35 protein-coding genes and 1 riboswitch (1 of these 36 only partly in view) are annotated in these 44,203 nt (G+C 62.4%); of the genes, 20 read left to right on the top strand and 15 right to left on the bottom strand.

From position 1 onward, the window contains the following. The 10 genes from GYH35_RS34710 to GYH35_RS29660 form a co-directional block, all read left to right on the top strand. A partial coding sequence (locus tag GYH35_RS34710) for a DEAD/DEAH box helicase (protein WP_202624842.1) occupies nucleotides 1–1,977 on the top strand: 1,977 nt, incomplete at its 5' end. Between the two features lie 251 nt (nucleotides 1,978–2,228). Continuing rightward, entirely contained in the window at nucleotides 2,229–3,470 is a 1,242-nt protein-coding gene (locus tag GYH35_RS29700; protein WP_202624840.1) for a Yip1 family protein, read from the top strand. Between the two features lie 40 nt (nucleotides 3,471–3,510). Beyond that, the gene (locus GYH35_RS29695) at nucleotides 3,511–4,503 is read left to right on the top strand and encodes an NAD(P)H-quinone oxidoreductase (protein ID WP_161830297.1); all 993 of its coding nucleotides are present in this window, start codon (nucleotides 3,511–3,513) and stop codon (nucleotides 4,501–4,503) included. A 517-nt stretch (nucleotides 4,504–5,020) separates the two neighbouring features. Beyond that, complete coding sequence (locus tag GYH35_RS29690; RefSeq protein ID WP_161816184.1) at nucleotides 5,021–5,746, top strand: GntR family transcriptional regulator; 726 nt, start codon at nucleotides 5,021–5,023, stop codon at nucleotides 5,744–5,746. Nucleotides 5,747–5,908: 162 nt separating this feature from the next. Next, nucleotides 5,909–6,514, top strand: a complete 606-nt coding sequence (locus GYH35_RS29685) for an RNA polymerase sigma factor (RefSeq protein ID WP_161816183.1) — start codon at nucleotides 5,909–5,911, stop codon at nucleotides 6,512–6,514. A 28-nt stretch (nucleotides 6,515–6,542) separates the two neighbouring features. Continuing rightward, entirely contained in the window at nucleotides 6,543–7,595 is a 1,053-nt protein-coding gene (locus GYH35_RS29680) for a FecR family protein (RefSeq protein WP_161830296.1), read from the top strand. A gap of 172 nt (nucleotides 7,596–7,767) precedes the next feature. Continuing rightward, nucleotides 7,768–8,793 (top strand): FecR family protein, encoded by a 1,026-nt coding sequence (locus tag GYH35_RS29675; RefSeq protein WP_161816180.1) that lies wholly within the window; start codon nucleotides 7,768–7,770, stop codon nucleotides 8,791–8,793. 181 nt (nucleotides 8,794–8,974) lie between these two features. Next, a complete protein-coding gene (locus GYH35_RS29670) occupies nucleotides 8,975–9,538 on the top strand; it encodes an RNA polymerase sigma factor (RefSeq protein ID WP_161830295.1) in 564 nt (187 codons plus the stop codon). Continuing rightward, a complete protein-coding gene (locus GYH35_RS29665) occupies nucleotides 9,535–10,779 on the top strand; it encodes a FecR family protein (RefSeq protein ID WP_161830294.1) in 1,245 nt (414 codons plus the stop codon). Before GYH35_RS29670 ends, GYH35_RS29665 begins: the two co-directional genes overlap by 4 nt. Before the next feature lie 161 nt (nucleotides 10,780–10,940). Continuing rightward, nucleotides 10,941–13,961 carry a TonB-dependent receptor gene (locus GYH35_RS29660; protein ID WP_161816177.1) on the top strand — a complete coding sequence of 1,007 codons (3,021 nt, stop codon included), beginning with the start codon at nucleotides 10,941–10,943 and terminating at the stop codon, nucleotides 13,959–13,961. A 3-nt stretch (nucleotides 13,962–13,964) separates the two neighbouring features. Here GYH35_RS29660 and GYH35_RS29655 read toward each other — a convergent pair whose 3' ends face one another. The 5 genes from GYH35_RS29655 to GYH35_RS29640 all read right to left on the bottom strand — a co-directional run bounded on the left by GYH35_RS29655 (nucleotide 13,965) and on the right by GYH35_RS29640 (nucleotide 19,476). Then, nucleotides 13,965–15,818, bottom strand: a complete 1,854-nt coding sequence (locus tag GYH35_RS29655; protein WP_161830293.1) for an asparagine synthase-related protein — start codon at nucleotides 15,816–15,818, stop codon at nucleotides 13,965–13,967. 21 nt (nucleotides 15,819–15,839) lie between these two features. Next, the gene (locus GYH35_RS29650) at nucleotides 15,840–16,577 is read right to left on the bottom strand and encodes a lasso peptide biosynthesis B2 protein (RefSeq protein WP_161830292.1); all 738 of its coding nucleotides are present in this window, start codon (nucleotides 16,575–16,577) and stop codon (nucleotides 15,840–15,842) included. Nucleotides 16,578–16,706: 129 nt separating this feature from the next. Then, nucleotides 16,707–16,838, bottom strand: a complete 132-nt coding sequence (locus GYH35_RS35205) for a hypothetical protein (protein ID WP_268894967.1) — start codon at nucleotides 16,836–16,838, stop codon at nucleotides 16,707–16,709. Between the two features lie 601 nt (nucleotides 16,839–17,439). Beyond that, on the bottom strand, nucleotides 17,440–18,447 hold the full coding sequence (locus GYH35_RS29645) for a transposase (protein ID WP_161816174.1): 1,008 nt from the start codon (nucleotides 18,445–18,447) through the stop codon (nucleotides 17,440–17,442). Between the two features lie 126 nt (nucleotides 18,448–18,573). Continuing rightward, the gene (locus GYH35_RS29640) at nucleotides 18,574–19,476 is read right to left on the bottom strand and encodes an NUDIX hydrolase (RefSeq protein ID WP_161816173.1); all 903 of its coding nucleotides are present in this window, start codon (nucleotides 19,474–19,476) and stop codon (nucleotides 18,574–18,576) included. 17 nt (nucleotides 19,477–19,493) lie between these two features. Here GYH35_RS29640 and GYH35_RS29635 point away from each other — a divergent pair, with 17 nt between their 5' ends. Further along, nucleotides 19,494–20,456 carry a VanZ family protein gene (locus GYH35_RS29635; RefSeq protein ID WP_161830291.1) on the top strand — a complete coding sequence of 321 codons (963 nt, stop codon included), beginning with the start codon at nucleotides 19,494–19,496 and terminating at the stop codon, nucleotides 20,454–20,456. 1 nt (nucleotide 20,457) lies between these two features. Here the strand turns inward: GYH35_RS29635 and GYH35_RS29630 are convergent, their stop codons facing one another. Continuing rightward, on the bottom strand, nucleotides 20,458–21,543 hold the full coding sequence (locus tag GYH35_RS29630) for a zinc-binding dehydrogenase (RefSeq protein ID WP_161816269.1): 1,086 nt from the start codon (nucleotides 21,541–21,543) through the stop codon (nucleotides 20,458–20,460). 222 nt (nucleotides 21,544–21,765) lie between these two features. Here GYH35_RS29630 and GYH35_RS29625 point away from each other — a divergent pair, with 222 nt between their 5' ends. Genes GYH35_RS29625 through bglX form a run of 3 tightly spaced genes read left to right on the top strand, consistent with a single transcriptional unit; the run spans nucleotide 21,766 to nucleotide 26,758 of the window. Beyond that, entirely contained in the window at nucleotides 21,766–22,227 is a 462-nt protein-coding gene (locus tag GYH35_RS29625) for a (2Fe-2S)-binding protein (protein WP_161816171.1), read from the top strand. Between the two features lie 10 nt (nucleotides 22,228–22,237). Then, a complete protein-coding gene (locus GYH35_RS29620) occupies nucleotides 22,238–24,421 on the top strand; it encodes a xanthine dehydrogenase family protein molybdopterin-binding subunit (RefSeq protein ID WP_161830290.1) in 2,184 nt (727 codons plus the stop codon). Between the two features lie 48 nt (nucleotides 24,422–24,469). Next, nucleotides 24,470–26,758 (top strand): beta-glucosidase BglX, encoded by a 2,289-nt coding sequence (bglX, locus tag GYH35_RS29615; RefSeq protein WP_161816169.1) that lies wholly within the window; start codon nucleotides 24,470–24,472, stop codon nucleotides 26,756–26,758. 6 nt (nucleotides 26,759–26,764) lie between these two features. On the opposite strand, the gene GYH35_RS29610 is transcribed toward bglX, so the two are convergent. After that, a complete protein-coding gene (locus GYH35_RS29610; RefSeq protein WP_161830289.1) occupies nucleotides 26,765–28,792 on the bottom strand; it encodes a peptidase associated/transthyretin-like domain-containing protein in 2,028 nt (675 codons plus the stop codon). Between the two features lie 219 nt (nucleotides 28,793–29,011). On the opposite strand from GYH35_RS29610, the gene GYH35_RS29605 reads away from it, so the two are divergent. After that, entirely contained in the window at nucleotides 29,012–29,587 is a 576-nt protein-coding gene (locus GYH35_RS29605) for a hypothetical protein (RefSeq protein ID WP_161816167.1), read from the top strand. On the opposite strand, the gene GYH35_RS29600 is transcribed toward GYH35_RS29605, so the two are convergent. Continuing rightward, nucleotides 29,571–32,090, bottom strand: coding sequence for a chemotaxis protein CheW (locus tag GYH35_RS29600; RefSeq protein ID WP_161830288.1), 2,520 nt, complete (start codon nucleotides 32,088–32,090; stop codon nucleotides 29,571–29,573). The two genes, GYH35_RS29605 and GYH35_RS29600, sit on opposite strands and share 17 nt — an antisense overlap. 117 nt (nucleotides 32,091–32,207) lie before the next feature. After that, nucleotides 32,208–32,906: a histidine phosphatase family protein gene (locus GYH35_RS29595; protein WP_161830287.1), complete on the bottom strand. Its 699-nt coding sequence runs from the start codon at nucleotides 32,904–32,906 to the stop codon at nucleotides 32,208–32,210. 74 nt (nucleotides 32,907–32,980) lie between these two features. Here GYH35_RS29595 and GYH35_RS29590 point away from each other — a divergent pair, with 74 nt between their 5' ends. After that, the gene (locus tag GYH35_RS29590) at nucleotides 32,981–33,301 is read left to right on the top strand and encodes a hypothetical protein (RefSeq protein ID WP_161816164.1); all 321 of its coding nucleotides are present in this window, start codon (nucleotides 32,981–32,983) and stop codon (nucleotides 33,299–33,301) included. An 11-nt stretch (nucleotides 33,302–33,312) separates the two neighbouring features. On the opposite strand, the gene GYH35_RS29585 is transcribed toward GYH35_RS29590, so the two are convergent. From GYH35_RS29585 to GYH35_RS29560, 6 genes are all read right to left on the bottom strand, one after another. Continuing rightward, nucleotides 33,313–33,525: a hypothetical protein gene (locus GYH35_RS29585; protein WP_161816163.1), complete on the bottom strand. Its 213-nt coding sequence runs from the start codon at nucleotides 33,523–33,525 to the stop codon at nucleotides 33,313–33,315. A 287-nt stretch (nucleotides 33,526–33,812) separates the two neighbouring features. After that, on the bottom strand, nucleotides 33,813–34,391 hold the full coding sequence (locus GYH35_RS29580) for a hypothetical protein (RefSeq protein WP_161816161.1): 579 nt from the start codon (nucleotides 34,389–34,391) through the stop codon (nucleotides 33,813–33,815). A gap of 34 nt (nucleotides 34,392–34,425) precedes the next feature. Further along, entirely contained in the window at nucleotides 34,426–34,797 is a 372-nt protein-coding gene (locus GYH35_RS29575) for a response regulator (RefSeq protein ID WP_161830286.1), read from the bottom strand. A 141-nt stretch (nucleotides 34,798–34,938) separates the two neighbouring features. Further along, on the bottom strand, nucleotides 34,939–35,706 hold the full coding sequence (locus GYH35_RS29570; protein WP_161830285.1) for an ABC transporter ATP-binding protein: 768 nt from the start codon (nucleotides 35,704–35,706) through the stop codon (nucleotides 34,939–34,941). Nucleotide 35,707: 1 nt separating this feature from the next. Then, on the bottom strand, nucleotides 35,708–36,520 hold the full coding sequence (locus tag GYH35_RS29565; RefSeq protein WP_161816159.1) for an ABC transporter permease: 813 nt from the start codon (nucleotides 36,518–36,520) through the stop codon (nucleotides 35,708–35,710). 85 nt (nucleotides 36,521–36,605) lie between these two features. After that, on the bottom strand, nucleotides 36,606–37,685 hold the full coding sequence (locus tag GYH35_RS29560) for a putative urea ABC transporter substrate-binding protein (protein WP_202624838.1): 1,080 nt from the start codon (nucleotides 37,683–37,685) through the stop codon (nucleotides 36,606–36,608). 94 nt (nucleotides 37,686–37,779) lie between these two features. After that, nucleotides 37,780–37,878: riboswitch (guanidine-I (ykkC/yxkD leader) on the bottom strand. A 238-nt stretch (nucleotides 37,879–38,116) separates the two neighbouring features. Between GYH35_RS29560 and GYH35_RS29555 the strand changes: the two genes are divergently transcribed. The 4 genes from GYH35_RS29555 to GYH35_RS29540 all read left to right on the top strand — a co-directional run. Beyond that, nucleotides 38,117–38,854 (top strand): urea amidolyase associated protein UAAP1, encoded by a 738-nt coding sequence (locus GYH35_RS29555; protein ID WP_235936879.1) that lies wholly within the window; start codon nucleotides 38,117–38,119, stop codon nucleotides 38,852–38,854. Beyond that, on the top strand, nucleotides 38,854–39,504 hold the full coding sequence (locus tag GYH35_RS29550) for an urea amidolyase associated protein UAAP2 (RefSeq protein WP_161830284.1): 651 nt from the start codon (nucleotides 38,854–38,856) through the stop codon (nucleotides 39,502–39,504). Before GYH35_RS29555 ends, GYH35_RS29550 begins: the two co-directional genes overlap by 1 nt. 114 nt (nucleotides 39,505–39,618) lie before the next feature. Next, on the top strand, nucleotides 39,619–43,161 hold the full coding sequence (gene uca, locus GYH35_RS29545) for an urea carboxylase (RefSeq protein ID WP_161830283.1): 3,543 nt from the start codon (nucleotides 39,619–39,621) through the stop codon (nucleotides 43,159–43,161). Nucleotides 43,162–43,361: 200 nt separating this feature from the next. Continuing rightward, nucleotides 43,362–44,203: the 5' portion of a hypothetical protein gene (locus tag GYH35_RS29540; RefSeq protein ID WP_161830282.1), read on the top strand. The gene runs 25 nt beyond the window's last position; only the first 842 of its 867 coding nucleotides appear in the window; it begins with the start codon at nucleotides 43,362–43,364; its stop codon lies off the right edge, out of view.

Here is a 44,203-nt window from a genome sequence, read left to right as displayed (position 1 = left end):
GCGGCCGCCATCAGCGACGAAAGCAAAGACATCGTGCTCCGCTACAACCGCGACGATTGTCTCTCGGCCCAAAGGCTGCAGGATTGGCTGGAGAAAATCAGAGGCGAGACGATCGTGAACGGCGCAGCGATTCCACGGCCGGCGGCAGGCAATCCGGAACCCCCGGCGGAGTTGGATGAGCGTCAGCGGCAAGTCGCCGCGCTGGTGGATCGTCTCATTGCCGATGTGCCGACGGATGCGAATGAGCGGACGGCCGAGCAGCAGGCGCGCTGGATCCTGGCGCATTCGCTCGATTGGCATCGACGAGAGCAGAAGTCATCGTGGTGGGAGTTCTTCCGCCTGGCCGAGCTGACGCCCGAGGATTTGCTCGACGAGCGTGCTGGCATCGCTGGGCTGGAATATCGCGGCAGCGTTGGTGGAACCGCGCGAGCGCCGATTCATCGATATCGCTTTCCTCCACAGGAGTTGGAGGTGAGCGAGGGCGACAGTCTGTTCCTGAGCGCTAAACAGAGATTGGGCGTGGTCGCCGCCATTTCGCTCGAAAGCGGCACCATCGACATCCGGAAGCGCGGTGACACCGCATCGCTTCATCCGCAAGCAGCATTCGCACATGACTCCGTGTCAGTAGAAGTCATGGCGGGCGCGTTGCTGCGTCTTGGGATTCATGTCGCTGATAACGGTATGGCTGGTGCGGGCGAGTATCAGGCGGCGCGAGATCTTCTGCTGAAAATCCCGCCGCGCTTGGATGACGAACCTCTGCAAAGGGGCGCTGAATCGGCGAGCGACGCCGCCGTTCGCGTCTCGACCAAGCTGGCAAGCGGAGTGCTGCCGATTCAAGGGCCGCCCGGTGCGGGCAAGACGTTCACCGCGGCGCAGATGATCTGCGCGCTGGTGAAGGCCGGCAAGAAAGTGGGCGTGACGGCGAACAGTCACAAAGTCATCCGCAATCTGCTCGACAAGGTGGTGGAGCAGGCCGACCGCGCAGGTCTTTCCGTGCAGTGTTTGCAGAAGGTTGCCGAGAAAACCGCCGATACGAGCGGTATTCGGTTCGAAACGGATAACGAGAAGGCGCTCGCGGCGGTCGGCACGTCATGTCAGGTGCTAGCTGGCACGGCGTGGCTGTGGTCGCGTCCGGATGCGTTCGAGATTGTCGATGCGCTGTTCGTGGACGAAGCCGCGCAAATGTCGCTGGCCAATGTCCTGGCCGTGTCGCAAGCCTGTCGAACCTTGGTGTTGCTCGGCGACCCGCAGCAGTTGGAACAACCGATTCAAGGCAGTCATCCGGAGGGCACCGACGTGTCGGCGCTGGAACACGTGCTCGACCGCGCGGCGACCATCGGCAAAGAACAAGGCTTGTTCCTGGAGCAGACCTGGCGTTTGCATCCCGACATTTGTTCGTTCACGTCGGAGCTTTTCTATGAGGGCCGGCTCGCTTGTCGGGTGGGCCTGGGGCATCAAGAAGTCATATCGCAGGGTCGCATTCGTGGCACGGGATTGCGATACCTGCCGGTGCTGCACGAAGGAAATCAGAACACCGCGCCGGAAGAGGCCGAAGCCATTCGACGCCTGGTCGAAGAAACATTGGCGTCGGGTGCGTCGTGGATCGATCGCGACGGCCGCTCTCATCCAGTCACTCTCGACGATATCCTGATCATTGCGCCGTACAACGCGCAGGTGATCGAGATTCAACGCCGGTTGCCGCAAGCCCGCGTTGGCACGGTCGATAAGTTTCAAGGGCAGGAGGCGGCGATTGTCATCTACTCGGTGACGACGTCATCGCACGCCGATGCGCCGCGAGGCATGGAGTTCCTGTACAGCTTGAATCGGCTCAACGTCGCGGTGTCGCGAGCCAAGTGTGTTTGCGTGCTGGCGGCGTCGCCAGCGATCTTCGAGCCGGCGTGCGATACGCCACGTCAAATGGAATTGGCGAACGCCTATTGTCGTTATCGGGAGCTGGCCACCGCCTTGCACGGTTAGACCTTAAGGTCAGTGCTGCCGCCGCGAGCCTTCTGGCATACATAGATCCGTGCGGTTGCAGTCTCGAAGCACATACAGTGCCTGCCGTCGAACTCGCTCGAGCACGGGTGAGAGTTGGGCGGCAATTGCTAATTTCTTAGACAAATTAGATACTTATTGGCACCGGCGGAGTCGCCGGGCGGGACCGCATCGCCTCCAGCGCCAACCTCTTACTACGAATCAGGAGAGTCCTTGTGGATCTCAATAAGTTAATGGCTCGCGCCAAAGCCATTCTGCTGTCCCCCAAAAGCGAGTGGCCGGTGATCGCCGGCGAGCCGACCACCGTCGCGGACCTGTACAAGGGCTACGCCATCTGGCTGGCCGCGATTCCAGCGATCTTCACGTTCCTCAAGATGAGCGTGATCGGCACCTCGGTCATGTTCGCCGGCACGATCCGCATCGGCATCGGCGCTGGCCTGAGCTCGATGGTGATGAGCTATGTGCTGGCGCTGGCGATGCTCTATGTGCTGGCGCTGATCGTCGATGCGCTCGCGCCGACTTTCGGCGGTCAGAAAAATAGCATCCAGGCATTCAAGGTGATCGTGTATGCGTACACCGCCAGCTGGATCGCGGGCATCGCGCAGATCCTTCCCACTTGGCTGGGCGTCCTGTTGATGATCGCCGGCGGCATCTACAGCATTTATTTGATGTATCTCGGCCTGCCGCAGACGATGAAGTGTCCGCCGGAGAAGGCGGCCGGATATACCGCTGTGATCGTCATCATCGCGATCGTCGTGGGCGCCGTCATCGGCGTGGTCGTCGGCAGCGTCGCGGGCGTCGGCAGCATGATGGCCGGCACGACCTACAACTCTTCGAGCGATGACGACGACGTTCAGTTCGATGAGGACAGCGCGCTCGGCAAGGCGCAGAAGTGGGCCGAGGAAATGGAAGCCGCCAACAAGAAGCTCGAAGACGCCCAGAAGTCGGGCGATCAAGGCGCGCAGGAAGAGGCGATGAAGGCCGTGTTCGGCGCCGCGCTCGGCGGCGGTCAGCAGGTAGAATCGCTCGCGCCGGACCGCTTGAAGTCCTTCGTTCCCGAGGAACTGGCGGGCCTGAATCGCTCGAGCCTGTCCGCCGAGCGCAATGGCGCGATGGGCCTGCAGGTCTCGACGGCGACGGCAACGTACTCCAACGATTCGGGCCGCGAGGTCCGGCTCGAGATCACCGATGCCGGCAGTGCCAAGGGCCTGCTGGGTCTGGCCAGCTGGGCCGGCGTGGAGGGCGAGCGGGAAGAAAATGGTCGCCGCGAGAAAACTTTTCGCGAGGACGATCGTTTGATGCATGAAGAGTGGGATAGCAATGCATCGCAGGGTCAGTACACCGTGGTCGTCGGCGATCGGTTCACCGTGAAGATCGAAGGCGCGGCAGACAGTGTGGCTGAGCTGCGTGAGGCGGCGGAGCAGTTGGATCTCGACGGCCTCGCCGATCTGCGGACCGAAGGCGTCAAGAACTGACGCACTCGAGAGAGTTGACGAACCGGGTTGAGGTGCAGATATGAAGATCGTCGATGTTCCACAACCCGGTGGTCCAGATGCACTCGTCGTCGCGCAGCGTCCCACGCCGACGCCGCAAGCGACCGAAGTGCTCATCAAGATCGCGGCGGCCGGCATCAATCGCGCGGACGTGCTTCAGCGCAAGGGCGGCTATCCGCCGCCGCCCGGTGCGCCGAGCTATCCGGGTTTGGAATGCGCCGGTGTCGTGTCAGCCGTGGGATCCGCAGTCCGGGATTTCAAAGTCGACGACAAGGTGTGCGCGTTGCTGCAAGGGGGCGGCTACGCCGAATACTGCGCAGTGGATGAAGCGCAAGTGCTACCGATTCCTGGCGCGCTCGGCATGGTCGAAGCGGCATCGCTGCCCGAAGCTTATTTCACCGTGTGGAGCAATGTGTTCGAGTTCGGCCGTCTGCAGCCCGGCGAGAGCTTGCTGGTGCATGGCGGCTCCAGTGGCATCGGCGTGTCCGCCATTCAGCTTGCAAAGGCGCTGGGGCACACCGTGTTCACGACGGCGGGCAGCGATGACAAATGTCGTTTCTGCGAGCAGCTCGGCGCCAAGCGCGCGATCAACTACAAAACGGAAGATTTCGTCGCTGTGATTGCCGAAGAAACCGGCAAGCGCGGCGTGAATGTGCTGCTCGACATGGTCGGCGGCAGTTACCTGTCAAAAAACATTGCTACGCTGGCCGTCGAGGGCAGGCTGGTGATCATCGCCACGCAAGGCGGCATCAAAGGCGAGGCCGACTTGCTGCGTGTTCTTCAGCGCAGGCTGGTGATCACCGGCTCGGCATTGCGTCCGCGGGATGTGACATTCAAGCGATTCATCAAGGCTCGCTTGCTGGAGACCGTCTGGCCGTTGCTCGCGCGTGGCGAGATCAAGCCCATCGTCGACCGCGTGTTCCCGCTGGAGCGTGCGAATGAGGCTCATGCGTATATGGAAAGTAGTGCGCATCGAGGGAAGATTGTGCTCGCGGTCGAGCCGGCCGCCGCCTGATTTCGCCGTTTCTTCGCACATCTCGAAAGTCGAATAAAAAAGTCGCTAAGACCGGCCATCTTTGAGAGTTCATCTCTAGGCACTTTCCGAATTTGCCGTTACTTCGCCGATGCATCACGGCGGGCTCTGGTAGCTTTTGCCGACCCTGTATCGCTGCGTATGGCTTGAGATGCCGCGCCGCACATTGCATCGGCGGCAACAGTGTTACCGGGAATATTACGGCGTCGATAGACGGGGCCGGCTCGCAAGCCGCCTGATCTAAAGGGATTTTTCGACGTCATCAGCGGGTAGTGGTTGAGGGATTCGGCCATGTATCGATTCGAACCAGTCGACTTGAGGCCTCGCGCCTGCTCTCGCGGCTCCACGGCGCCCGCCGAAGATTTCTCTCGCAAACGAATTCTGAAGGCGCATTACCAGAATCGCGCTGCCGGGGGGTAGGGGTGACGACAGAACATCAGGGTGGGACTTCGACGTCTCAAAAGGGCTTCATCTTCAGGTTAACTACGGAGGGCGCACCATGCTCTCGACGGATCCAAGCAAGCGAATCTTTGTGTTGAAACGCGACGAAAGCGGCAGCCGCAAGGCCAGCAGCGATCACGCCGTGGAAGGAATCTACGATCGCATCAAGTCGTTGCTGCTGGCGCATACACTCGCGCCAGGACAGTTGTTGCAGATCGGTACGCTCGCCGAAGAGCTCGGGGTGAGTACTACGCCAGTGCGGGAGGCGCTGACGAGGCTCGCCGCGGAACGATTGATCGTGTTCGCGCCGAAGCGGGGCTTCTTCGCCAAGACCGCATCGGAAGATGAATTGCGTGGGCTGTACACGCTGAATCAAACATTGCTCGACTCGGCGATTCGCGAGTGGAATTCAGCGGCGACGCTCGATGAGGACTCGAAGGTGACTTCGAAGATCTTCGCGTCGGCGCCGTTGTCGGACAAGCCCGATCAGTTGACGCGCACCGTCGACGATCTGTTCGTGCGCATCGCGACGCGCTCGGGCATCGGCGAGCTCGCGGATATCGTTCGTAACTTCAACGATCGGCTGCATCACGCACGCATGATCGAAGGCGAGATCATCGAAGATGCGCTCGATGAGCTGGCGCGGTTACGTCAACTGTACAGCGAGAACAACAAGGAACAATTGCAGCTGGCGCTGCAGACATATCACCAGAAGCGTCGCGAATTGGTGTCATCGATTTGCAAAGAGCTGCTGTTTCGGCCGTTTCTTGCCGAAAATAAATAATGCCATCGCGCCCTCCGGAGGCATTCTTAGCCTCCGGGGGCTAGCATGGTGCTCGTTCCCGGTCAGTACCTAATGACGGACGCCGCCGCGCGCAGGCACACTTGCATCAGCGGGTGAGATAATTGCAGCAGGCGGGTCGCTGCTGAGAAACAGGGAAATCTAGTGATCGACCGCCACAAGCACCTGGAGCGCCGCGAGTCGGGTCTCGCGCACGCGCCGCAGCCCGATGTCGCCGAGCAGGACGGCGCGACATCGATGGAAACTCGCAACGATCGTCTCGCGCTGTGGTTCGACCGCTGGCGCAAGCCCATCCGCAGCTGGTTTTCGAGTCGCGCGTCCGTGCCGCGCGCGGAAGTGGATGATCTTGCGCAGGAAGTGTTTCTGCGGCTGCTGCGTTATAGCGATGACGTCGCGGTCGAGAATCCACAAGGCTATTTGTTCAGGATCGCGGCGAACGTTGCTAACGAGTGGCGCGATCGATCGCGTGTGCGCCAGCCGCACGATCGGAGCTGGCTCGATGAGTTGCAGATCGATCCGGCCGATCAGCCGGACAACACCGCTTTTCAGAACCGCGTCAGCAAACACCTGCAGACCGCAGTCGATCGCTTGCCGAAGCGGCAGCGCGAAGTGCTGTTGCTGCATGTCAACGAGGGTCTGACATACAAAGAAATCGCCGATCGCTTGAATGTGACCTACCGGATCGTTCTACGGGATCTGACCCGCGCTTACGCCACGCTGCGCATGCAGTTGAAGGCTGAAGACCTCTAGGAAGAGCAGGCCATTGAGGGCAAGAGGGATGGAACAAGGCAGCGAAACCGAGATCGACGCGCTCCTGAGCGAGCAGGCGGCGGGTTGGTTCGTGCGTCTGGTGGCGAACGATCTGTCGCCGCGCGAGCGGCGCGAGTATCTGGCGTGGCTGAAGACGTCCGACCGTCATGTCGAAGCGTTGCTCGATATCTATCGCTATCACGGCTACGGGCGCAAAGCGAAGCTGCACATGCGCTCGGCGCCGGACACCGATCCGGAGAATGTGATTCCGTTCGGGCCGCGAGGTCTGACCGTCGTACATCAGCAAGCGCTGCGCATGAAGCGCCGGCGGGCGCGCCTGATGAAAGTTGCCGCGGTGGTTGCGGGCGTTGCGTTCACCGTCGTTGCTGGATGGACGCTGAAGGCCATGTATTTCGATACACGCATCGCCACCGGCCCAGGGCAATGGGATCGGGCGATGCTCAGCGATGGCAGCGTGTTGCGCATCGGGCCGAACACTCGATTGCGTTGGGCGTTCGACGACAGCCGGCGCATGATCGTGCTGAGCGAAGGCGAGGCGGTGTTCGAAGTCGCGAAGGATCCCAAGCGTCCGTTTATCGTGACGACGCAGATTGGCGACGTGCGCGCTGTCGGTACGGAGTTCGGTGTATCGCTGATGAATGCATCGACTGCCGTCGTGACTGTCGCTCACGGCAAAGTCGCAGTGAGCAAACACAACGACGCTCGCATCGTCACGATCGATCGCAGCGGCGATGTGGCGGAGTTGGTCGAAGATCAACAGATTGTTTTGTCGGACAGCGGCGTGCAGCCGGTCAAACAAGTCGATGCGTCGCGTGAGTTGCAGTGGGCGACGGGCTATTACGAATTCCGTGGCGAGACGGTGCGCGAAGCGATCGAGCAGTTCAATCGTCGCAATCGTTTGAAGGTGGTGATGTCCGATCCGGCGATCGGTGCGATTGCCATGCCGTTCACGACAGTAAAGCTCGACGATCCGGAAACATTCGTGCTGATGCTCGCGGCGCGTCCCGATGTGCAGGTCGCTTACGAAAACGCGAGCGTCATTCGACTACTACCCGAGTAATCGCCGGAGCGTGACAACGCTGCTTTGCAGCGGCGTTTTTTCCCGGGCATCGTCACAATCCCCAGGGATGGAGTGCTGCTTTCGCCCGGTCTTCTTTCAGGCGCGGGAGCAACCCAGTCCACGACGGAAGAATTGGCGTCGGTGAGCTGCTGAGGCAGCCAGCGGGGAACCCATGAATCCAACACCACAACAGGGCGCTGTGATCAAACAGGCCGTGGAATGGCATCAGCGGCTCAAGTTGGGCGAGCTGGACCGGGATTTACGGCGTGAGCTCCGCGTCTGGATGCAATCGCCGGAAAACGTCGAAGAGCTGGGACGCCTTTGTTTGATGGATGCGCTGCTGGAAGGCGCGCTCAAAAAGCCCGTGCGGCGCGATCTGCCGAAGAACGTGGTCGATTTCGATTCCTACGCGGACGTGGTACGCCCGCGCCCACGGCCGGTGCCACAACCCGCCGCCGCGCCGTCCCGCTTCAATTTCACGAAACTCGCCCTCGCGGCCAGTGTCATGCTCGCTGTGATCGCGACTTTGTGGGTGAGCATGAGCGGCGCCGACCGGGTCATCACGACGGCGTCGGGGAGCTGGGAAAAACAACTCTTGGAGGATGGCACCGTGGTTTATGCCGGGCCGCACACCAAGCTGCGTTTTCATTTCACGGATGAGATGCGCGGGGTCACGCTCGTGCACGGCCAGGCTTTGTTTGAAGTCGCCAGGCAGCCGGCCTGGCCATTCATGGTGTCCACGGATGTGGGCACGGTGCGCGCCGTCGGCACCGCGTTTGCAACCTCCGATCTGGGCGACACCGTGCTCGTCACTGTGGCCGAGGGCAAAGTTGCGGTCACCGCGACGGCGGTTCGCGAGGGGGTGCAGCCCATGGTGCACGCGATCGCGGATCAGCAAGTGGTGCTGTCGTCGACGGGAGTGAGCACCCCGGTATCGGTAGATGCCGAGAGGGAGCTGATGTGGCTCCGCAATTGGTACGAGTACGAAGGCGAGCGCATCGGCGACATCGTCGCGCAACTGAATCTGCTGAACGACGCGCAGGTGATCGTCGACGATCCCCAGGTGCTACGGCTGCAAGTGAAGTCGCTGAGCTTCAAGCCGAGTCAGCCGGAAGACTTCGTGAGCGAGATCAATCGCTGGTACGCAGGCTTCTCGGGGAAAGCCAGCACCCGCGCGCTGCGGCTGGAGCGGCAGTAGGCTCCATTCGACTTAATCTGGGAGGGATGAGGCGCCTCCGTCAGCCAGTCAAACAGGCGAGGGACAAAATTTCTCTCGCGGCCAGCTAGCCTCTGATTCAGTGATCGATCGGCACAAGCAGTCGGGTGACAAAGATCGTTGGAATTCGTCCAGGGAGGATGAACGGAGCGACCAGGACGGCTTGCGCCCTGAAGGAATGCATGGCGAAGCTCCGAACGCCGCGCCCCGTCCGCGCGAATACCGCGACGGCCGGCTGATCGAGTGGTTTGGCAAGTGGCGCAAGCCCATCCGCAGCTGGCTGCGGAATCGTGCCTCGGTGCCGCCGGGCGACATCGACGACCTGGCCCAGGAAGTGTTCCTGCGCCTGCTGCGCTATAGCGACGACGTCGCCGTCGACAACCCGCAGGGCTACCTGTTCCGGATCGCGGCCAATGTCGCCAACGAGTGGCGCGAGCGTTCCAGAGTCCGCAAGCCGCATGACGACAGCTGGCTCGAGGAACTGCAGATCGAGGCCGGCGAGGAGCCGGAGAACACCTTCGCCAGGACGCGGGCCAATGAATACGTGCAGGCCGCCGTCGACCGGCTGCCGCCACGGCAACGCGAGGTTTTGTTGTTACACGTGAACGAGGGCCTGACCTACAAGCAGATCGCTCAGCTGAGGGGGCTGACGTATCGGATCGTATTGCGCGATCTCACGCGCGCCTACAGCACGTTGCGCATGCAGTTGCGACTGGAGGATCTGTGACCAGTCCCCTCGGCGATGAGGATGAGGACATGCAAGGAAGCCTGAACGAGGTGGGCCAGGAGCGGGTCACCCGGATGTCCCTGAGCAGCGAAGCGGCCGAATGGTTCGTGCGCCTGCGCGACGATCGCATGGGGGTGCGCAATCGCGAGCGCAATGTGCGCTGGCTGAAGCAGTCCCCGGCCAACATCGCTGAATTGCTCCGCATCCAGCAGGTCTATCAGGTGCTGCGCGCCGCGAAGCTGCAAGGGCCCAGCGGGATGGCGCCGGGGGAAAGCTCCAACATCATCGACTTGGAGGAGCAGCGGCCGCGCGGCTGGTCCGAATCGAATCGGCTCGATTTGATGGATGTTTCTCCGATCCGGCGCCGACGCCGCTGGATCCGACCGTGGAAGCTTGCGGCTGCGGTGGCCGGTCTCGCCGTGTCGTTCTTGCTGGGCTTCATGGCGAAAGTCGCGTGGCTCGATCGAGCCATCGAAACCGAGTTGGGCGAGTGGCGCACGGAGTTGCTGACCGACGGTAGCAAACTTCGCGTGGGGCCCGATTCGCTGTTGCGAGTGTCGTTCGGCGACGATCACCGGACGATCCGCCTGGTCCGCGGCGAGGCGATGTTCGATGTCGCGCAGGATCGCTCGCGGCCCTTCTATGTGGAGTCGGAGATGGTGGGCGTGCTCGCGGTCGGCACGGAATTTCGTGTCTCGCGGCTCGGCGGAAAAGATGTCGTTGCGGTCACCGAAGGCACGGTCGCGCTCTATCGCGATGGTCGCCATGCCGTTCGTGGCGCTATGCCGGCCGCTCCCGCACAGATCGCCGAAACGACCGGCGGCGTCGCGCTGAGCGCGGGCGATCAAGTGTCGATCACGCGGTCCACGCGCTCCAAGCCCATCGCCAAGGAAAAGGTGAATGTGAATTACGAGCAGGCCTGGGCCGAAGGCTGGGTGGTGTACGAGGACAAGACGGTCGGCGAGGTGGCCAGCGACTTCAATCGTTTCAATCGGCTCAAGATCCAGGTCGCCGAGCCGTCGCTTGCGGCGCGACGCCTGACCTTTTTCCGGGGCAGCGCCACCGATCCTGAATCGTTCGTCGCCGCGCTCGCGACCAGTCCGGATATCGCCGTCGTGCGGGACGATCCCAATGTCCTGCGCATCGAGCTGCGTCGGCCGGATGCCGAAATTTCCAAGTCGGTCGAGATCGGCCAGCCGGCCGCCGATGTGCCACCGTCGGTGAATCCAAATCCGATCTGAACCGAGCGGTATCGGTTCGGCCATCCGCATAAAGATATATTTGCGATCCGGGTGCCGCCCTAAGTAACAAAGTCACAGCGCGTCGCAACGCGGTACGGTAGATTCGCAGTCATTCAGCGGCGGGGTCGGTCCCCGATGTCAAACGGATCTTGCTGGGGAAGATGGTCGCGAAACAGGTCATCGCCGGAGTCGTGGCGGCCGTTCTTTCCGGCTGTGTGTGGCCCGAGACGGCGCTCGCTCAACACGCCCGCGAACAGGCGCCTGCCGCACAGGAATACGCGCTCGATATTCCACGCCTGCCCATCATCGAGGCGTTGAAAGAATTCACCACACAAACCGGCCTGCTGATCAGCTTCTGGCCGGACGCGCAAACCGACCAGGCCCGGCTCGTAGGGCCGCTGCGGGGCAAGTTCACCGCGGAAATCGCGCTGACCCGATTGCTGGCGGAAAGCGGGCTGACCTATCGGCGAACCAACGAGCGCTCGCTCGTCGTCATGGCGCCGTCGCTGCTCGGCGCGCCTCGCAATGGCGTGAGCGGCTCCGATCAAGATCGAAGCCGGCTGGCTGAGGGGCAGCCTTATCTGCGCAAGCAGCAGCGACCGCCAGAGGAAAGTTTGACTGTGATCGGGCGCGCGGGCTCGAACGCGATCATCGGCAAGCCCGAGGTCGAGCGCGTCGACGAAGTGATCGTCATCGGCTCGCGCATCGATCGCAATGGCGAAGGGCCCGCGCCGGTGCAGGTGTTCACTCGCCGGATGATCGACGATCTGGGCGCGGCGTCGATTCCGGATGTTCTGCGCTATGTGCCGCAGCAGCCATTCACCCGCGCGCAGCACTACTACACCAACGGCGCCGAGTACTCGCAGATGCGTGGCGTCGGCGGCGACACCACACTGATCCTCATCAACGGTCGACGCGTCGTGCCCACCACGAACAGCCTGGCGCTCAATGCCTTCGATCTGAACAGCATTCCGCTCGCTGCCGTGGAGCGGATCGAAGTGCTGTCAGATTCCGCTTCGGCCATTTACGGCGCCGACGCGATGGGCGGTGTGATCAATCTGATGCTGAAGAAAGACATCCCACAGCCGGTCCTCGATGTTCAGTATGGCGGCGCCAATGGCGGCGCGGACTTGTTGCGTGCGTCGTTCAGCGCCGGCTACCGGACCGAGCGGCTGAGGTCCTCGGTGATCTTCGACTATTACCAACGCGATTTCCTGCTGGGCGCCGAACGCGAGCTATGGCGCAATCAGGACTACACGCGCTATGGCGGCCTGGACTTTCGATCTCCAGCGGGCGTCCCGGGCACAGTGAGCTCATTGGATGGCGACAACCTGCCAGGATTGTCGTCGTCCTTTGCGATGGTGCCGGTAGGCAGCAGCGGCATCGGCCTCACGCCGCAGGATTTTGTCGCGACCGCCGGCTTGCGCAATCGCACCGGCACGTTGAGCACACTCTCCATCGTTCCGAAAGCGGAGCGGCGGAGCGTGGCCGTGTTCGGTGAGTTCGATCTGGCGCAGGATCTGATGGCGTTCGCCGAAGTGCTCTACACCAACCGACGGGTGATCTCGCAGGAAGGCTTTTACCCAGTGCAGGGCGCGCTGGTGCCGGCGGACAATCCTTTCAATCCGTTCCAACAGCCGGTGCGGGTGGATTTCATTCTCGATGGCCTCGAGCCGGGGCGCTTCGAGCACGATATGGATTGGATACGGGGTGCGTTCGGGCTGCGAGGCGGGCTGAATTCCAGGTGGCAATGGGAGGTCGCGGCAATCGCCAGCACCGAAGCGGATGATGCTCTGAGTACTGTCGATCTCAGTGCCGCACGCCTCGACGCGGCGCTCGCGGAAAGAGATCCGGCACGTGCTTTGAATCCATTCGTCGATGGGCCCGCGGGCAGCGGTGAATTGCTGGCTTCGTTGATCGCTCCGGAGCGCAGCAGGCATGTGTCGCGTGGCCGACAGCTTTCGGCGTTCGTGCAAGGCGAGTTGTTCGAATTGCCGACGGGCGCTGTGCAAGCCGTGGTGGGCGGCGAATGGCGCGATGAAGAAATGGTCTATGACGACCGGACATTGCCCGTCAATAACGGCCGTGACGTGCGCGCGGCTTTCACTGAGTTGCGTGCGCCGCTGATCGGGCCCACGGCATCGGGTCGTGGCGACGTCTTGGCGATGACATTGGCCGCGCGCGTCGACGATTACAGCGATTTTGGCAGCACGCTGAACCCGCAATTCGGCTTGCTGTGGCGGCCCGCCGAGGGTGTCCTGTTGCGCGGCTCTTATGGGACGAGCTTTCGTCCACCATCGATATTCGAGCTGCATGCTCCCCGCACGACCGTGACGAATGCAGCGGTCCGCGATCCCGCCCGTAACAATGGGTTGAGCACGGTGACATTCGTTGCGGGTGGCAATCCAGATCTGCGACCGATCGAAGCCGACTCGATGACGACCGGCTTCGTTATCACGCCGAGCGCGGCGCCTGGCCTGCGGCTGCTGGCGAACTACTGGCGGATCCATACCGAGCATCGCGTGACGTTCCTGCATTTCACGTCTCTGCTCGCGAACGAGGAGGCATTCCACGACCGCATCCTGCGCGATACACCGACACAGGCCGATATCGATGCCGGTATGCCGGGCAGGCTGCTGCAGCTGGACATATCGCGAATGAATTTCGGGCGGCTCAGCACCAGCGGTATCGACGTCGAGGCCAAGTACGAGCTGAGCACGCGCTGGGGCGATTTCACGCCGAGTGTGTCGGCGACCTGGATCGACGAATTCACGAGCGTCGAGGCGCCCGGGGTGCCCGCCGTCGATCGCGTCGGCATTGCGAATCCCGCGGGATCCATACCACGGTGGCGCGTCGTCGGCAGCTTGGGCTGGAAGCGCCCTGGTCTCGGGCTGTCCACCACTGTGGACTGGCTGCCGGGCTACATGGATGCGGATAGCGCCGGCCTCACCGGTCGTCGCTTGCCTTCGCGGACTGTCGTGGATGTGCAGGCTAGCTTCGCGATGGATGAACTGATCGGAACGAATCTGCTGTGGGACGATTTGACGCTGCAGCTGGGCGTGAAGAACGTATTCGATGAGCTGGCGCCGTTCTCCGAGATCGGCTTCTCGACGGGCTTCGATTCGTCGCAGGGCGATTTGATCGGCCGTTTCAGCTATCTGCGGCTGTCCAAAGGATTCTGAGCTTCAACTCGGCTGCGCTGACGAGTTGCCGAGCCAGTGGCGCGCCCACAGCTCCGAATCCAGGTGGCGGAAGATTTCGCCGGGAAACACCGTGTTCTTGGTCGGGCCGGTCGAGAGCACTTCCTCGAGCAGCGGCCGATCCAGCAAGCCGTTGCGCGCCAGCACCCCATCCAGCAATGTTTCTTTCAGGAAGGGCCGCTCGCGTTCGAGCAGCTGATCGTGAAAACCCGGCGCGCGATCTTTCCACAGACGTCGCAGGATCGGTTCCGGCACGTCCGCCGCGAATGCCATTCGCGCGAGACCCCGATCGCGCCCGCGATGGAAGTGAGTGTGGATTGGAATCCGCAGCAGCACCTCGATCGCCGGCTGCGAGTACAGCGGCGAGACGATTTCCGGCACCGGTGCATCGGCAGGCACTGCCATTGAGTAGTAATCGGGCGCCATCATCAACGTTCCGATACGCCGGATCTTGTCCCAGGGCACGCGGCGCTGTCCCTGGAACCAGGGATGCGAAACGCGGGTGTGACCTTGAAAGGCGTGTTTGATCTCCGGACTGACCAACTGGCTCGCTGCGAGCACGCGATCGCGCGGCAGGCCGGCGCTCTGTTTGGCCACGACCCGGCGGACCGCACCGGTCAGCACAGTCCAGCTGGACTTTTCGGTGAGCAGCGCGACTTGCGAGGCGAGGCGGAACAGGCGAGGGGTGACGCCGTGCTGCCGCAGGAACTCCGGCACCGCAAAGACCACTGAGTCGCTGCAAAAGCCCGAATCGCCGCCGTCGCCGCTGAAGATGGCGCTGGCTTGGGTGCGCTCCATCAACTCCCGCTCGACCGTGTTGCGCTGGATGAAGCCAAGCAGCGGCGAGGGTTCGGGAGACGGCGGCATGCGCAATCCGAGCGTCAGATCCATGTCGAATGCGTGGAGCGGAAATTCGATGTGCTCGCAGCCGGCGTGCGCGGCGGCGAGGCGCGCCCAGGGACGCTCGTCGGAACGGCCGACGGGGCTGAAATAAGTGTAGGCGGTGAATCGTCCGGTCGTGCCCTTGAGGCAGCCGGCCATGATCGAGGAGTCGAGGCCGCCCGACAGTCTCAATAACAAGGAACGATGCAGGCGCGCCAGGCCGGCAGTGGCGCCTTTGATCACACTGTGCATGGCCCGGGCGGCTGTTTGTGGATCTTCGATGAGATCCTCGGCGCCGGTGTAAGCGACCGGCGTCCAGTACAGCTTGCGACTCCTGTGCCAGCCCGAGTGGTCGCGCTTGAACTCCATGCACTCGCCTCGGCGCACCGGCGACGCTTCATTGAGCGACGGTGCGTCCTGGAAGGTGGCTTCGATCATCATCAGCGAGCGCAGGAAGACTTCGTTGACGGTAAAGCGCAGTTGCAGATCGAGGCAGTCCGCGATGCGTGAAAAGAAAATGCTCACGCCACGAAACTCGGTGTGCAGACAGGGCAGCAATCCCGTCGGGTCCTTCAGCACCCATTTATGACCACCGCCGGCGTCGTGGCCGAACGCGACATAGTCGCCCCAGGCGTGATCTATCAGCCATTGGCCACGACTCTGCACAAAGCGCTGACTGTGCGCAGCGTCGAAGCGCAACTGCTCGGCGGGCGCCGGAGAAAACAAATCCCGGCTGCGCGCCAACAGCGTGCCGATGACGATGCCGCCCTGGTCGCCGACCCGATGCAGCTGGAGCGCTGGATCGCGTGCGCCCGCGCAAAACACCTGCATCCCGGGCGCAGAAAACTCCAGTCGCCAGGCCGGCGAGAGCTCGCGCAGGCGCTGGGCGATCCGCTGGGCTTCTTGTTGTTGTTGCGGGCTCGTGTCGTCCCACACCATCCCGAGATATCGAAACATCGCCACGCTCCTTCGCGCGTTTCAGATCGCAAGGATCGGCGTGTACTCGCAAACCTGTTCCGGATTGGCGTCGAGGAGCAGTGTCCCTTGCTGTACCCAGCTGTGTGCCGCCCATGGCTTGGTGCGCACGCCGATCACCCACGTCGGGTACACGTCGTAATAGGCCAGAAAACGTACTAACGCCAATGCATGAAACAAACATTGATCGCGCGCCGCGAAGGTGTGCGGGCGTAGCCGGCGAAAGATGCCGACCAGGTCTACTGCGCGCTCGTTGTCGAACGGCGCGCCGGCGATGTTCTTCTGCCTGCCGATGTCCTCGGCCACCAGAAACAAAGTTCGCGATCGCACTGAGCGGCGCGCCCAGGTGCATGCGCGCAGAAAGCTGACGATGTGGCGCCAGCGAATCGCCGATTTTCGATCGAGCTCGTGGCCGACACTGGTGAGCAGGCTCTGCAAGTCCACTTGCGCGATCGTGAATGCGGCGGGCGCGGGAGCACTGTTGCTGAGCAGCCCCGCCTGAACCAGCTTGTCCGCGATGTTGACGGCTTCCTGGATGGGTAGTGATTCGCCGTCGCTGGCGAAAGTGGCTGGAGCGGCGGCGAGGCTCTGCCAGTTGCCTGCGAGCGAGCGGAGCGCGATGGTTTCATTCCGGCCGACGCCGAAATAGCGATTGCGCTGCAGGTCCAGTAACACAGTGCCAGTTGCTGTCGAGCACGCCCGCACGTGCGACGGCAGCCAGTACGCTTTTTCAGTGTGCATGGCCAGACTGCCAAAACGTCCCAGAAAGATCGATCTACTATCGCCCGGTTCTTTGTCTAAATAGGGCTCGCGGTGCGAGCCCTATCCGTCAATGCAAAATGACTCAAGATCTCCTTGAGGGATGGCCTATCAAGGATGTCTTTCCCCCAGCAGATATATCGAGTCGAACATTATCGGATACGTCCCGTACTGCTTGGTTTCGATCGTCGCATCGCCGAGATCGAGCAATTCGATCTCCGTTCCGTCTTGCTTGTCCGTCATGATCTTTCCCTCGATGAAGCAACAGTCCTCCTGCGTTGCTAACGCTGCAAGGTTTGCGTGCCGACGTCAATATACCTGTGGGCGGACGGCCAAATATATCTACGAAATACCGTGAACCGGCGATCTTTCTGCCGTTTCCTTTTAAGTAACAACCCGCACGCGAAGCAAAAAGCACATCGCCTGTCACTGACTCGATTGCCGCGATTGTCGAGGCACTAGCCGCGCGCGCCTGCCAGGACCGAACCGCTGTGGCATGGTCGGCCCGGGAGGGTGACCATGGTCGAGCTCAGAGCGCATCGAAGGGAATCTGCCAGCTACTGCAAGCCATGCGCGAGGTATTGCAGCTTTTCTGGCCGGCTGCCGAGGAGCCTGCGAAGCGACGACTGCGGCTGGCGCTTGCCACTGTTGCGAGCGGCGCCGTGCTGGCGGCCACAGCGCTCGCGCAACGTCTCGCAGCGGGAGGAACTGCCGACATCGGCAGCTCAAGGATAGAGGCCGTTCCTCCCGCGTGCGCAAAGCGTGACGGCGACGCCAGCCGGGGCGTTGCCGAACACAGCAACGCCCCATTCTTCAGGTTACCGCCCCATCTCCCCGATGCTCCCTAGATTGCCTGCCGGTCCTCGTCGTCGCCGTCTCGGGCTTCGGCGGCGCCATCCCAATAGTGAACCTTGACGCTGCCGCCGATCGGCACCAGCGGTGAGATGTCGTGCATGGCCGTGATCTTGAACAGCTCCGGCCGGCGCGTGCGATATCGGCTGATCGCCATCGACAAGGTCGATGGATCGCGACGCAGGCAGCGCGCCACCTCACTCAATGTCGCTACACCACGTTCTGTCGCGTACCACGCGATCAACGCACGCACCAAGGTGAACTCGCGCTGACGCGAGTTCGACAGCACCAGGTCGCGTTCCACACCCATGCGACAGGTGACGGTGTGAATGATCTGATCGAGCGACGCCTTGCTGCGATAGGTGCGCGAGTTGCGAGGCAGGTTCTCGAGGAACTCGGTGCTGCCGATGACGCGCAGATCGTTCGAGCCGACGCGCTCGAACTGCACGACGTCTTCGGGTTCGGGGCAACGAGCCATGAAGGCTTCGTACTCGGTGCCGCCGTCTTTGAGCTCGAGCAGCCGTAACGCGGTGCGCGTCGTCAGCCAAGGGGTGGCGGACTGGCGTAGATACGTGCCATGGCTGGTGTGTTCAGCCGCACCGGAATGCTCCGCCAGCCCGCCCAATACCGGAATGTGATGCAGGTAGTGCAGCAGCTTGAGCAGGTAATGTTTCGGATCGATCAAGACCGCTTTATAGCGCTGCCGGAAGAAATGTCCGGATTCGCCGATGCGACGATGCATGCTGCGTGCGTAGCGACTGGTGAGACCCTGCATGATGCGGCCCACTGAGATTTCGTCGATCTGCAAGATCAGATGAATGGCTTGCGGTGTCCAGCAATAGCCGTGCACGCGGGCATTGGTGCGACGCAGACCGGTCGCGAGCAAGCGCTCGAACAGCGCGTAGTCCTCGGGTTGAGAAAAGATCGGATGATGTGTGTTGCCATGTTGAACGACGTAATACGTACCGCCCGCAACATGGAGCCGTTGCCGTCGAGACATCCTGCTAAACCTCCTGGTGAGCTTCCCTGACCTCACGGCACGATCGAAAGCGATCGTGCTTATGCTGTCCGTGCCGGAGGACTCTAGTCTGGCGCCAAGGGACATGCATTCATATATTTTGTTGTGTCAACGCTCGCTCGTCGTGCGCGATGGCAGCGAGCGCAAGCGCTGCGGATAAGAAATATCTCGCGACACGCCGTCGCTGCTCAACATGTGATATTCGGCGTCCCACGGCATGACGATCATACGTTCGGCTTTGCGTATCTTGGGCAACACCGGCACGACCTCGCGCTGCATTTCAGCGGCGAAGATTGCGTTCAGCGAAACGTGTTGTCGCACGCTGGCGTCAAGCTCCATCAGGTTGTAAAGCGTCGGCCGCGAAAGTGTCATCGTGCCGTCATCGGAAGCTGCGATGAGTGAGGCTGGCGTCTTCCAGCACAGCTCCGTCGCTTCGATGTTATCGACGGTGGCGCTCTGCTCCGGCGGCAAGCTGGCGAGGAAGAAGCGCGTGTCGAATCGCTTCGGCACCGTCGATGGAGTGATCCAGTGCGACCAGTAGACCAGGCGGCGCACATCCAGTTGCAGGCGTTCTTCCTGCAGCGAGGTGGCAAACAGCTCGGGTTGTGAGACGATTGCGCGCTGTCGGTCATGCAGTCGCGCCAATCGCTCGCTTCCACAATGGTGTCCTTCCGCAGTCGTCGCCAGCAGCACGCCCGTTTCTTCGAACGTCTCGCGAGCCGCCGCGATGGCCAGCCCCAAACACGTAGTCGCCGGCAGCGCATTGCCTTCGAGATCGCGCAGGCGATGACAGCCGGCGAGCGCAGCCTCGGGAATCAATGCGAGCGAGTCCGCCGATGTATCGGCGGGGCACAGCGTGCCGCCGGGAAACACCCACATGCCGCCCATGAACGCGAGGTTTTCGTGTCGACGCGTCAACAAGACTTCGATCGCCCCTTGCTGTTCACGCAGCAGGAGCACGCTGGCGGCGTGACGAGGGACGGCGGGTGGCGGACTGGCTGGATTGCTCACGATATCGGATCGCTCCGGTGAAGCGCGCTTACTGGATGGCGCTGCTGGTGATCGGCATTTTGCTGGCGGCCGTGGTGTTCGCGCCAGTGCCCGGCGACACGCGCTGGATCAGGACATTGCACAACTCGGCGCACGCGCCCATTTTTGGCTGCGTTTCGCTGCTGACGTTGTTCGTCGTTCGCGGCCAGCCGCGCCTCGCCGCGGTTGGCGTGGCGGGTCAGTATGCGCTGGCGCTGGCGGCGGCGGTGATCCTGGGCATCCTGACCGAGCTGCTACAAATCCCCTCGGGGCGCGACGCCAGTCTGGAAGACGCGCTCCATGACGTGATCGGTGCGGTCGCGCTGCTGGGCATTTTCGCCGCGTTCGATTCGCGGGTGCGCGTGTCGGCGCATTCAGGCGCCGTTCGACTTGCCGCTGCGACGATCGGCATCGTGGCGCTCGTCGTCGCCGTTGCCCCGGTGACGCGAGCGGCGATGAAGTATCAGCAAAGAGACGCGCGCTTCCCGGTGTTGGCGGACTTCACCGAGCGCTACGATCGTTACTTCATCCTGCAGCAGTGGGCCGAATTCACGCCCGCCAAGCTACCCGCGCCGTGGGCGAGCCAAGCGGGCGAAGCGGCGATGCACGTCGAATTGCTCGACGGTGCTTATCCCGGACTGGATTTCATCGAGCTACGGCCGGACTGGAGCGGGTATTCGACGCTGGCCGTCGATCTGACCAATCCGACATCCCTGGCGCTGCAGCTCGTGCTCCGAGTGCACGATGCCGCTCACAACGATGAGCCGGCCGATCGATTCAGCCGGCGCTTCGAGCTGTCGCCTCGGACACGCCAGATCATTCGCATTCCATTGCAGGATGTGGCGGCCGGCCCAAGCACGCGCGAGCTGGACCTGCGCAACGTTGCGGGGATGATTATTTATCGAACCAGCAATTCGCCACGCGCAAGCGAGCTTTATTTCTCGCGCGCGTGGCTGGAATAGCTCAGAGCACGATCACGGAGCGGATCGATTCGCCTTTGCGCATCAGCTCGAAGCCTTCGTTGATCTGCTCGAGCTTGAGCCGATGCGTGACCAGCGAATCCAGGTCGATCTTCTTGTCGACGTACCAGTCGACGATCTCCGGCAACTTGGTGACGCGCGCGCCGCCCATGTAGCAGCCGGTCCAGTGCCGGCCCATCATCAGGTGGCCCGGATACGACGTGACTTCCGCGCCCTGCGGAGCGACACCGACCACATAGCTCGTGCCCCATGCCGGATTGGTGCATTCGAACGCCTGGCGCATGACCTGCGGATTGCCGATGCATTCGAAGGTGTAGTCCGCGCCGCCCGCGGTCAGCTTCATCAAATGACTGGTGAGCTTCTCGACGCTCTTGGGATTGACGAAGTCGGTCGCGCCGAACTGGCGTGCGATCGCTTCCTTGGCCGGATTGGTATCGACGCCGATGATTTTCTTCGCGCCGGCCAGGCGAGCGCCTTGCACGACGTTCAGTCCGATGCCGCCGAGCCCGAAGATCACGACCGTGCTGCCAGCTTCGACCTTGGCTGCGAACAACGCGGCGCCCAAGCCCGTGGTGGCTCCGCAGCCGATGTAACAGATCGGATCGAAAGGCGCGTCATCGCGCACTTTGGCGAGCATGTTCACGGGCAGCACCGAGTAGTCCGCGAAGGTGCCGAGCCCCCACAGCTGCGTCACCGGTTTGCCGTTCAGGGAGAAGCGCGACTCGCCCGGTTTCAAGCGCGAGAACGCTTCGACGCACAGGTTGGTCTTGCTGGAATGACAGTAGCCGCACTTTTCGCAGTGAGGAATCAAAAATGGAATGACGTGGTCGCCCGGCTTGAACTTGGTGACACCGGGGCCGCACTCCACGACGACGCCCGCGGCCTCGTGGCCGAGCAGCGCAGGAAACGCCCAAGGCAGTTTGCCTTCGTAGACGTGCAGATCGGAATGGCACAGACCGGTGGTCTTGATGTGCACCAGGACTTCGCCTTCGCGCGGTCCGTCCAGTTGCAGCGTTTCCATGACGAACGGCTGGTTCGGGCCATGCACGACGGCGGCGCGGACATCCATTGGCACGATGCTGTTCCTCTCGATCTGGCAGAGGAGGGCGAGCCTACGCACATCGTTGGGATGGAGCAATCGGTCAGATCGCCGCGCTTCGATGTCTTGATGAATCTCGACTTTCGCCGATGCGCTGTGCGGAATCGGGCAGGATTGTGCAACCCGGCCGCAGTCGCGCGGGAGTAAGATTCGGGCCCGCTTCCAGGTAGCCACCCGCAACCGAGGTCTTCCATGATCACGCTCGATATCAATGGCCAGAAGGTCCAGACCGACGCCGAGCCCGATACACCGTTGCTGTGGGTGTTGCGCGATCATCTCGGCATGACCGGCAGCAAGTTCGGCTGTGGCAAAGCGCTGTGCGGAGCCTGCACCGTGCACATCGATGGCAATGCCACGCGCAGTTGTGTGTTGCCGGTATCGGCGGTGGCATCGAGCAAGATCACGACCATCGAAGCCGTTGGGGAGTCGAAGGTCGGCAAGGCCGTGCAGGATGCATGGATCGCCGAAGATGTACCGCAGTGTGGTTACTGCCAGTCGGGACAGATCATGAGCGCGACCGCCCTGCTCGCCACCAACAAGAAGCCCACCGATGCGGATATCGATGCAGCGATGTCCGGCAATGTATGTCGTTGCGCCACGTACGTGCGCATTCGCGCCGCGATCAAGCGTGCCGCCGGCTCGTTGACGACCTGAGGAGAGCAACATGAGCGCAATCGAACAAGACGCAGCGGTTCACGCAACTCGTCGTGACGTGCTGAAAGGCGGCGCCGTGTTGACGGTCGCCATGTGGCTGCCCGCGGCTGGCGCGCAAGCCAATGCAACGGATGCGACGAAGGCCGGCACGTTCGTGCCGAATGCATTCGTGCGCATCGACCAGGACAGCACGGTGACGGTCCTGTCCAAGCACGTCGAGATGGGGCAGGGCGCCTACACGGGCCTGGCGACTATCGTTGCCGAAGAGCTCGACGCCGACTGGAATCAGATCCGGGTCGAGGGCGCGCCCGCCGACGCGAAGCTTTATAACAATCTCGCGTTCGGCCCGTTCCAGGGCACCGGTGGCAGCACCGCGATCGCGAATTCATACGAGCAGTTGAAGAAGGCGGGCGCCACAGCGCGCGCCATGTTGGTGACGGCGGCGGCCAATCGTTGGAGCGTGCCTGCCAGCGAGATCACGATTGCGTCGGGTGTCGTTCAGCACAAGTCCGGCAAGTCGGCACGCTTCGGTGAGCTGGTGGCGGACGCCGCGAAGCTGCCGGTGCCGACCGAGGTGAAGCCGAAGGATCCCTCGGCTTACAACCGTATCGGCAAGAGTGCGCCGCGTGTCGACAGCAAAGCGAAGTCGACCGGCAAGGCGACCTTCACTCAGGATTTCAAGCTGCCGGGCATGCTGACGGCGGTCGTGGCTCATGCGCCGCGCTTCGGCGGCAAGGTGAAGAGCTTCGATGCCAGCAAGGCGAAAGAGATCAAGGGCGTGAAGGCCGTGGTCGCCTTCGAAACGCCGGCTCGCGCCGGCGTCGCAGTCGTCGCCACCGATTTCTGGGCGGCGAAAAAAGGTCGCGACGCGCTGACCGTCGAGTGGGACGAGTCGAACGCGTTCAAGCAAAGCACGGACGAAATGCTGAAGGAATATCGCGAGCTGAGCCAACAGCCCGGCGACATCGCGAAACAGGAAGGCGACGTCGAGAAGGCGTTTGCCTCGGCGGCCCGCACCTTCGAGGCGACCTACGAGTTCCCGTATTTGGCGCATGCCGCGATGGAGCCGATGAACTGCGTCGTGCAGCTCGGCCAGGGCTCGTGCGAAGTATGGAACGGCGAGCAGTTCCAGACCGCCGACCAGATGAACATCGCGAAGCTCTTGGGCATCGCGCCGAAGGATGTGAAGATCAATCAGCTCTATGCCGGCGGTAGCTTCGGCCGTCGCGCCAATCCGCTGTCGGACTACCTCGTGGAAACCGTGGCGATCGCGAAGGCGATGGGCACGACCGATCCGGTGAAGCTCGTCTGGACGCGCGAAGACGACATGCAGGCCGGGTATTACCGCCCGATGTACGTTCACTGGCTGAAGGCCGGTGTGGACGCGCAGGGCAAGATCGTCGCCTGGCAGCATCGCATCGTCGGCCAGTCGATCACGCGCGGCACGTTCTTCGACAACAAGAGCAAGATCGATTTCACCTCGGTGGAAGGCGCGCAGAACCTGCCGTATCACATTCCGAATCTGCAGGTGGAGCTGCACACCACGGAGCCGAAGGTGCCGGTGTTGTGGTGGCGCTCGGTGGGCTCGACGCACACTGCGTTCTCCACCGAATGTTTCCTCGACGACATCGCGCGCGCGACCAGGCAGGATCCGTACGCCCTGCGTCGCTCGCTGCTGGAGAAACATCCTCGTCACCTGGCCGTGCTCGACCTGGTCGCCGAGAAATCCGGTTGGAAGAAGAAGCGCGCCGCCGATGAGATCTACGGCCTGGCGTTGCACGAGTCTTTCAACAGCGTCGTCGGCCAGGTGGCGAAGCTGAAGAAGACGCCGAACGGCCCGAAGCTGGTCAGCGTGGTGTGCGCGGTGGACTGCGGTATTGCCGTCAATCCAAACATCATCGCCATGCAGATGGAGTCGGGCATCGGCTACGGATTGTCGGCGGCGCTGATGGGCGCGGTGACGTTGAAGGAAGGCCGCGTCGAACAAAGCAACTTCGACGATTACCCGGTCCTGCGCATCAACGAGATGCCGGCGGTGGAAACGCACATCGTGCCGTCCAAGAGCAAGCCCACGGGTGTGGGTGAGCCGGGCACGCCGGTGATTGCGCCGGCGCTGGCAAACGCGCTGGCACAGATCGACGGCAAGCCCACGCGCTCGCTACCGCTAGCGGGGCAGGGAGTGAAGCTGGCGTAGTAGCACTACCTCGCTCGGCGCAAGGAGTGAAGCTGGCATAATGGCTCGATGAGCCCAGCCGCCAGCGCCTTCACTCGTCGGAAATTTCTACTCGGTGCGTCGTCTCTCACGCTGCTCGCTCTGGCCGAGCGGGCAGCGTGCGCGAGCTCGCTCAGCAAAAGCGCCGAACAGCACATCGAAGCGCTGATCGCAAAAATGACCCTGCAGGAGAAGGCGGGTCAGCTCAGCATCTTCTCCGACATGACGCGTCTGGCGTCCAAGACCCAGATCAATCCCGAAGCCGGCCCGCCGGTCGACGACAATCTCGCGAAGCGCGTGCGCGAGGGCCGGTTGATTGGCGTCTTCAATGGTTTCGGCGCCGCCGGCGGCCGCGCCATTCAGCGAATCGCCGTCGAAGAGTCGCGGCTGAAGATCCCGCTGATTTTCGGCGCCGACGTTCTGCACGGTCTCTACACGGTCTTTCCTATTCCTTTGGGTGAAGCTGCGAGCTTCGATCCCCAGCTGGCCGAGCGCACGGCTCGCGCCGCAGCCATCGAATCGACCGCCAACGGAGTGCACTGGACATTTGCGCCGATGGTGGACATCGGTCGCGATCAACGCTGGGGCCGGGTTGCGGAGGGTTCGGGCGAGGATCCTTACTTGGGCTCGGCGCTGGCTGCCGCACGGGTGCGAGGATTCCAAGGCAAGAGCCTCACCGACGAGGACAGCCTGCTGGCGTGTCCCAAACATTTCGTCGCGTACGGCGCGGCCATGGGCGGCATGGATTACAACACCGTCGAGCTGTCCGAGCAGACCTTGCACGAGGTCTACCTGCCGCCGTTCAAAGCTGCGTTCGATGCGGGCGCGCTGTCCACGATGAGCTCGTTCAACGACATCAACGGCGTGCCGATGTCGGCCAATCGCGAGCTGATGACCGGGCTGCTGCGCGAACAATGGAAATTCCGCGGCATGGTGGTTTCCGACTATACGGCCGACATGGAGCTGGTGAAGCATGGGGTCGCCAAGGACGATCGAGAAGCGACCAGGCTCGCCATCCTGGCGGGCGTCGACATCAGCATGCAAAGCGATCTCTACAATCTTTATTTGCCCGATCTGGTGAGGAGCGGCGATCTGCCGATGGCGGTCGTCGACGAATCGGTGCGACGCGTTCTGCGCACCAAGTATTTGCTCGGCCTCTTCGATAATCCGTATCGCTCGCTCAATCCTGAAGTCGAGAAGCAGAACACGATGACCCCGCAGCTGCGCGCCACCGCTCGCGAGAGTGCGCGTGCGTCCATCGTGCTGCTGAAGAACGAAGACAATCTGCTGCCGCTGCCCAAGGCGGGCAAGAAGATCGCGCTCATCGGTCCTTTCGCCAACGATACGTTGAATCTCGCCGGGCCGTGGGCGCCGTGGGCCAGGCCCGATCACGATGTCAGTGTCGAGCAGGGCATGCGCGCGGCGCTGGCGGATAAGTCGCTGTTGACCGTGACGCTCGGCTCGATGATCGAGAAGCCGATCGAGGGTGGTATCGATGCCGCTGTCGCTGCGGCACGCGCAGCTGACGTGGTCGTGCTCGCGATTGGCGAGGGGCAGGACATGTCGGGCGAAGCGCAGTCGAGGACGCAGATCATCGTGCCTCCGCCTCAGCAGCGCTTGGTCGAAGCTGTCGCGAAAGTCGGCAAGCCGCTGGTCGTGCTGTTACGAAATGGCCGAGCGCTCGCGCTCGAGGGCGCTGTGCGCAATGCGCAGGCGATCGTTGCGACGTGGTTCCTCGGCACGGAGACGGGTAGCGCGATCGCCGATGTGCTGTTCGGTGACTTCAGCCCGAGCGGCCGGTTGCCGGTGAGCTTCCCGCAGGATTCGGGGCAGCAGCCGTATTTTTACAACCGACGCACGACGGGCCGGCCGCAAGGCGACGAAGGGCCCGCGTTCAAAGCGCGTTATCGCGAAGTATCCAACGAGGCGCTGTATGCGTTCGGCCATGGGCTCACTTACTCACGATTCGAGTACGGACTGCCGAAGCTCAGCACCGAGTCGCTGGCATGGGACGCGACTCTGACGATCACCGCCAGGATCGCGAACATCGGCGAGCGCGAGGCCGAGGAAGTCGCTCAGCTCTACATTCGCGATCGCGCGGCGAGCATGACGCGGCCGATTCGGGAGTTGAAGGGATTCAAGAAGGTCCGCTTGCCGCCGGGCGCATCGACCGAAGTGCAGTTCACGCTGACCCGTCGGGAGCTCGCGTTCTACAACTCACAGATGCAGTTCGTCGCCGAGCCCGGCGAATTCGATGTTTGGATCTCGCCGTCGGCCACGACGGGAGTCAGCAAGCGTTTTGTATTGAAAGCGGGCTGACGCGGCTCACGGCGTGGACTGTCGTTGCAAGCTCACGTCCAGCTGCTCGCCATTCCAGTCGTTGATGAGGTTCGAGGCGTAACCGTTGGCGCTGAATCTCAGCGAGCTGCCCGCGAGCCCGCTCGGCAGATAGCTCACGCCGTTCTGGTCTGGACTCAGATGCACGACGATGCCGGTCCAGCCTCGGAGAAATTCGAGGGCGCGCGCCGTGCTCAGCGTCTTGCCAGTCTCCGCATCCCGCACCCGCACCTCCACGCCTCGACCGCGGCGCAGGGGAATCACCATGTCCGAGATCGGGGAGCCATAAGCGAACGGTACGCGATACAACTCGAAGCCGGGCTTGTACACCGTCAGCAGGAAATCCCCCGGTTGCAGGCCAAGCACGGAGAATTGCCCGAAATGATCGGAGGTGCCGCCGGTCCAGTTCCTTCGCCCATTGCCGCCAGGCTGCGCCGGAATGAGGCCCACGACGGCGCCGACCACGGGGACTTTGCCGCCCTCTTCGAGCACTCGACCGGCCAGTTGCGAGTCGGGTATGTCGACGTCGAACACCGTATCTTTGGAGACTTGCACCGACGCAGTGAGATACGAATACCCAACGATGAGGGAATATTCACCGTCCGGCAGGTCCCCTAGAGCATAGTCGCCGTCCGCCGATGTGACGGCGCCCTGCGTAAGAAACTCCCCTGGGCCCGCTGTCAGTGAGTTCGGCTCGACCGCCGCTCCGGACAGCGGCTTGCCGCCGCGCGTGATCCGACCCGTCAAACTGAAGCCGCGTTTGAATTCGAGGTTCACGACGAGGTCGCTGCCGTCAGGCATTTCTACGACCTTGGTGACCTTCCGGCCCGTGCCGATGCTGGCAACGATCCGCACCGGGCCGGGCGAGACGCCGGTGAGCGCGTAAGCTCCGTTGGCATCCACGGTGGACTGCGGCGAATGTACGTCCTGTCCGCCTTCGCGAAACAGAAACACATTCACGCGCTGGAGCTCTTCGGGCCGCACGCCGGAGACGACCCCGCTGATGTTGTGATTCCCGTGCATCGCCAAGATGACACCGGCGAGCCGCTCATTGTGAGATAGCGTGATCTCCCGCTTGCCGCTCAACGATCCGCCGCGGCCGACGAGCTCATACGGGCCGGCGGTCAGGCGATTGAATGTGAATTCTCCGGCGCTGCTGGATTGACGCCCGTTGGTGCTGTTTTCGTCCAGGTGTCGGAGGCTGGCAAAACCGGCCACGGGCGTAATGCCGTCGGTGCCCGCAAGGTAGCCGGAGATCGTGCCGCCCGTCGATAAGGCCACTTCCAGAGGTGCGGCTTTCGGACTGACGAAGACGTCGAGCTCCCGCGAGACATAGTTTTGCGCGACGATCTCGACTCGCACCGCGCCGGGGGTAACGCCGTCGAGGAAAAATGAGCCATCGGCCTTGGAGGTCGTTGCAGGCCGATTGCGGAAGTTGCCTTCAAAGCGTGCCACGTGCGCCTCACGGAAGCTGATCTTCGCGGCGCCCACGCCTTCGTTCGTCGTTTCATCGAAGACCCGACCCCGCAATGCCAGCCCCGCTCGCATCGGGATCGATAGCTCCTCCATCGCCTTGCTGCTGGAAACGTTCAAGCCGGCCAGCTCGAAACGCTGATAGCCGCGGGCCGTCGTGTGGATGGTCCAGACACCGTCCGGCAGTCCCCGAACTTCGAAGCGTCCATCTTTGGTTCGGTACGATTGGGCTGTCGGTACTGGCGAGCCGGGCCGAAAGTGCGGCAGGAATTCCAGTTCGAACTCACGCACCGGCTGGCGGCTGACCGCATCGATGACACGGCCTCGAAAGGCGACGGCTGCCGCCACCGGCGGAGTTTCGGCAGCGGGCGGAACGGCCTCGGCGACCGGCGGCTCGGCTGGCGGTGGGGCGGCCGTTATAACTGGACTTGGGCGCTCCACGGGCGTGTCCGTGATTGCGGCGGGGCGCATGACCCAACGACTCAGCAGTCCCAGGCAAACCACCAGCCCGAGAATCAGCAGGACGGCGCGACGACGATCCATGGCGAGAGCCCGAACGAAGCCTGACTTCGAGCATACTCCTGGCGCCGGTGTTCTGGCGTGGGGTCCGCGGGCAGGATCGGGTGTCGATCTTCTTATCAGATCGGCGACGCCAGCTTGTTGACGGCTGTGCAATTCATCGGTGTTACAAGCGTCCGGAGCAGGTCGGCACACAAATTGCTCCGACTGATGCCGTCCAACGATCGAGCTGCGATTCGCTTCATGTCAAACGCCAAGTTGTTCGTTTCGATGCTGTTGACGGCCTTCTGCGCGCAGGCTGCGTACGCGACCTCCGGATCTGCGAAGGCGCTCGAGGGCATGTGGTGCAGTCAGGACGCCGGGGCCGGCGAAACCATCGTGCAGTACTCCGCGACCGACGCCGAGGTCACCGCGTTCACTGTGTTGTCCGAGGCGGATCCTCGTCAGATCGGCAGCCAGGCATCGATCAACTTGACGCCCGAATCGCCGACCGTGTTCATGCGCCGGGCGCTGGTGGGCGCCGATGAAGAGTTCAGCGTGCAGAACGGGCAGCTCACGGTGAACTCGCTGTGGATTTCGAATCGCGGCACCGGCAAAGAAAGCCGCCAGGTGCTCGCCACCCAGACTTTTTACAAGTGCGATGTCGGCCAGGCGTTGCGCCGGGCCCAGGCCTTCATGTCGTCGCCGAAGGCGGAAGAGGCGACACGCATGGCGCTACTGCGAGACGAGCAGTTCGAGCTGGAAAGCACCCGCAACGCGAGTAAGGACGCGTACTACGGCGGTTTGATCCGTCAGTTGCGACTCAGCCCGCGGCTCTGAGCGGCGTCACCGACGCCATCGGCTGCGACAACTTGAAGCCGGCTGCGCCGGCGTAAATCAGCAGCTGTTCGATATTCAACAGCATGAGCACCGGTTCTTCCGCGTGCTCCGGGCGAACCGCGCGGTCGAGGATGGCCGCGCCACGGGCGTTCAAATCGCCCACCGGCAACAGGCGGCTCAGCGCGATCTCCGGAATGTCCGCCAGCTCCTCGACGAGCAAACCAAACAACTGTCCCGTTTCAACTGCGCGAAGGACGATCACGTTACGCGCTCCGGCCGCGCGATCGGTATGCAGCAGCTGGCACAAATCGATCACCGGTATCGGCGTCTCCCGATACATCAACAAGCCGGCGTGCCAGGCAGGCGCACCGGGAATCGGACGCAGGTGGGCGCCGTCCAACGCCTCGACAATATCGTTTCGTTCCAGGCCGAGTCGCTGCTGGCCGCAATAGAACGTGGCGATGTCGATCATGGGCTCTTGCGTGATGGCGCGGCGATGGCTTTGCGGTTCGGCGCGCCGGACGATGACGCGCTCGATCGCCGCACCCAACGGAATGAGGATCAGGCTGAACACGCCCATGCCGGTGTATTCGCGATAGCCCGACGTCTTGCGCACGCCGATCGCGTAGTGAATGCCGTTCATGCAAACGGTCTGCGGCGCGTTCGTGCTCAGAATCTCGCGAGACAGGGCGATGGTGTCGCCGGGCTCATAGTCGGACGTGGCCGCGACTACGGTCATGCGCGAGTCGACGAACAATCCGATGCAACCGCTGACGATATCGCCGGCCTCGCTGCGAGGCAGAGCATCGCTCAGCATGGCTTTGAACTGCGGCGCCGAGTCGAACACGATGCCGATGCCGCCGACCACGCGACACGATTCGTTGCGAACGGCGGCGCCATAAATCAACGTATGCTGGCCCGCATAGAGATCGCTTCGAGCGAACGCCGACACCGCGTACTGCTGGGAGTCGCGCAGTCCTAGTGTGGCCGCGACCCACGGCTCGTCCATCGTGCTGCCGATCTTGTCGGCATGCGAGGGATGGGAGACGGCAACGATGCAGCCTGCGGCATCGAACAGCACGATGTCGTGATAGACGGTGTAGAGACTGTTGATGTGGCGAAGGATCTCGCCGGCGTCACGGTCGCCGCCACCGTCCGAAAGATGGCGGCCCAATGCGCCATGCAGCGCCCACCAACGACAATCGTTGGCGCGCTCGTACAGATTCCGATCGAGCACATCGACCGCAAGCGAGGCGAGCAGCTGCGCGTCATCGAGGATGGACGACACCACCGTTTCCTGCAGTTCGCCGATGGAACGCTCGAATGTGTCCTGCGTGCGGCGGCCGGCGTTGCCGATCTCGCGCAACAGGACTTTGGTGAAATCGCTGCCGGTAACCGTGCTGGTGGCAAGCCGTACGTTGCCGTTCCAGACGGTGCGATTCAGCTCGCGCTGAATGGAGTCGGCCTGCAGAGGAATCTTGCGCAGGGCAGGGGAGAAGATGGTCTGACTCTCACGCAGCGCGGAGAGCAATTCGCCCGGTATCGTTCTCGCGCCTTCGGCCGCCTGATTGTCGAAGGCATGCTCGATCGGCAGCATCGCGTGGCCATACCAGCCAGGGCCCATGTAGCCCTGATAACCCTGAGTGCGGCAGGTGACCGCAAGATACTCGCGGCCCGCGAAACGAATGATGCGACCGGCAGCATCGAGCACGACAGGTATGGGCGCTCCGATGGGAACCTGCCACGCATCGCTGCTGGCGAGCACGGTGCCGCGTTCATCGAGAAAGCAGAACACCGTCCAATCTTCTTCGGCACGCAGCTTGGCGAAGATCCCACTGACTTCGTCTTCAAAACGAAAGCACAGGCACAGCACGCCCTCCACGCGCGAGCCGTCTCCGACACGGAACGAATAGACCAGATTGCGATCGGAGTCGGGCAGCAGGTCCATGCGGCCAAACGTCTCGACGTAGCCCTGACGAGTCGTCAGCGTATGTTTGAGCAGTTCGTGCGAGGTGCGCTCGACGGTGTGGCGCTCGTCCAATCGGACGAGGACTGCGCCGTCCGCATCCAGTAGAACGACATCGTGATAAACCGAATACTTGCCGACGTACTCGCGGAATCTTGCGCGGAGGCGATCGCTCAGCTTCTTGACCTGTGAAGCGTCCGCACGGCGTTGTCGCAGATATTCGCGGACGTCGTCGTCGATGGCGAGGAAGCCGATGTCGGCGGTGCGCTCGAACAAGTTGCGCACGATCACGTCGATGGCGATCTGGCCACGCGCCTTCAGCGCGAGCATCGCTTTCTTATATGTTTCCTCGCTCAGGCTGTGCACGAGGTCGTTGGCCAGGCCCTCGAAGGCTTGCCGTGTGGCGCTCATGTCAGCGCCGTCGCCGCGCAGATGTGACAACAACGACAGCGTGTCCCACGAGCCCTGCAAGTTGGCCAGGCGGGCGCGATAGTCCTCCACCGAGGACATATGACGGACCACCGCTGCCTTGACCATGGATGCTGTCTCTCGCTGTCGAGCTTTGTCAGACAGATAACGGCCCGCGACGCAGCAACCTTGAAATGTAAAGTGCGTGTTGGTTCGCGATTTCTCGCGTCCAAAACAGTGCAAATCCTATCTGTATGTAATGAGATGTCTCAGCTCTGCACGATCCAGGTGCGGCAGGCCGTTGAATAGCGAGAGCGACACTTTGTCCGCGCTGTAGATCAGGCGCGTGATGGAAGCGTTGTGAACGGCCCAGTTGAGCTCGATGCCGAGGTGATTCGACAGGCCCATGACGTGCGCTACGATGGTGCCGATGACGCCGCCTGAGGTGCTGACGATCAATGTTTTCGAGCGGCCTTCGCTGCGCATGATGTTTTCCATGGCTGCGACGATGCGGCCATGGAAGCCGCGCCACGGAGTCATTTCTTCGGCCTCGATCTGCGCTTCGACCCACGCGCGGGCGGCGCGCTCCAGGAAGAATTGAAACTTCCGACGATCGGTTCGCAACCCCGGCCAGCCGGCCTCGGCGAGTTGCTCGGGCGTCAGCGACCTCGCGAACGTGTGCAGGATGAGATCGCTGTCGTATTCGTTGAATGCGGGTTCGAGTGCGATCGGCGGCGTGGCCTCCGCGAAGGACCCGGCGATGATCTCGGCGGTTTCAGTCTGCCGTCGCAGACCGCCGGAATAGATGCGATCGATGCGCTCGCCCAGCCCCGCGAAATAGTTGCCGAGCTGCCGGACCTGCTCGCGGCCCGTCTCGGAGAGTTGATCGTAGTTGTCGGTGCCGAAAGACGCCTGTCCGTGACGGACCAGATAAATCGTGCTCATGCACGCAGTGTAGCTGGCGCGGCTCGCCAGTCGTATATAGTCCGCCCTATCACTTCTGGCAGGAGCCGCTGGCAATGTCGCTGACTCGCATCGATGCGTACGAGGTCTTTTATTCGGCGAACGCCTTTCCGCCGCGCATCGCCTTGAAGGGCGCGGGCAATTACATCGGCATGCTGGTATTTCTGCCCGACGGGACGACGCTGCCGGCAGACACGGTCACCAAGGGCCAGGTGGTGCTGTACTACCACCTCGATCACTATCGGAACGCGATCGATCTGTTACGCAACGAGAAGCCGGTGTACCTGTTCTACAACGGCTCGGGGCCGGGCTTCGAGAACGGCATCAAAACCATGATCGAGAAGGTCGGCGAAGGCGAAGTTACGCCGACCGAATGACGGGGGCCGTCCTAGCGATTGGCAGCGGTGCGCTTCTCGGGAGTCGGCTCGACCGGCCCGAGATCGGTGATCTCGACAGCCCAGGAGCGCTCCGGCACCTGGCTGATTTCGACGCTGGGCATATCCGTGGGCGGGCTGAACAGAGCCGAAGAGGCCCACAAGGCCCCGCCAACGAGTGCAAACGCACCCGCGATGCCGACGATTTGTTGTGACTTGATCACCATGATGGCTCCCTTTGCTTACATCCGGCCGCTCGCTTCAGCCAATCGACGGTCGCAACGATAGCTCCTTGACGATTCTCCACCGTGCGTCAGATCACATCGATTCTGTAAATGCGGCGCAAAAATCCCGGAAACGCGACGCGCTTCTCAGCTTCACATTTAAGCGGACGCAACAGGCCGGAAATATTTGCAGGGAAAACGGCAGTGCGCCGGCGGCCGCCGGCGTTATGGAACATCGCGAGATAAAAAAAGCGCCACGGTTCGACCGTGGCGCTGTCGCTAAGAAAGTATCAGAACAGCTCGATGTCGCCGGCGGTGCCGACGCGGATGGTCTGCGTGCTCTGGTGAATATGATCGCGGGCCTCATCGGCGGACGCGCCTTCCACCATCATCTGGAAGATCTGTTTCTCTTCCTCGGTGCGATACAGGCGCTTGAGCGTCGTGAACAGGCGGCGCCACTGCTCCCGCTGCGTCGCCTGAGCGCGGTCGCAGACGAACAGGGCGAGCGTCGACAGGCTGTAACGCACGTGGCCGAGCCGCTGCGTGAGCTTGTCGTAGAACTGGAAGGCGACGACGGCCGAGGTCATCTGGCGTTCGATGGCCTCCATCTGTTTCTTCAGATCGAGATCGCCTAGCGCCGCGCGCTGCTCAGGCGTGAACTTGGCGGCTGCGGCCTTCATCGCGCGGGCAGTCTCGGCCAGGCCGGAGAATGCTTTGACGAGCGAGTCGACCGCGAGATCCGATTCGCAGGTCGCCGATTCCACCTGGGCCTCGCACAGCTCGAGCATCTGCGCGATCTGTTGTTCGGGCGTCCAATCGGCGAGCGGCGCCGCTTCGGCGTTGGCGATTTCTATGGAATTGGGCAGCATGGACTTCGGTCACCGCGGCTCGTGGCGTCAGGGCTCAGAGCACTCGGGCGATGGTCGCGAGCAGCTGATCGGGATTGAACGGCTTGACGATCCAGCCGGTCGCGCCGGCCTGCTTGCCGCGCTGCTTGGTTTCCGGGCCGGACTCGGTGGTCAGCACCAGCATCGGCGTGAACTTGTAGCTGTCCAGGCACCGCAGTTCTTTGACCAGCGTAATGCCGTCCATGCGGGGCATGTTGACGTCGGTGAGCACCAGGTCGACACCCCGAGTCTTCGCCAGGTCCAGGGCTTCCACGCCGTCGGCAGCCTGAACCACCTCGTAGCCGGCCCCTTCCAAGGTATAGCGGACCATCTGCCGCATGGACGCGGAATCGTCCACGGCGAGAATTGACTTCGAGGCTCCAGACATTACACGCGCTCCAATTACACAGAATCTGGCCGTCACGGGGGAGGTGACTGCATCGTTTGCCGTATTAACGGCGCGTGTTGCGGCGAGTTGAGTAGGGGGTTCCCGGAATGAGTGGCCGGTCGCACTCCCGTACTCGGATCCCTAGCGCACGAGCTCGGCTGTGAGGGCCGGCGTGGGCGCGGTGTGCTTTTTCCGGTTCAGCGGGATGTCGTACGTCACAGTCGCGCCATATCGCTCCGGCGCGTGTGGATCGTGACGACGTTTGTCGAACACCAGCAGCCGCGTGCCGAGCTGGAAGCTTTCCTTCAGATCGTGCGTGATCATGAAGATGGTCATGCGGTTCGCCTGCCACAGGCGCAGGATGATTTCATGCATGTCGGCCGTGATTCCGGGATCCAAAGCGCCGAACGGCTCGTCGAGCAGCAGGATTTTCGGCTCGCGGATCACCGATTGCGCAATGGACAGCCGCTGCTGCATGCCGCCGGAGAGCTGCGACGGATATTTGTCGCGCGCCGTGTGCAATCCGATCGCTTCGAGCAGGCTCTCGGCCTTCTCCAACGCCTCGCGACGCTTGGCGCCGAACAGCTTGCCCAGCCACCGTGAGCCCGAGAACTCCAGGCCGAGCATGAGATTGTCGAGCACGCTCAAGTGCGGGAACAACGAGTAGCGCTGGAACACGATGCCTCTATCCGGGCCCGGCTCGGCCGGCACCGGTTGGCCATCGATCAGCAACTGTCCCTTGGTGGGCTGCTCGACTCCGAGCAGCATGCGCAGGAACGTGGTCTTGCCGCATCCCGAGGCGCCGATGATGGTGACGAACTCGCGATCGGCAACGTGCAGGTTCAGATTCTCCAGCACGACCTGGTCGCCGTATTCCTTCCACAGATGTTTGACGGTGACGGAGGCCATGTCAGCGGGTCTCCGCCCAGGGGAAGAATCGCGCGCGCGCCAGTCGTAGCAGCCAGTCCATGGTGTAGGCGAGCAGCGTGATCCAGATGACGTACGGCAGGATCACATCCATCGCCATGTAACGGCGCACGAGGAAGATGCGATAGCCGAGGCCTTCGGTGGATGCGATCGCCTCTGCGGCGATTAGAAACAACCAGGCCGACCCGAGCGTCAATCTCAGTGCGTCGATCAGGCGTGGCCACAGCTGGGGCAGGATGACGCGCGTCGCAAGCAGCCAGCTCGATGCGCCCAGCGTTTGCGCTTTGATGAGCTGTTCCTTCGGCAGCTCGCCGGCGCGCAATGAGACATCGCGAACGATGCACGGGGCGACGCCGAACACGATCAACGCGATCTTCGCGACCTCGCCCAGACCTAGCGCGATGAACAGAATGGGCAGGATGGCCAGCGGCGGAATCATCGCCAACGCGGCCACGAATGGACCGAACAGCGAGCGCATGACCGGCAGGGCGCCGATGGCGAGACCGCCCGCGATGCCAATGAATGCGCTGATGGCGAGCGCAACCAGCAGGCGCTTCATGCTCGCGCCCGTATCCAGCCACCACAGGACTTCGCCGCTGCGTCTGTCTTCCTCGACGGCGTAGCTCTTCAACGTATCGACGAATGCGCTCGGTGCGGGCAGCAGTTTGTCGTCGGGGTTCTCGGCGAGCCGGGCGGCCGAGCCGAACAGATAAGCTGCGATCAGAATCAAGAACGGCAGCGCGCCCAGAGCCAGCGCGCTACCGCGAGAGGGGTAGAGATTTACCAGCCGAGGCATGAGATCGGCTCGCTGCGCTTCGCCGTCGTGCCGGCCAGCTGTCGCTGGCGGCACTGCTCGTTCGAGCGCCGGCGGCTGTGATTCATCACAGCGCGCCGTCCGCCGCCATCTTCATGTAGCTGGCGTCGAATCTCATCTTCACGCTCTTCACATTGCCCAGCGTTTTGCCGCCAGGGAACTCGATGCCGACGGCATCGGCGGACGGTGCGCCTTCGCCGAGCAGGCCATGATCGAACGAGAACTTGCGCACCAGGTCCATCGTCTTGATCACCGTCGGGCTGGTTGCGAAGGTGTGCGCCTCAGCCGGCGTCCAGAACATCTTCGTGGTCGCGAGCTGGCTGTTGAATCCCGCCAGGTCGGTGCCGGATGCCTTCGCCATGTGAGCCAGCGCCTTCGGGTCCTTCGCGGCCATCAGCTTCAATGTTTCATACCAGGCGCCGACCAGCGCCTTCGCCAGCTTCGGATTCTCCTTGAGCGTCGCGGTATTCACGACCATCAGATCGATGATCTCGCCGGGGATCTTGCTGGAGTCGAACACCAGCTGCGCATCCTTCGCCGCCAGGATCTCGCTGAGCTGCGGCTTCCAGGTCACGGTGGCCTTCGTGTCTGCGGCGGCGTAGGCGCCGACGATGTCGGCATCGGACGTGTTGACGACCTTGATGTCACGTTCCTGCATGCCAGCCGTTTCCAGCGCCCGAGCCAGCAGATAGTGCGAGACCGACAGCTCCACCAGGTTCACCGGCAGGCCTTTGATGTTGGCCAGTGTCTTGCCTTTGCCTTTCAACACCACGCCGTCGTTGCCGTTGGAGAAGTCGCCGATGATGAGCGCGGTGGAATCGACGCCGCCCGCCGAGGGAATGGTGAGCATGTCCATGTTGGTCATCACGCAGCCGTCGAAGGCGCCGGCGGTGTACTGATTGATGGACTCGACGTAGTCGTTGATCTGGGTGAGCTGAATGGAGATGCCGTACTTGTCCGCCCACTTCTTCAAGATGCCGCTCTCGGCGGCGTAGTCCCACGGCATCCAGCCTACGTAGATGCTCCAGGCGATCTTGAATGATTTCTTCTCGGCCGCATGCGCCGCCGGCGTCAGCGCCAGCAGCGTCAGGGTCAGCAGCGCGACCCGGAGCATGCGAACAGCAAGCGAATGAGCGTGGGAAAGCATTCGGCGTCTCCTCTTATTTGACAGGCCACTCGAATCGAGTGCCGGAAGACGCATCCCGCCAGAATAAATGGGGAGGCCGCCTGCCAGCGCGCAAACCTCCCGGGCTTTTATCCCGCCGTGTATCCAGCCTCGTCACTGGACTGCCTCTCTCGGACCAGCATCGCGAGCGACCGGAACCCTAGAGGCAAATTGCAATGCTGAAGTTTGCAAATGACGTGCCGGTCGCCGGTTACTGCATTTCACGCGATATCCCTCGCGCGCGCCGGCCTCGGCTGCATTCAAATGGCGCGCCGAATTGTTGTAACCGCACTCAAGCAGTGCGGCGAATGGTTGGAGAGCCGCTTCGGAATATGAATGTGGCGCTGAAATGCACGAGAAGCGCGCTTGGTACGCTCCTTGCTCTGGCCCTTCCAAGTCAACGCGGACTTGTCATGGGTATGGGAATGGCCGAAGGCGCGCCGTATTGGATGCTTTGGGACGAACTCGTCGTCGGCGGGGCCCATTGGTCCGGGCTGCTGCGGCGGGGTACGACACTGCGGCTCACCGATGTGGCCGGCGGCGGCAATGTCTCGGCGCTGTTCTATAACTATGAGGACCGGCTCGAGCGTTACAACATGGCCGACACGCTCAAGGCCCAGCACACCGCTTATCTGACTCGCGCTTGCGTGTGCTACTCCGACATGGGACGGGTGATGTGCTCGATCACCGATGACACCTGCGGCTGGCATGACACGTTATGCGGTGTCACGAACGCCTCCATGGTCAGCTCGAAGTACGGCGACGCTCCCTATCAGCAGCGTCGCAACGAATATCACCGCAACGCATACGACGGTTTTCTCAACGAGCTGGGCAAGTACGGCCTGGGCAAGCGCGACCTGGCTGCCAACATAAATTTCTTCAGCAAAGTGACGGCCGATGACGACGGCAATCTCAAGTTCCACGTGGGGAACTCGGTCGCGGGCAGCTACATCGACCTGCGCTTCGAGATGAACACCCTGGTGGTGCTGGCGGCCTGTCAGCATCCGCTGGATCCCGCGACCGGGTATCGGCCCAAAGAGGTGCGGCTGACGACCTGGCACTCGCGCCCGGCGCCGCGCAACGATCTTTGTCGCACGCGCTGCCCGGAGAATGAGCGCGGCTTTCGCAATACCGAAGTGTGGTACCGCTGATGCCGCTCAAAGAAAGCTCATTGGTCGCGGCAACGGCGGTGCGCCGGGAAATCATTCCCGCTGGCGAGCCTTGGATGGGCAGCCTGAAGAAAGGACAGCACTTCCGCATCGTCGACCTCGAAGGCAATCAGGCCGTCGATACCTTGTTCTACAGCAGTGCCTCGCTCGACGAGCGCTACAGCGCTCAGGACACGATTCGCGCTCAGGGAAACATCTATCTCACGGCGGGCACGCCGCTGTTGTCCAACGAAGGCAACACGATGCTGACGATCGTTGCCGATACCTGCGGTCGCCACGACACGCTGGGCGGCGCGTGCTCGGCCGAAAGCAACACGGTTCGCTATGCCATCGAGAAGCGGCACATGCACAGCTGTCGCGACAACTTCCTGCTCGCGCTCGCGCATTGGGGTGCGACGTATCACCGCGACATTGGCAAGCGCGACCTCGCGAGCAACATCAACTTCTTCATGAACGTGCCAGTGACGCCGCAAGGCAAGCTCACGTTCGCGGATGGGATCTCGAGCGCGGGTCGCTATGTCGAGATGCGCGCCGAGATGGATGTGACGGTGTTGATCTCCAACTGCCCGCAGTTGAACAACCCGTGCAACGGCTATAACCCGACGCCAGTTGAAGTGCTGGTCTGGGATTGACGGCAGGCGACGCTCACGTCGCCACTCGCGGGACGACCCACGAGTTTCATGACAACGCCGGGACGACCCGGCACAGGGCCAGCTGGCAATGCCAGTCGGGTCGAAGGCGTTATCATGTTCGAGAAAGTGCTGATCGCGAATCGTGGCGCGATTGCTTGCAGGATCATTCGCACGCTGCGGCGGCTGGGCATTCGCTCTGTCGCTGTCTATTCCGACGCCGATCGCCATTCGATGCATGTCGCGATGGCGGATGAAGCCATTCACATTGGCGCCGCGCCGGCCGCCGAAAGTTATCTTCAACAAGATCGCATCATCGCCGCCGCTCGCGAGTCCGGCGCCGAGGCGATTCATCCGGGCTATGGATTTCTGAGCGAAAACGCGGCTTTCGCCGAAAAGTGCGAAGCCGCCGGGATTGTTTTTGTCGGGCCGAGCCCGCAGCAGATGCGGAGCTTCGGACTCAAGCACACGGCTCGTGAGCTGGCTCGAGCACAGGAAGTGCCGCTGCTGCCCGGCAGTGGACTGTTGAGCAACGCCGAACATGCTGCTCTCGAGGCCGCGGCAATCGGCTATCCCGTGATGTTGAAGAGCACCGCGGGTGGCGGTGGCATTGGCATGCAGTTGTGCCGCAGTGCTGAGGAGTTGGCTGCTGCCTTCCACACGGTCGAGCGCCTGGCTGCCAGTAATTTCAGTCAGGGCGGTGTGTTCATCGAGAAGTTCGTCGAACAGGCGCGCCACATCGAAGTGCAGATCTTCGGCGACGGTCGCGGCAATGTCGTAGCGCTCGGCGAAAGGGATTGCTCGGTCCAGCGGCGCAATCAGAAGGTTATCGAAGAGACGCCCGCGCCGCGCCTCGACGAGCGGACGCGCCAACATCTGTTCGCATGTGCCGAACGCCTCGGTCGAAGCGTCGGATATAAATCGGCCGGCACCGTCGAGTTCGTGTACGACGACGCGGGTGGCCAGTTCTACTTCCTCGAAGTGAACACGCGTTTGCAGGTCGAGCATGGCGTCACCGAGCAGGTCACCGGCGTCGATCTCGTTGAATGGATGCTGAGAGTTGCAGCGGGTGAGCCGCCGGACCTGGTCGGTAGTCGGGCGCGCTCGCACGGTCATTCCATCCAGGTCCGTGTGTATGCGGAGGATCCGGCGCATCAGTTTCGTCCGTCGAGCGGTCTGCTGTCGCATGTGCAATGGCCGGACGGGGTCAGGGTCGATCATTGGATCGATACGGGCACGGAAGTGCCGGCGCACTACGATCCCATGCTGGCGAAGATCATTGCTCACGGTGCGAATCGCGAGGAGGCGCTGCAGAGGCTGCAGGTTGCGTTGCACGCCACGCAGTTGTATGGAATCGAGACGAACCTCGCGTATCTACGGCACGTGATTGCAGATGACGTGTTTCGCGAGGGGCGGCAGACGACGCGCTTTCTTACTCGACTCGAGTATCGGCCCGCGACGATTGAGGTCCTGCAAGCGGGCACGCACACCAGCATTCAAGAGTTTCCGGGTCGCGTGGGGTACTGGGATATTGGCGTGCCCCCATCGGGGCCGATGGATGACCTCGCGTTTCGGCTCGCCAATGAGCTGGTTGGAAATGTCGGACCTGCCGCAGGCCTGGAATTGACGGTCAGCGGGCCGACGCTGAAGTTCAACGCACCGGCGGTGATTGCGCTGTGTGGCGCTCAGATGAAGGCTGAGTTGGATGGCGATCCGGTGCCGTATTGGACTGCAGTCAAGGTCGCTGCCGGCAGTGTTTTGAAGATGCGCTCCATTCAAGGGGCCGGGCAGCGCACATATCTCGCCGTGCGTGGCGGATTCGATGTGCCCAACTATATGGGCAGCCGGGCCACCTTCACGCTCGGGCAGTTCGGCGGGCATGCTGGTCGCGCGCTGCGTGCGGGCGATACATTGCGATTGCATGAGAACGTTGATTTGACGGCGATCGGTCCTCCGTTGGCATCGTCACGCATACCGGGTTACTCGAATGCGTGGACCATCGACGTGATGTCAGGTCCGCATGGCGCGCCGGATTTCTTCACGGACGAGGACATTGCGACGTTCTTCGCTGCCGAATGGGAAGTGCACTACAACTCCAGCCGCACTGGCGTGCGCCTGATCGGGCCAAAGCCAACCTGGGCCCGTGCTGATGGCGGCGAGGCGGGGCTGCATCCTTCGAACATTCACGACAACGCCTATGCCATCGGCGCAATCGACTTCACTGGCGACATGCCGGTGATCCTCGGGCCGGATGGGCCGAGCCTCGGCGGGTTTGTTTGTCCGGCGACGATTATCGGCAGCGAGTTGTGGAAGGTCGGTCAGCTGCGCCCGGGGGACAAGGTTCGCTTCAGGTGCGTGTCGTTGGATGCTGCGATAGGCGGCGCGTTCGATTCGGTGCTTCACGCCCGCGCGGCGTCGGCGAAGGGTGGAGCGCCGGCCGTCTGCTACCGCCAGGCGGGCGACAACTATTTGCTGGTCGAGTATGGCCCGCTCGTGCTCGATCTCGAGCTGCGCTTTCGTGTGCATGCCTTGATGGATTGGCTTCAGCGGCGGCAAATTCGCGGCGTGCTCGAGCTGACGCCGGGCATCCGTTCCCTGCAGGTCCACTTCGACAGCAGCGCCCTCTCACAACGGGCGTTGTTGGATGTTCTGGCAGGCGCCGAAGAAGAACTTCCGGCAGTCGATGATATCGAGGTGCCGAGCCGCATCGTTCACCTGCCACTCTCCTGGGACGATCCGGCAACGCGCGTCGCCATCGAGAAATACGTGCAGTCGGTGAGAAAGGACGCGCCCTGGTGTCCGAGCAACATCGAGTTCATCCGTCGCGTGAATGGGCTCGACTCCATCGACGACGTCCGCCGCATCGTTTTCGATGCCAGCTATCTCGTGATGGGACTGGGAGATGTATATCTCGGCGCCCCCGTCGCAACGCCGCTCGATCCTCGGCATCGTCTCGTCACTACTAAATACAACCCGGCTCGTACCTGGACTCCGGAGAATGCCGTCGGCATCGGCGGCGCCTACTTGTGCGTGTATGGCATGGAGGGCCCGGGCGGGTATCAGTTCGTTGGGCGCACGGTGCAGATGTGGAATCGTCATCGGCAGACCCAGGATTTCAAGGATGGCAAGCAATGGTTGCTGCGCTTCTTCGATCAGCTGCGGTTTTATCCGGTGTCGGCTGACGAGCTGTTACAAATGCGCGAGGATTTCCCTCGAGGTAAATTCCATCTGCGGGTCGAAGAGAGCACGTTGAAGTTGCGCGAGTATCGGCAGTTCCTGGCCGATAACCACGATTCGATCGCTGTGTTCAAAGCCCGGCAGCAAGCCGCGTTCGAAGCTGAACGTGAGCGCTGGCGCGCGAGCGGCCAGCTCACATTCGATGCAGAGCCTGCCGTAATCAACGAAGGCAACACCCAGAGCGTGCCTGCGGGCTGCGAGGCGATCACCTCGCCGGTTACCGGCAGCGTTTGGAAACAATCGCTCGCCGTGGGCCAACGAATCGCGGCAGGCGATGAGTTGCTGGTCATCGAAGCCATGAAAATGGAGATTCCCATCCTCGCCGACCAGGCAGGCGAGATCGTCGAAATCCGCAGCGCCGCCGGCCGGGCGGTGTCGGCGGGAGAGGTGCTCATCGCGATCAGGCCGGCTCATCCGACATAACGCAGGCTTAGCTGAACGAGCCAGCTGAATGGCCCGCATCCGCTCGAGCTCCCAATCCGAAACTGCCAACTGTTTGGCAGAGCTGCAAAGTGTGACGCAGTACAGTCCCGCTGCAGACCAGACATAAGGAAGGGCTTCGCGCGCTTCCCCAAGTTCGGTGGAAGGGCGCAGGACAGTGGCTTCAACGTCAAGGGACTTCGATGGATGTTTCCGAAACCATTCTGGCGGCCATGATCGGTGCGTTGGCAACCGTTGCCACCGCCTTGTTTCAGCTGTTCAGCTCCTTCAAACAGCAACGTAGCAGCAAGGTCGACGTGCGACCGAAGAAGCGCTCCGCGCTGCGCTCGGTGCTCGCCGTGCTTGCGTTGATGGTGGCCTCCGGGGCCGGCGGTTTTCTCTACTCCGAATTCATCAAAGAGCGCGCTTCTGAAGATATGCGCGCCATGCGCGGCGAGTTGAAGGAGCTGCGCTCGTTGATTGCCGCCGAGCGCGAGGCGGCGCGCACTGAAGCATCAGCTGCAGTGGAAACTGCTGCCCTGGAGCACAGTGCGGTGACGTTGCCGGCGTCGATGGAGAGCGTCGCTGACAGTGTGGAGTCTGTCGTCTATGTCCCTGCCTGTCGCACGGGTGGCGTGACCAACGCCTGCAGCGAGCAGGAAGCTCAGCGCATCGCTCTTTGCGGAACGATACCCGCGTACGCTCGCGTCGATCGCATTCAGTTGTTTGCGCAGCCGGATGCCATGCAGTACCCCTGGAACAAACATCAGGTGACCTTCGAGCAGGATCTCGGCGGCGCGCGCTTCACCGGCAATTCGTTTGAATACGCCCAGGGTGAGGATCTGAAAGCCGTGTGCGTGAATTTCATGCAGTGGAGCAGCGAGCATCCGCATATCGCGCGGATCGTCGTCGAGTTCGGTTTCGGTAATGCGCCGACGCCGATCGAGCCCGCGCCGATGACGGCGCCAGTGCAGATGACACCGGCGCAGCTGCCGGCGGTTATTGCCGCTGAGTCGTTGCCCGCAGTGGCGACGCCTGCGGCGTT

The sequence above is a fragment of the Steroidobacter agaridevorans genome (assembly GCF_009932555.1).
GTDB classification, from domain to species: domain Bacteria; phylum Pseudomonadota; class Gammaproteobacteria; order Steroidobacterales; family Steroidobacteraceae; genus Steroidobacter; species Steroidobacter agaridevorans.
Note: the sequence above shows the minus strand (reverse complement) of the source record. Positions and strands in the feature narration are given on the sequence as shown.

Excerpts from the sequence above, each read along its gene's own strand:
- GYH35_RS29700 (WP_202624840.1), top strand. The coding sequence starts at position 2,229 with ATGGCTCGCGCCAAAGCCATTCTGCTGTCCCCCAAAAGCGAGTGGCCG.
- GYH35_RS29695 (WP_161830297.1), top strand. The coding sequence starts at position 3,511 with ATGAAGATCGTCGATGTTCCACAACCCGGTGGTCCAGATGCACTCGTC.
- GYH35_RS29690 (WP_161816184.1), top strand. The coding sequence starts at position 5,021 with ATGCTCTCGACGGATCCAAGCAAGCGAATCTTTGTGTTGAAACGCGAC.
- GYH35_RS29680 (WP_161830296.1), top strand. The coding sequence starts at position 6,543 with ATGGAACAAGGCAGCGAAACCGAGATCGACGCGCTCCTGAGCGAGCAG.
- GYH35_RS29675 (WP_161816180.1), top strand. The coding sequence starts at position 7,768 with ATGAATCCAACACCACAACAGGGCGCTGTGATCAAACAGGCCGTGGAA.
- GYH35_RS29660 (WP_161816177.1), top strand. The coding sequence starts at position 10,941 with ATGGTCGCGAAACAGGTCATCGCCGGAGTCGTGGCGGCCGTTCTTTCC.
- GYH35_RS29655 (WP_161830293.1), bottom strand. The coding sequence starts at position 15,818 with ATGTTTCGATATCTCGGGATGGTGTGGGACGACACGAGCCCGCAACAA.
- GYH35_RS29650 (WP_161830292.1), bottom strand. The coding sequence starts at position 16,577 with ATGCACACTGAAAAAGCGTACTGGCTGCCGTCGCACGTGCGGGCGTGC.
- GYH35_RS35205 (WP_268894967.1), bottom strand. The coding sequence starts at position 16,838 with ATGACGGACAAGCAAGACGGAACGGAGATCGAATTGCTCGATCTCGGC.
- GYH35_RS29645 (WP_161816174.1), bottom strand. The coding sequence starts at position 18,447 with ATGTCTCGACGGCAACGGCTCCATGTTGCGGGCGGTACGTATTACGTC.
- GYH35_RS29630 (WP_161816269.1), bottom strand. The coding sequence starts at position 21,543 with ATGGATGTCCGCGCCGCCGTCGTGCATGGCCCGAACCAGCCGTTCGTC.
- GYH35_RS29625 (WP_161816171.1), top strand. The coding sequence starts at position 21,766 with ATGATCACGCTCGATATCAATGGCCAGAAGGTCCAGACCGACGCCGAG.
- GYH35_RS29620 (WP_161830290.1), top strand. The coding sequence starts at position 22,238 with ATGAGCGCAATCGAACAAGACGCAGCGGTTCACGCAACTCGTCGTGAC.
- bglX (WP_161816169.1), top strand. The coding sequence starts at position 24,470 with ATGAGCCCAGCCGCCAGCGCCTTCACTCGTCGGAAATTTCTACTCGGT.
- GYH35_RS29610 (WP_161830289.1), bottom strand. The coding sequence starts at position 28,792 with ATGGATCGTCGTCGCGCCGTCCTGCTGATTCTCGGGCTGGTGGTTTGC.
- GYH35_RS29605 (WP_161816167.1), top strand. The coding sequence starts at position 29,012 with ATGTCAAACGCCAAGTTGTTCGTTTCGATGCTGTTGACGGCCTTCTGC.
- GYH35_RS29600 (WP_161830288.1), bottom strand. The coding sequence starts at position 32,090 with ATGGTCAAGGCAGCGGTGGTCCGTCATATGTCCTCGGTGGAGGACTAT.
- GYH35_RS29595 (WP_161830287.1), bottom strand. The coding sequence starts at position 32,906 with ATGAGCACGATTTATCTGGTCCGTCACGGACAGGCGTCTTTCGGCACC.
- GYH35_RS29590 (WP_161816164.1), top strand. The coding sequence starts at position 32,981 with ATGTCGCTGACTCGCATCGATGCGTACGAGGTCTTTTATTCGGCGAAC.
- GYH35_RS29585 (WP_161816163.1), bottom strand. The coding sequence starts at position 33,525 with ATGGTGATCAAGTCACAACAAATCGTCGGCATCGCGGGTGCGTTTGCA.
- GYH35_RS29580 (WP_161816161.1), bottom strand. The coding sequence starts at position 34,391 with ATGCTGCCCAATTCCATAGAAATCGCCAACGCCGAAGCGGCGCCGCTC.
- GYH35_RS29575 (WP_161830286.1), bottom strand. The coding sequence starts at position 34,797 with ATGTCTGGAGCCTCGAAGTCAATTCTCGCCGTGGACGATTCCGCGTCC.
- GYH35_RS29570 (WP_161830285.1), bottom strand. The coding sequence starts at position 35,706 with ATGGCCTCCGTCACCGTCAAACATCTGTGGAAGGAATACGGCGACCAG.
- GYH35_RS29565 (WP_161816159.1), bottom strand. The coding sequence starts at position 36,520 with ATGCCTCGGCTGGTAAATCTCTACCCCTCTCGCGGTAGCGCGCTGGCT.
- GYH35_RS29560 (WP_202624838.1), bottom strand. The coding sequence starts at position 37,685 with ATGCTTTCCCACGCTCATTCGCTTGCTGTTCGCATGCTCCGGGTCGCG.
- GYH35_RS29555 (WP_235936879.1), top strand. The coding sequence starts at position 38,117 with ATGGGTATGGGAATGGCCGAAGGCGCGCCGTATTGGATGCTTTGGGAC.
- GYH35_RS29550 (WP_161830284.1), top strand. The coding sequence starts at position 38,854 with ATGCCGCTCAAAGAAAGCTCATTGGTCGCGGCAACGGCGGTGCGCCGG.
- uca (WP_161830283.1), top strand. The coding sequence starts at position 39,619 with ATGTTCGAGAAAGTGCTGATCGCGAATCGTGGCGCGATTGCTTGCAGG.